General features: G+C 72.5%; 46 protein-coding genes and 1 pseudogene (1 of these 47 cut by a window edge). 25 read left to right on the top strand and 22 right to left on the bottom strand.

Features of this window, described 5'->3' with window-relative positions; translation table 11 throughout:
• Positions 1-20: 20 nt before the first annotated feature.
• On the bottom strand, positions 21-1,490 hold the full coding sequence (locus ACZ63J_RS44230; RefSeq protein ID WP_465439931.1) for a bis-aminopropyl spermidine synthase family protein: 1,470 nt from the start codon (positions 1,488-1,490) through the stop codon (positions 21-23).
• A gap of 187 nt (positions 1,491-1,677) precedes the next feature.
• On the opposite strand from ACZ63J_RS44230, the gene ACZ63J_RS44225 reads away from it, so the two are divergent.
• The 4 genes from ACZ63J_RS44225 to ACZ63J_RS44210 are packed head-to-tail and all read left to right on the top strand — an operon-like array spanning position 1,678 to position 5,016.
• Positions 1,678-2,763: an ABC transporter ATP-binding protein gene (locus ACZ63J_RS44225; protein WP_465402582.1), complete on the top strand. Its 1,086-nt coding sequence runs from the start codon at positions 1,678-1,680 to the stop codon at positions 2,761-2,763.
• Entirely contained in the window at positions 2,760-3,443 is a 684-nt protein-coding gene (locus tag ACZ63J_RS44220; RefSeq protein WP_465402584.1) for an ABC transporter permease, read from the top strand. Before ACZ63J_RS44225 ends, ACZ63J_RS44220 begins: the two co-directional genes overlap by 4 nt.
• Positions 3,440-4,132, top strand: a complete 693-nt coding sequence (locus ACZ63J_RS44215) for an ABC transporter permease (protein WP_465402586.1) — start codon at positions 3,440-3,442, stop codon at positions 4,130-4,132. Before ACZ63J_RS44220 ends, ACZ63J_RS44215 begins: the two co-directional genes overlap by 4 nt.
• Positions 4,129-5,016 (top strand): ABC transporter substrate-binding protein, encoded by an 888-nt coding sequence (locus ACZ63J_RS44210; protein WP_465402588.1) that lies wholly within the window; start codon positions 4,129-4,131, stop codon positions 5,014-5,016. Before ACZ63J_RS44215 ends, ACZ63J_RS44210 begins: the two co-directional genes overlap by 4 nt.
• Here ACZ63J_RS44210 and ACZ63J_RS44205 read toward each other — a convergent pair.
• Positions 5,013-5,531, bottom strand: a complete 519-nt coding sequence (locus ACZ63J_RS44205; protein ID WP_465402590.1) for a GNAT family N-acetyltransferase — start codon at positions 5,529-5,531, stop codon at positions 5,013-5,015. The genes ACZ63J_RS44210 and ACZ63J_RS44205 overlap by 4 nt on opposite strands.
• A gap of 111 nt (positions 5,532-5,642) precedes the next feature.
• Here ACZ63J_RS44205 and ACZ63J_RS44200 point away from each other — a divergent pair, with 111 nt between their 5' ends.
• Positions 5,643-6,320 carry a hypothetical protein gene (locus ACZ63J_RS44200; protein ID WP_465402592.1) on the top strand — a complete coding sequence of 226 codons (678 nt, stop codon included), beginning with the start codon at positions 5,643-5,645 and terminating at the stop codon, positions 6,318-6,320.
• A gap of 54 nt (positions 6,321-6,374) precedes the next feature.
• Here the strand turns inward: ACZ63J_RS44200 and ACZ63J_RS44195 are convergent, their stop codons facing one another.
• Positions 6,375-10,091 (bottom strand): multifunctional oxoglutarate decarboxylase/oxoglutarate dehydrogenase thiamine pyrophosphate-binding subunit/dihydrolipoyllysine-residue succinyltransferase subunit, encoded by a 3,717-nt coding sequence (locus ACZ63J_RS44195; protein WP_465402594.1) that lies wholly within the window; start codon positions 10,089-10,091, stop codon positions 6,375-6,377.
• A 258-nt stretch (positions 10,092-10,349) separates the two neighbouring features.
• On the opposite strand from ACZ63J_RS44195, the gene ACZ63J_RS44190 reads away from it, so the two are divergent.
• Positions 10,350-10,622 carry a hypothetical protein gene (locus ACZ63J_RS44190; protein ID WP_465402596.1) on the top strand — a complete coding sequence of 91 codons (273 nt, stop codon included), beginning with the start codon at positions 10,350-10,352 and terminating at the stop codon, positions 10,620-10,622.
• Between the two features lie 10 nt (positions 10,623-10,632).
• Here the strand turns inward: ACZ63J_RS44190 and ACZ63J_RS44185 are convergent, their stop codons facing one another.
• The 4 genes from ACZ63J_RS44185 to ACZ63J_RS44170 form a co-directional block, all read right to left on the bottom strand.
• Positions 10,633-11,136 (bottom strand): DUF4291 family protein, encoded by a 504-nt coding sequence (locus ACZ63J_RS44185; protein WP_465402598.1) that lies wholly within the window; start codon positions 11,134-11,136, stop codon positions 10,633-10,635.
• Positions 11,137-11,186: 50 nt separating this feature from the next.
• A complete protein-coding gene (locus ACZ63J_RS44180) occupies positions 11,187-14,930 on the bottom strand; it encodes an ABC transporter ATP-binding protein (protein WP_465402600.1) in 3,744 nt (1,247 codons plus the stop codon).
• Between the two features lie 96 nt (positions 14,931-15,026).
• Positions 15,027-15,914 carry an ABC transporter permease subunit gene (locus ACZ63J_RS44175; RefSeq protein ID WP_465336241.1) on the bottom strand — a complete coding sequence of 296 codons (888 nt, stop codon included), beginning with the start codon at positions 15,912-15,914 and terminating at the stop codon, positions 15,027-15,029.
• Entirely contained in the window at positions 15,914-16,972 is a 1,059-nt protein-coding gene (locus ACZ63J_RS44170) for an ABC transporter ATP-binding protein (protein WP_465402602.1), read from the bottom strand. Before ACZ63J_RS44170 ends, ACZ63J_RS44175 begins: the two co-directional genes overlap by 1 nt.
• Before the next feature lie 472 nt (positions 16,973-17,444).
• Between ACZ63J_RS44170 and ACZ63J_RS44165 the strand changes: the two genes are divergently transcribed.
• Genes ACZ63J_RS44165 through ACZ63J_RS44155 form a run of 3 tightly spaced genes read left to right on the top strand, consistent with a single transcriptional unit; the run spans position 17,445 to position 20,613 of the window.
• Positions 17,445-18,110 carry a response regulator transcription factor gene (locus ACZ63J_RS44165; RefSeq protein ID WP_465402604.1) on the top strand — a complete coding sequence of 222 codons (666 nt, stop codon included), beginning with the start codon at positions 17,445-17,447 and terminating at the stop codon, positions 18,108-18,110.
• Positions 18,103-19,455: a sensor histidine kinase gene (locus tag ACZ63J_RS44160; RefSeq protein WP_465402606.1), complete on the top strand. Its 1,353-nt coding sequence runs from the start codon at positions 18,103-18,105 to the stop codon at positions 19,453-19,455. Before ACZ63J_RS44165 ends, ACZ63J_RS44160 begins: the two co-directional genes overlap by 8 nt.
• A gap of 45 nt (positions 19,456-19,500) precedes the next feature.
• On the top strand, positions 19,501-20,613 hold the full coding sequence (locus ACZ63J_RS44155) for an acyltransferase family protein (protein ID WP_465402607.1): 1,113 nt from the start codon (positions 19,501-19,503) through the stop codon (positions 20,611-20,613).
• A gap of 1 nt (position 20,614) precedes the next feature.
• Here ACZ63J_RS44155 and ald read toward each other — a convergent pair whose 3' ends face one another.
• A complete protein-coding gene (gene ald, locus ACZ63J_RS44150) occupies positions 20,615-21,730 on the bottom strand; it encodes an alanine dehydrogenase (protein WP_465402609.1) in 1,116 nt (371 codons plus the stop codon).
• Positions 21,731-21,903: 173 nt separating this feature from the next.
• On the opposite strand from ald, the gene ACZ63J_RS44145 reads away from it, so the two are divergent.
• A complete protein-coding gene (locus ACZ63J_RS44145) occupies positions 21,904-22,842 on the top strand; it encodes a zinc-binding dehydrogenase (protein WP_465402611.1) in 939 nt (312 codons plus the stop codon).
• A gap of 1 nt (position 22,843) precedes the next feature.
• On the opposite strand, the gene ACZ63J_RS44140 is transcribed toward ACZ63J_RS44145, so the two are convergent.
• Both ACZ63J_RS44140 and ACZ63J_RS44135 read right to left on the bottom strand, forming a co-directional pair.
• The gene (locus tag ACZ63J_RS44140; RefSeq protein WP_465402613.1) at positions 22,844-23,449 is read right to left on the bottom strand and encodes a GNAT family N-acetyltransferase; all 606 of its coding nucleotides are present in this window, start codon (positions 23,447-23,449) and stop codon (positions 22,844-22,846) included.
• 36 nt (positions 23,450-23,485) lie between these two features.
• The gene (locus ACZ63J_RS44135) at positions 23,486-25,042 is read right to left on the bottom strand and encodes a PucR family transcriptional regulator (protein ID WP_465402615.1); all 1,557 of its coding nucleotides are present in this window, start codon (positions 25,040-25,042) and stop codon (positions 23,486-23,488) included.
• Positions 25,043-25,092: 50 nt separating this feature from the next.
• Between ACZ63J_RS44135 and ACZ63J_RS44130 the strand changes: the two genes are divergently transcribed.
• Positions 25,093-25,713 carry a class I SAM-dependent methyltransferase gene (locus ACZ63J_RS44130; protein ID WP_465402617.1) on the top strand — a complete coding sequence of 207 codons (621 nt, stop codon included), beginning with the start codon at positions 25,093-25,095 and terminating at the stop codon, positions 25,711-25,713.
• Here the strand turns inward: ACZ63J_RS44130 and ACZ63J_RS44125 are convergent.
• Positions 25,631-26,050 carry a VOC family protein gene (locus tag ACZ63J_RS44125; protein WP_465402619.1) on the bottom strand — a complete coding sequence of 140 codons (420 nt, stop codon included), beginning with the start codon at positions 26,048-26,050 and terminating at the stop codon, positions 25,631-25,633. The two genes, ACZ63J_RS44130 and ACZ63J_RS44125, sit on opposite strands and share 83 nt — an antisense overlap.
• Positions 26,051-26,151: 101 nt before the next feature.
• On the opposite strand from ACZ63J_RS44125, the pseudogene ACZ63J_RS44120 reads away from it, so the two are divergent.
• Positions 26,152-26,546 (top strand): annotated as a pseudogene (locus ACZ63J_RS44120) (VOC family protein).
• A 5-nt stretch (positions 26,547-26,551) separates the two neighbouring features.
• Here the strand turns inward: ACZ63J_RS44120 and rdmE are convergent.
• Positions 26,552-28,108 (bottom strand): aklavinone 12-hydroxylase RdmE, encoded by a 1,557-nt coding sequence (gene rdmE, locus ACZ63J_RS44115; RefSeq protein ID WP_465402621.1) that lies wholly within the window; start codon positions 28,106-28,108, stop codon positions 26,552-26,554.
• A gap of 150 nt (positions 28,109-28,258) precedes the next feature.
• Here rdmE and ACZ63J_RS44110 point away from each other — a divergent pair, with 150 nt between their 5' ends.
• The 3 genes from ACZ63J_RS44110 (at position 28,259) to ACZ63J_RS44100 (ending at position 31,423) form a co-directional block, all read left to right on the top strand.
• Positions 28,259-29,569: a bifunctional o-acetylhomoserine/o-acetylserine sulfhydrylase gene (locus ACZ63J_RS44110; RefSeq protein ID WP_465402623.1), complete on the top strand. Its 1,311-nt coding sequence runs from the start codon at positions 28,259-28,261 to the stop codon at positions 29,567-29,569.
• Complete coding sequence (metX, locus tag ACZ63J_RS44105) at positions 29,566-30,681, top strand: homoserine O-acetyltransferase MetX (RefSeq protein WP_465402625.1); 1,116 nt, start codon at positions 29,566-29,568, stop codon at positions 30,679-30,681. The genes ACZ63J_RS44110 and metX overlap by 4 nt, the downstream gene beginning before the upstream one ends.
• A gap of 76 nt (positions 30,682-30,757) precedes the next feature.
• Positions 30,758-31,423, top strand: coding sequence for a DUF2306 domain-containing protein (locus ACZ63J_RS44100; protein ID WP_465402626.1), 666 nt, complete (start codon positions 30,758-30,760; stop codon positions 31,421-31,423).
• Here the strand turns inward: ACZ63J_RS44100 and ACZ63J_RS44095 are convergent.
• The gene (locus tag ACZ63J_RS44095) at positions 31,351-31,569 is read right to left on the bottom strand and encodes a hypothetical protein (protein WP_465402628.1); all 219 of its coding nucleotides are present in this window, start codon (positions 31,567-31,569) and stop codon (positions 31,351-31,353) included. The two genes, ACZ63J_RS44100 and ACZ63J_RS44095, sit on opposite strands and share 73 nt — an antisense overlap.
• A 13-nt stretch (positions 31,570-31,582) precedes the next feature.
• The gene (locus ACZ63J_RS44090) at positions 31,583-32,461 is read right to left on the bottom strand and encodes an AurF N-oxygenase family protein (protein WP_465402630.1); all 879 of its coding nucleotides are present in this window, start codon (positions 32,459-32,461) and stop codon (positions 31,583-31,585) included.
• 79 nt (positions 32,462-32,540) lie between these two features.
• Here ACZ63J_RS44090 and ACZ63J_RS44085 point away from each other — a divergent pair, with 79 nt between their 5' ends.
• The gene (locus ACZ63J_RS44085; RefSeq protein WP_465312819.1) at positions 32,541-33,170 is read left to right on the top strand and encodes a TetR/AcrR family transcriptional regulator; all 630 of its coding nucleotides are present in this window, start codon (positions 32,541-32,543) and stop codon (positions 33,168-33,170) included.
• Here ACZ63J_RS44085 and ACZ63J_RS44080 read toward each other — a convergent pair.
• Both ACZ63J_RS44080 and ACZ63J_RS44075 read right to left on the bottom strand, forming a co-directional pair.
• Complete coding sequence (locus ACZ63J_RS44080; protein ID WP_364728160.1) at positions 33,167-33,664, bottom strand: hypothetical protein; 498 nt, start codon at positions 33,662-33,664, stop codon at positions 33,167-33,169. The two genes, ACZ63J_RS44085 and ACZ63J_RS44080, sit on opposite strands and share 4 nt — an antisense overlap.
• 46 nt (positions 33,665-33,710) lie before the next feature.
• Positions 33,711-34,301, bottom strand: coding sequence for an SACE_7040 family transcriptional regulator (locus ACZ63J_RS44075; protein WP_465336259.1), 591 nt, complete (start codon positions 34,299-34,301; stop codon positions 33,711-33,713).
• Between the two features lie 139 nt (positions 34,302-34,440).
• On the opposite strand from ACZ63J_RS44075, the gene ACZ63J_RS44070 reads away from it, so the two are divergent.
• Entirely contained in the window at positions 34,441-36,039 is a 1,599-nt protein-coding gene (locus tag ACZ63J_RS44070) for a hypothetical protein (protein ID WP_465402632.1), read from the top strand.
• A 172-nt stretch (positions 36,040-36,211) separates the two neighbouring features.
• Entirely contained in the window at positions 36,212-37,477 is a 1,266-nt protein-coding gene (locus ACZ63J_RS44065; protein WP_465402634.1) for a serine/threonine protein kinase, read from the top strand.
• Here the strand turns inward: ACZ63J_RS44065 and ACZ63J_RS44060 are convergent, their stop codons facing one another.
• The 6 genes from ACZ63J_RS44060 to ACZ63J_RS44035 are packed head-to-tail and all read right to left on the bottom strand — an operon-like array spanning position 37,478 to position 45,511.
• Positions 37,478-39,544 (bottom strand): transglutaminase TgpA family protein, encoded by a 2,067-nt coding sequence (locus ACZ63J_RS44060; protein WP_465402636.1) that lies wholly within the window; start codon positions 39,542-39,544, stop codon positions 37,478-37,480. It lies immediately after the preceding gene.
• Positions 39,541-40,674, bottom strand: a complete 1,134-nt coding sequence (locus ACZ63J_RS44055; RefSeq protein ID WP_465402638.1) for a DUF58 domain-containing protein — start codon at positions 40,672-40,674, stop codon at positions 39,541-39,543. Before ACZ63J_RS44055 ends, ACZ63J_RS44060 begins: the two co-directional genes overlap by 4 nt.
• Positions 40,671-41,627, bottom strand: a complete 957-nt coding sequence (locus ACZ63J_RS44050; RefSeq protein WP_465336264.1) for an AAA family ATPase — start codon at positions 41,625-41,627, stop codon at positions 40,671-40,673. The genes ACZ63J_RS44055 and ACZ63J_RS44050 overlap by 4 nt, the downstream gene beginning before the upstream one ends.
• Positions 41,624-43,504 carry a fibronectin type III domain-containing protein gene (locus ACZ63J_RS44045; RefSeq protein WP_465402640.1) on the bottom strand — a complete coding sequence of 627 codons (1,881 nt, stop codon included), beginning with the start codon at positions 43,502-43,504 and terminating at the stop codon, positions 41,624-41,626. The genes ACZ63J_RS44050 and ACZ63J_RS44045 overlap by 4 nt, the downstream gene beginning before the upstream one ends.
• 55 nt (positions 43,505-43,559) lie before the next feature.
• On the bottom strand, positions 43,560-44,813 hold the full coding sequence (locus ACZ63J_RS44040) for a sensor histidine kinase (protein WP_465402642.1): 1,254 nt from the start codon (positions 44,811-44,813) through the stop codon (positions 43,560-43,562).
• Complete coding sequence (locus tag ACZ63J_RS44035; RefSeq protein ID WP_465402644.1) at positions 44,810-45,511, bottom strand: winged helix-turn-helix domain-containing protein; 702 nt, start codon at positions 45,509-45,511, stop codon at positions 44,810-44,812. Before ACZ63J_RS44035 ends, ACZ63J_RS44040 begins: the two co-directional genes overlap by 4 nt.
• 76 nt (positions 45,512-45,587) lie before the next feature.
• Here ACZ63J_RS44035 and ACZ63J_RS44030 point away from each other — a divergent pair, with 76 nt between their 5' ends.
• From ACZ63J_RS44030 to ACZ63J_RS44000, 7 genes are all read left to right on the top strand, one after another.
• Positions 45,588-47,282 carry an AfsR/SARP family transcriptional regulator gene (locus tag ACZ63J_RS44030; RefSeq protein WP_465402646.1) on the top strand — a complete coding sequence of 565 codons (1,695 nt, stop codon included), beginning with the start codon at positions 45,588-45,590 and terminating at the stop codon, positions 47,280-47,282.
• A gap of 19 nt (positions 47,283-47,301) precedes the next feature.
• Positions 47,302-47,961: a response regulator transcription factor gene (locus tag ACZ63J_RS44025; RefSeq protein ID WP_465402648.1), complete on the top strand. Its 660-nt coding sequence runs from the start codon at positions 47,302-47,304 to the stop codon at positions 47,959-47,961.
• An 82-nt stretch (positions 47,962-48,043) separates the two neighbouring features.
• On the top strand, positions 48,044-48,835 hold the full coding sequence (locus ACZ63J_RS44020; protein WP_465402650.1) for a hypothetical protein: 792 nt from the start codon (positions 48,044-48,046) through the stop codon (positions 48,833-48,835).
• 3 nt (positions 48,836-48,838) lie between these two features.
• Entirely contained in the window at positions 48,839-49,228 is a 390-nt protein-coding gene (locus tag ACZ63J_RS44015; RefSeq protein ID WP_465402652.1) for a hypothetical protein, read from the top strand.
• Positions 49,229-49,448: 220 nt separating this feature from the next.
• Positions 49,449-50,261 carry an SGNH/GDSL hydrolase family protein gene (locus tag ACZ63J_RS44010; protein ID WP_465402653.1) on the top strand — a complete coding sequence of 271 codons (813 nt, stop codon included), beginning with the start codon at positions 49,449-49,451 and terminating at the stop codon, positions 50,259-50,261.
• A gap of 139 nt (positions 50,262-50,400) precedes the next feature.
• The gene (locus ACZ63J_RS44005; protein ID WP_465402655.1) at positions 50,401-52,014 is read left to right on the top strand and encodes a carboxyl transferase domain-containing protein; all 1,614 of its coding nucleotides are present in this window, start codon (positions 50,401-50,403) and stop codon (positions 52,012-52,014) included.
• A 2-nt stretch (positions 52,015-52,016) separates the two neighbouring features.
• Positions 52,017-53,205, top strand: partial view of an acetyl-CoA carboxylase biotin carboxylase subunit gene (locus tag ACZ63J_RS44000; RefSeq protein WP_465402657.1) — the 5' portion only. Its footprint extends 797 nt past the window's final position; the window shows 1,189 of its 1,986 coding nt (coding positions 1-1,189); its start codon is at positions 52,017-52,019; its stop codon lies beyond the right edge, outside the window.

The raw sequence follows: 53,205 nt of genomic DNA, 5'->3' as shown, positions 1-53,205 counted from the left end.
CGGGTTCCCCCGTCGCGCTATTATCGTGCTCCCGCCCTGTGCTCTTCCCCTCCCCCCCCCCCCCCCCCCCCCCCCCCCCCCCCCCCCCCCACCAGGGCGGCGAGGCGGTGGCGGGGGACGTCGACCAGGCGCAGGTCCCGCAGGTCTTCGGGGACGTCCAGGGCGACGTTCGCCAGCCGGGCGTGGGCGCGCGTGAGCACCTCGCTCTGGTGCTCCACCGCGTCCGCGACCACCACCGCGTGCCGGTTGTCCGGGGTGCTGCGCCGGTACCGCAGCGTGTACTTGCCGCGGACGAGGTCCGCGAGCGCGGTTTGGGACGCCTGGTCCGCCAGGTCCGGGTGCGCGTTCGGCAGCAGCAGCGCGAGCCTGCGGGCGTTCGTGCCCAGCAGGGTGCGCAGCAGCCACGGGCCCGGGTCCGCCGAGAGGTCCATCGCCACCGCGTCACCCTCGGGGCCGGAGATCGACCAGTCCACCGGGCGCGACTCGAACGAGAGCCCGTCCGCGGTCGCGATCTCCTTCAGCTTCTCCAGCAGCGCCGGTTTTGTGCCGGCGGCCTCGACCGACTGCGGCCCGTGCGTGTAGATCGTCTTGCCGCTGCGGACCTTCTTGGCCTTCGCCGTCGGCTGGCAGACGTACAGGTCCGCCGCGCTGCCGATCGCCTGCGCGCCGAAGTAGGAGTTGAAGCCCGGCAGGATCGCCTCGAACGTCAGCCCGAGCGTGGCCAGTGACCGCTGCACCTGCGCGCCCAGCGCCGGGTGCCGCGGGCTGTAGCCGTACGCGAACAGCAGCCGTCCCTCGCTCGGCTCCCGCAGCGCCTGCACCCCGCGCGCGGCGAACAGGCCCATGCCTTCCGGCGTGTACGGCGGATCGCTGAACACCAGGTCGAAGCCGTTCACCGCCGGCGGCAGGCCGACGCGCAGGTCGGCGTGCGCGGTCCGGATCTCGCGCTCGCCGCGGTCGTCCAGGTAGGCGAGGACCCGCTCGTCGAGGTCGACGACGGTCAGCGACGCCGCCGGGCAGACCGCCCGCACCGCCAGCGACGTCAGGTCGTGGTCACCGAGGAACAGCAGCCGCGCCGACGCGAGGTCGTAGCGCGCGTCCAGCCACAACGCGCGGCGCAGCACCGTCTCCGGCGTGGCCTGGACGTGGTCGAGCGCGGCCAGCGGCGGCGGCACCTCGGCCACCCACTCGGCGACCTTCGGCAGCAGCTCGTGCGTCGCGACGGCTTCGTCGAGCGGGTCGGCGTAACCCGGCGCGCTGTACTGCAGGTACGACGCCGCGACGCCGGGGGAGATCCGCAGCCGGTCGCCGCTGCGGTCGAGGTCGTCACCCAAAGCGGCGAGGACGTCTTCGACGCTGCGCCGGGGCGCCGTGCTCAGCCGGACCAGCTCGCCGAGGTCGTGGTCGCCCGTGCGCAGCAGGTCGATGACGCGGTGCAGCGGGCGGACGCCGACGCCGTGCTTGGCGAGGACATCGTCGAGAGCGTTCACGGACCACAACCCTAGTGAGGCTTATTCAGCCGTCGGCCGCCGCATGACTTCTGCGCCGACCAATCGTTCCGGGCGCGGGACGCGGCGACCTAACCAGAATAAACCTCAGTCACCACCTGCCGGAACAGCGTGCCAACCACCGCCGACTCGGCTACGGTCGATTGGACCTGACATGGGGAGTGGGCAAGTGACGATCGAATTCCGCGACGTGACCAAGCAGTATCCCGATGGGACGGTCGCCGTCGACAAGCTGAACCTGACGGTCGAGGACGGCACGATCACCGTGCTCGTCGGCCCGTCCGGCTGCGGCAAGACGACGTCACTGCGGATGATCAACCGGATGGTCGAGCCCACCGGCGGCCAGGTGCTGCTCGACGGCAAGGACGTCGCCGAGGGCGATCCCGCGCTGCTGCGCCGCGGCATCGGCTACGTCATCCAGCACGCCGGGCTCTTTCCACATAGGACGGTGCTGGACAACATCGCCACCGTGCCCCTGCTGTCCGGCTGGGACAAGGTGAAGGCGCGCAAGCGGGCCGCCGAACTGCTCGAGACCATCGGCCTGCCGGTCGAGCTCGGCAAGCGGTACCCGGCCCAGCTTTCGGGCGGCCAGCAGCAGCGGGTCGGCGTCGCCCGCGCGCTCGCCGCGGACTCGCCGGTGCTGCTGATGGACGAGCCGTTCTCCGCCGTCGACCCGATCGTGCGCGAGGACCTCCAGAACGAGCTGCTGCGGCTGCAGTCGCAGCTGGGCAAGACCATCGTGTTCGTCACGCACGACATCGACGAGGCCGTCCGGCTCGGCGACAAGGTCGCGGTGCTGCGCGTCGGCGGCAAGCTCGCCCAGTACGGCACCCCCGCCGACGTGCTGCGGCACCCGGTGGACGACTTCGTCGCGTCGTTCGTCGGGCGCGACCGCGGTTACCGCGGTCTGTCCTTCCTCTCCGCCGAGGGCGTCGAGGTCAAGGAGATCGAGCTGGTCGAGATCGGCGCGACGGTCCCGGCGAGCGACGGCTGGCGGCTCGGGGTCAACGCCGACAAGCAGCCCCGCGGCTGGCTGCCGCCGAACTCCACAGTGGACGGCGCACTGTCCGAAGCAGACCTCGTCGCCGGCGGTTCACTGTGGATCCACGGCACCCCGATCCGCGGCGCGCTCGACGCTGCGCTGTCGTCCCCGGCCAGCCTCGGCGTGGTCGTCGACGAAGACCACCGCGTGCTCGGCGGCGTCGTCGCCAGACAGGTCCTGGACGTGATCGAGGCGACGCCCCAGGCGTCATGAGCTTCTTCGACGAGCTCGGGCGGTACCTGGGCAGCGGCAACAACCGCGAACAGATCCTCGGTGACCTCGGTGACCACGTCTACCTCGCGCTGCTGCCGCTGGTCATCGGCATCGTACTGGCGATCGCGGCCGGCTGGCTCGGGCACCGCTGGGCGCCCGCCCGGTCGGTGCTCATGGTGCTGGCCAACCTGCTCTACACGATCCCGTCGCTCGCGCTGTTCGTCGTCATCCCCGGCCTGATCGGGTCGAAGATCCTCGACAGCGTCAACGTCGTCGTCGCGCTGACGATCTACACCACGGCGCTGCTGGTCCGCCCGGTGCTCGACGCGCTGGACGCCGTGCCGCCGCCGGTGACCGCCGCGGCGACGGCGGTCGGCTACAAGCCGGTGCGGCTCTTCTTCGCCGTCGAGCTGCCGCTGTCGGTGCCGGTGCTCGCGGCCGGCGTGCGCGTCGCGTCGGTGAGCAACATCAGCCTGGTCAGCGTCGGCGCGCTGATCGGCACCGGCGGCCTCGGGGTGCTCTTCACCGACGGCTTCCAGCGTGAGTACTTCTCGCCGATCGTCGTCGGCATCGTGCTGACGCTGGTGCTGGCCCTGGTCGTCGACCTGGTCCTGGTGGGGATCCGGAACCTGCTGACACCGTGGGAACGGGCCGGGAACGCGGGGGTGGCCGTCGCATGATCACCGATCTCTTCCACTGGTTCGGCGACCCGGCGCACTGGTCCGGCCCGGACGGCATCCCGCAGCGGCTGCTGGAGCACCTCGGGTACACGGTGCTGGCGCTCGTGATCGCGTTGGTGATCGCTGTCCCGTTAGGACTGTTCGTCGGCCACACCGGACGCGGCGGTGTCGCGCTGGTGAGCGTCGGCAACGCGATTCGCGCGCTGCCGACGCTCGGGCTCGTCACGTTCTTGTTCCTGCTCTTCACCGAAAGCGTCACCTCGACGATCATCGGGCTCGTGGTGCTGGCCGTGCCGCCGATCCTGGCCGGCACGTACGCCGGGCTGCAGGCGACCGACCACGGTGTCGTCGACGCCGCCCAGGGCATCGGGATGACCGGCTGGCAGCGGCTCTGGAAGGTCGAGGTGCCGATCTCGCTGCCGCTCGTGCTCGGCGGGATCCGCAACGCCGTGCTGCAGCTCGTGGCGACGGCCGCGGTGGCCGCGTACGTCGGACTCGGTGGCCTGGGCCGGTTCCTGCTCGACGGACTGGCCATTTTGGACTACTCCGAGGTGATCGCCGGCGCGCTGCTGACGACGTTGCTCGCGATCGTGCTCGACGTCCTGTTCGCGCTGCTGAACCGCGCGCTGGTGCCGCGTGGTGTGCGCCTCGCGGCCGCGGCGGCGACCGGCAAGAAGGTGGCGGCATGAAGCGGCTCGGTCTTGTGGTGGCCGCCCTGGTCCTGGTGGCCGGCTGTGGCAACCCGCTGGCGGGCGGCGGCGAGGGTGGGTCCAATGGGGACATCATCATCGGCGCGTCCGACGTCGGCGAAAGCCTTTTGCTGGCCCAGATCTACGCCGGCGCGCTGAAGAACGCGGGCGCGACGAACGTGACCGTGCGGCCGCCGGTCGGCAGCCGCGAGGTCGTCGTCAAGGCGCTGCAGGACAAGTCGCTGTCGGTGGTGCCGGACTACAGCGGGAACCTGTTGCGGTACTTCGACAAGAACACTTCCGCGACGACGTCCCAGGACGTCTACGCGCAGCTTCGCCAGAAGATTCCCGCGGGTTTCGAAGTCCTGGACCAGGCACCGGCCGAGGACAAGGACCTGCTGGTCGTCGGGGCACAGCTGGCTTCGTCGGGCATCAAGACGTTTTCGGACCTGGGGAAGCGCTGCGGCGAGCTGGTGTTCGGCGGGCCGGGCCAGTGGAGCAGCCGCTGGAAGGACCAGATCAAGAAGCTCTACGGCTGCGAGTTCAAGGAGATCCGCACGACGGACACCGGCGGCCCGGTCACGGTGGCGGCCCTGAAGTCGGGTGACGTCCAGGTGGCGGACCTGTTCAGCACGTCGTCGACGATCCAGGCGAACGGGTTCGTGCCGCTGGTCGACGACAAGAACATGTTCCCGGCGCAGAACATCGTGCCGCTGGTGGCCAAGGGGACGCTGTCGCCTTCCGAGACGGCCGCGTTGAACCGCGTCTCGGCGGCGCTGACGACCGATCAGCTGACGCGGCTGAACGTCGAGTTCACGGAGGAGAAGCGGAACCCCCTGGACATCGCGGAAGACTTCCTGGCACGCAACAACCTGAAGTCCTAGATCCGCGAGAACGCCGGTGCGTACTCGAACGCGCCCGACTGCGCCGGCTTGTACCCCGTCAACGCCCGCGCCTGGAAGTGCTTGCCCCAGCTCGGGTCCGGCGCGGTGATCGAGAGCGTCGACGCCGTCACGAAGCCGAAGCGCGGGTAGTAGACGTCGCTGCCGAGCAGGACCACCAGGCCGTGGCCGAGGGCGTCCGCCGCGGCGAGGACCGCGTGCATCAGGGCCGAGCCGACGCCCGTCGCCTGGTGTGCGGGCAGCACTCCGAGCGGGCCGAGCCCGACCGCCGACGTCGTGTCGTCGCCGACCCGGGCCCGGCTGCAGCACACGTGCCCGACCAGCTCGCCGCCGCGCAGCGCCACCAGGGACAGCGCGTCGACCAGGTCGCCGTCGGCGCGCAGCTCGTCCACCAGCGGCGCCTCCACCGGTGTCACGCCGGGTTCGCGCCGGAACGCCTCGCTGTGGATCGTGTGGATCGTGGCGTGGTCGGCGGGGGTTTCGCGGCGGATCAGCATGGTGGTCACCTTGCCGCGAACCGGCGAAAGAGGGAAATCGATTCCGGACCGTCCGGGTGGTTTGTCCCGAAACGCCGACCTCGACGCAGTGTTTGGCCTAATGTCCGGATCGTGCAGCAAGGACCCTATTACCCACAGTATCCCGGTTACCCGCCGCCGAAGTCCGGCGGGAAGACCGCGCTGATCGTCGTGCTGGTCGTGGCCGGCGTCCTCGTGCTGGCCGGCGTCGGTGTCGGCGCGTTCTTCCTGCTGACGCCCGGGAACGAGAAGCGGTCCCTGCCGGCGCCCACGACGTCACCCGCCGGCGAGCCGGACAAGTACACCTCGCTGCCGCGGTGCCCGGAGGTCGGCAGCCGGATGAACGGCCTGCCGCCGTTGGTGCGCGACGCCCCGCCGGAGCCCGGCAGCTCCTCGGACGACGAGCTCGAGCTGATGCAGCTGAGCTGCTCCTGGATGAAGTCCGGGTCCTCGTCCGGGCAGGTGACGATGTACCTGTCGAAGTCGGTGGAGCCCGGTTCGGGCGCGGGCACCCGGTACGCCGCGGCGGGGTACGACAACGCGGTGGAGGACGGCGGCAAGCCGATCACCGCCGGGATCGGGCGGGCGACGAAGGCCGCGGACACCGACCCGCACGGCAGCGACAGCCTGCAGTGCGGGGTGCGGTTCTACCAGGGCAACGTCGACGTGATCGTGCTCGTCCAGGCGGCCGACGAGCAGGACCGGAACGTGGACCGCTGCCGGCGCAACGCGCACAAGCTGGCGGAAGCCGCTTCGCAGTCACTCGGCTGAGAACGGCGAAGGCCCCCGCACCATCGTGCGGGGGCCTTCTCCGTGGTCAAGCGATCAGTCGAACGCCTTCGAGATCAGCGCCTTCTGCTCCACCTCGTGCACCTTCGACGAGCCGGCCGACGGCGCCGCCATCGGGCGGCGCGACACGACCTGCAGGCCCGAGAGCAGCTCCGGGAACTTCCGGGGCAGGTTCAGGCCGAAGAACGGCCACGCACCCTGGTTTTCCGGCTCCTCCTGCACCCACGCGACGTCCTTCGCGTTGGTGTAGCGCTCCAGTGCCGCCACCAGCTTCCGCTTCGGCAGCGGGTAGTACTGCTCGATCCGCACGATCGCGACGTCGTGCGCCTCGCGCTTGGTCCGCTCCGCGACCAGCTCCCAGTACAGCTTCCCGGAGGTCAGCAGCACCTTGCGGATCTTCGCCGGGTCCGGCGTCACGTCGTCGATGACCGACATGAACCGGCTCTGGCCGGTGAAGTCCTCGGTCGCAGACGTCGCGGCCTTGTTGCGCAGCATCGACTTCGGCGTGAAGACGACCAGCGGGCGCTGGATGCCGTCGAGGGCGTGGCGGCGCAGCAGGTGGAAGTAGTTCGCCGGGGTGGACGGCACCGCCACCGTCATCGAGCCCTCCGCGCACAGCGAGAGGAACCGCTCGATGCGGCCGGACGTGTGGTCCGGGCCCTGGCCCTCGTGGCCGTGCGGCAGCAGCAGCACGACGTCCGAGCGCTGGCCCCACTTGGCCTCACCCGAGGAGATGTACTCGTCGATGACGGTCTGCGCGCCGTTGACGAAGTCACCGAACTGCGCTTCCCACATGACCAGCGACTCGGGGTTGGCGACCGAGTAGCCGTACTCGAAGCCGACGGCCGCGTACTCCGACAGCGCGGAGTCGTAGATCATCACGCGGCCCTGGCCCTCGGCCAGGTTCTGCAGCGGCGAGTACTCCTGGCCCGTCTTGCGGTCGATGAACACCGAGTGCCGCTGGGTGAACGTGCCGCGCCGCGAGTCCTGCCCGGACAGCCGCACGAGGCGGTCCTCCATCGCCAGGGACCCGAACGCGAGCAGCTCGCCGAAAGCCCAGTCGATGTCGCCTTCGCGGGACATCTTGTGGCGGCGCTCCATGACCGGCTTGACGCGCGGGTGCGGGGTGAAACCCTCGGGCACGTTCACGAACGCGTCGCCGATGTGCTCCAGCGTCTCGGTGGTGATCGCCGTCGCCACCTTGGCCGGGACCTGCTGCTCCTCCTCGACCGAGGGGCTCGCCTTCGCCGGGTGCTTCTCCAGCTCCCGGACCTCGTTGAAGACGTGCTCCAGCTGGCTCGAGAAGTCGCGCAGCGCGGCTTCGGCCTCTTCGACGGAGATGTCCCCGCGGCCGATCAGCGACTCGGTGTAGGTCTTCCGCACCGAGCGCTTCGTGTCGATGATGTCGTACATCGCCGGCTGCGTCATCGAGGGGTCGTCACCCTCGTTGTGGCCGCGGCGGCGGTAGCAGATCAGGTCGATGACGACGTCCTTGTGGAACGCCTGCCGGTACTCGACGGCCAGCTTGGCCACCCAGTGCGCGGCTTCGGGGTCGTCGCCGTTCACGTGGAAGATCGGCGAGCCGATCATCTTCGCGACGTCGGTGGCGTACTGCGACGAGCGCGAGTGCTCCGGCGCGGTCGTGAAGCCGACCTGGTTGTTGACGATCACGTGCACGGTGCCGCCGGTGCGGTACCCGCGCAGCAGCGACAGGTTCAGCGTCTCGGCGACGACGCCCTGGCCCGCGAAGGCCGCGTCGCCGTGCATCAGGACCGGCAGCACGGTGTAGCCCTCGCCGCCCTTGTCCAGGAGGTCCTGCTTCGCGCGGACGATGCCCTCGAGCACCGGGTCCACGGTCTCCAGGTGCGACGGGTTCGCCGTCAGCGACACCTTCGTCTCGCCGTCGCCGAACATCCGGAAGTACTTGCCCTCGGCGCCGAGGTGGTACTTCACGTCACCGGAGCCGTGCGCCTGACCCGGGTCGAGGTTGCCCTCGAACTCCTGGAAGATCTGGCTGATCGGCTTGCCGACGATGTTGGCCAGCACGTTCAGCCGGCCGCGGTGCGGCATGCCGATGACGACCTCGTCGAGCTCGTGCTCGGCCGCCTTGTCGAGCAGCGTGTCGAGCAGCGGGATCGCCGTCTCGCCGCCTTCCAGGCTGAAGCGCTTCTGGCCGACGTACTTGGTCTGCAGGAACGTCTCGAACGCCTCGGCGGCGTTCAGCTTCGAGAGCACGTACTTCTGGACCGCGGGGTCCGGCTTCTCGTGCGGGATCTCGACGCGCTCCTGGATCCAGCGGCGCTCCTCGGGGTCGAGGATGTGCGTGTACTCGATGCCGACCGTGCGGCAGTACGAGTTGCGCAGCACGCCGAGGATGTCGCGCAGCTTCATCCGCTCCTGGCCGGCGAAGCCGCCGACCGGGAACTCGCGGTCGAGGTCCCAGAGCGTCAGGCCGTGGGACAGGACGTCCAGGTCGGCGTGGCTGCGCTGGCGGTAGTTCAGTGGGTCCGTGTCGGCCATCAGGTGACCGCGCATCCGGAACGCGTCGATCAGCTCGATCACGCGGGCGGTCTTGTCGACCGGGCCCTCGGGGATGTCGGCGACCCAGCGGATCGGCTCGTACGGCAGGCGCAGGCTGGTGAAGACGTCGTCGTAGAAGCCGTCTTCACCCAGCAGCAGCTGGTGGATGCGCTTGAGGAACTCGCCGGACTCCGCACCCTGGATGATGCGGTGGTCGTACGTCGAGGTCAGCGTCATGATCTTGCTGATGCCGAGGTCGACCAGCGTCTTCTCGCTGGTCCCCTCGAACGCCGCCGGGTACTGCATCGCGCCGACGCCGATGATCGCGCCCTGGCCGGCCTGCAGGCGCGGCACCGAGTGGTTGGTGCCGATGCCGCCCGGGTTGGTCAGCGAGATCGTGGTGCCGGCGAAGTCGTCCGCGGTGAGCTTGTTGTTGCGGGCCTTCTTGACGATGTCCTCGTAGGCCTGCCAGAACTGCAGGAAGGACATGTCTTCGCAGCCCTTGACCGAAGCCACGACGAGCGTGCGGGAGTTGTCCTTGCCCTTCATGTCGATCGCGAGCCCGAAGTTGACGTGCTCCGGCGTGATCGCGAACGGCTTCCCGTCGATCACCTGGTAGTGCCGGTTCATGTTCGGGTAGTTCTTCAGCGCTCGCACCATCGCGTAGCCGATGAGGTGCGTGAAGGAGATCTTGCCGCCGCGGGTGCGCTTGAGGTGGTTGTTGATGACGATGCGGTTGTCGGCCATCAGCTTCGCCGGGACCGCGCGCACGCTGGTCGCGGTGGGGACGCTCAGCGAGGCGTCCATGTTCTTCGCGATGGCGGCCGCGGCGCCGCGCAGCTGCTTCGACTCCGGCTCGTCCTTGGCCTGCGGCTTCGCGTCCGTCTTGGCCTCGGCCTTCGGCGCGGCCTTGGCGGCCGGCTTCGGGGCGGCCTTCGCGGGCGCCGCCTTGGCGGGCGCGGGCGGCGTCGACGTCTGCTTGGCCGCGGACTCCGCGTTCTGCACCGCCTTCGACGACGGCGCCGACGCCTGGCCGTTGGTCGCGGGCTTGGCGTCGGCCTTCTGCCGGGCGTTGTCCGCCTTGGCCTGGGCGCTCTGCGTCGGCTTGAAGTCCGCGAAGAAGTCGTGCCACGCGGCATCGACTGAGCTGGGGTCTGCGAGGAACTGGTCGTACATCTCTTCGACCAGCCACTCGTTGGGGCCGAACTGTGACGCAGGGCTGCTGCTGGACACGGCTTGGGCTCGCCTCTATCCGTCTCGATCTCGATCTTGAATCCGTTGATGCGCCTACCAGGCTAACCCCCTCGGTGACGCCGATGTGATGGAACCGGCCTGTGTGAGGCGTGGCGCACTAGGGGATCGGTCACTGACTCGATCAAGATGTGCTAAGGGAACCTTAAGCCCTGTACCCGGTACAGGGTTTCGAGGGGTTTCAGGCGGGGTTCGCGCCGTCGCCCGCGGGTGTTCACCGGCGCGGGTTCTCCTGGGTGGATGTGGCTGGTCGAATGTCCGTCGTTCTGGGACCAGGGCCTGGTCCGGCCCCTGGTCACCGAGTCCGGCACGGTCGTGCTGATGTGCGACTCGTGCGAAGCGGTCTGGCCGACGCTGGCCGACTTCGAGGAGATGGAGCACGTGTCGCCGGACGAGCCGGACTGGCTGGTCGGCGCCGGGGTGCACGTCCGGCCGGGCACGGTCCGGTGGGCCTCGCAGCCCGACGTCGAGGCGGCCGGGATGGGCTCGCTGAAGTGGCGGGCGATGCCTTAGCTGTACCGCCTCAGCCGAGCGGGTACGGCGGCTCGTGGGGGACGAGCTTGACCGCCTTGTGCAGCTGGTCGGTGGCGAGGAGCCCGGAGATGTCGCGCATCACGGCCGTGACGTCGGTGATGGCGGTGATCCACTCCCCGGAGTACTGCACGGTCGCTTCACCGGTCAAGCCGATCCGGATCGCTTCGAAGTACAGCGGCGTGTGGTCGAGGTCTCGCTCGGCGTCCCACTGGATGAGCACCGGACCCTCGTGCGAGAGGGCCCACTCGAAGCCCTCGCGGGTGATGTCGACCGCGAGGATGCGCTCGTGGCCGGGCTTGCTCCCGTTGCCGCTGTCGTAGGCCGCCCACCGGAACGACGGCGTGAGCCACGTCGTGCCGTCCAGTCCCGCGAACGTCTGCTTCTCGAGCGCGGCGTCGGCGACCGCCGGTGAGCACGCCTGGTAGACCCGGACCGTCGTCTCGGTCCGCGCTGCTCGTACCTGCCGGTCGGGAACCCGCTTCTCTTCGAACATGCCCGCCATGCTCCCAGCGCTCCGGGCACGCGGCCACGAACTTTCGGCGGTCAGCCGAGGGACCACAGGCGGGCGTAGTAGCCGTTCGCCGCCAGGAGCTCCTCGTGGGTTCCGGTCTCCACGATCCGGCCGTGGTCCAGGACCACGATGCGGTCCGCGCGGGACGCCGTCGCGAGGCGGTGGGCGACCACGAACGTCGTGCGGCGGCGGGCCAGGTGCTCCGTCGCGCGCAGGACCGCGGCCTCCGTGGACGGGTCCAGGGCCGCCGTCGCCTCGTCGAGCAGGAGGACGTCCGGGTCGACCAGCTCCGCCCGGGCCAGGGCCACCAGCTGGCGCTGCCCGGCCGACAGCGACCGCCCGCGTTCGCCCACCGGCTGCAGGAACCCGGCCGAGAGGGCGGCGACGCCGTCGAACGCGCCGACCGCCCGGACCGCCGCCTCCACCTCGGCGTCGGACGCCGACGGCCGGCCGTAGCGGACGTTGTCGGCCACCGTGCCCGAGAACAGGTGCGCCTCCTGCGGCACCACGCCCATCCGGCGCCGCAGCCCGGCCAGCTCGTACTCGCGCACGTCCGTGCCGTCGACCCGGACCTCGCCGCCGGTGGCGTCGTAGAAGCGCGCCACCAGCTTCACCGCCGTCGACTTCCCGGCGCCGGTCGCGCCGACCAGCGCGATCGTCTCGCCGGCCGCGACGTCCAGCGAGAACTCCGCCAGCGCCTTGCTCTCCGCGCCGGTGTAGGAGAACTCGACCTCCTTGAACGAAACCTCGCCGCGCAGCCGCTCCGGCACCGCCACGGCGTTGTCCGCCGCGGGCACCGACGTCGGCGTCCGCAGCAGGTCGCCGATCCGGTCGAGGCCGACGCGCGCCTGCTGGTAGCCGTCGAACACCGACGACAGCTGCTGGATCGGCGAGAAGAACTGCTGCAGGTACAGCAGGAACGCGAGCAGCACCCCGGCCGACAGCGTGCCCGCCGAGACGCGGTTCGCACCGGCCACCAGCACCGTGGTCATCGCGAGGTCGGACATCAGCGCGACCAGCGGGAAGTACGTCGCGACGTACCGCTGCGCCCGCAGCCGCGAGCGCCGGTAGTCGTCACTGCGCGAGGCGAACGCCGCCGCGGAACGGTCTTCGCGCGTGTACGCCTGCGCGACGCGCAGCCCGCTGACGTTCTCCTGCATGTCCGCGTTCACGACGCTGACCCGTTCGCGGGCCTCGTTGTACGCCTTCGACGCCGCGCGCCGGAAGATCACCGTGGCCACCGCCAGCACCGGCACCATCGCGAGCGCGAACAGCGCCAGCCCGGCGTCGGTGACCAGCAGCGCGGCCGTGATCCCGGCCAGCGTCAGCGCGCTGACCACCGCCGTGGCGAGCCCGGTCTGCAGGAACGTCGAGAGCGCGTCGACGTCCGTGGTCATCCGGGTCATGATCTTCCCGGACAGCTCCCGCTCGTAGTAGTCGAGTCCGAGCCGCTGCAGGTGCGCGTAGCTGCGCACGCGCAGCGCGTACAGCACCGTCTCGCCGACCCGCGAGGTCAGGCGCGTCTGCGCGAACACCACCAGCCAGTCGGCCGCGATCACCGCCGCGCCGATCCCGGCGGCGAGCCAGATCATCCACTCGACACCCGTCCGGACACCGTGGTCAACGCCGAACTGGTAGAGCCCCGGCAGCGCGATCGACGCCGCCGCGTCCGCCGCCACCAGCCCGATCACCAGCAGCAGGGGCCAGCGGACCGGGCGCAGCAGCCCGGCCAGCCGGAACCGCGGGTCGGGCGCGGTGACGTCCACATCGGACAGCTGCGGCTCGTCGGTGGCGGCCGGCAGCCGCCGCACGCCCTCGATCAGCTCCGGGGTCGGCGGCACGTCGAGGCCGCCGCCCCCGCCGACGAACCCGCTGCTGTTCGGGTCGCCGCTGCGCCGGCGTGCCGCCTCGGCCAGGTCCTCGACCTCGTCGCGCTCGGCCCGCGGCCACAGCGACGGCGTGATCCCGGCCGGGCCGCAGTCGAGGCCTTCGCAGCGGTGCTTCTCCTCGACGTCGTCACCCGGCCCGGCGATCAGCTCGCGGAACAGCGGGCAGCGCGCCATCAGCTCGGCCTCGGTGCCGACGTCGACGACGTGGCCCTCGTCCAGCACCGCGATCCGGTCGGCCAGCGCCAGGGTGGAACGCCGGTGCGCGATCAGCAGGGTCGTGCGGCTCGCGGTGACCGAGCGCAGGGTGTCGTGGATCGCCGCCTCGGTGACGGTGTCGATGGCCGACGTCGCGTCGTCGAGCACGAGGATCCGCGGGTCGGTGATCAGGGCCCGCGCCAGCCCCAGCCGCTGCCGCTGCCCGCCCGAGAGCGTCAGCCCGCGCTCACCGACCAGCGTCTCGTAGCCCTCCGGCAGGGCGCGGATGAACTCGTCCGCCTCGGCCGCGCGCGCCGCGGCGACGATCTCCTCGTCGCTCGCGTCCGGGCGGCCGTACGCGATGTTGTCCCGGATCGAGGAGGAGAACAGGAACGCCTCTTCGAAGACCACGCCGATGGCCTGGCGCAGCTGCCGCAGGGGAACGTCCCGGACGTCGAGGCCGCCGACCCGCACCGAGCCCGCGTGGACGTCGTAGAAGCGGGGCAGCAGCAACGAGATCGTCGACTTCCCCGACCCCGCGGTGCCGACCAGCGCGAGGGTCTCGCCGGGGTTCGCGGTGACCGAAAGCCCGTCCAGCACCGGTTCGCTGCGGGTGTATCCGAAGCGGACGCCGTCGAGCTCCACACCCAGCGGCCCCTCCGGCAGCGGGCGAGCGTCGGGAGCGTCGACGACCTCCGGCTGCGCGTCGATCAGCTCGTACACGCGCTCGGCGCCGGCGCGGGTCAGCTGGGCCTGCACGACCAGGCCGGACAGCATCCGGGCCGGGCCGATCAGGGTCGCGAGGTAGGTCGCGAAGGCGAGGAAGGTGCCGAGCGTGATAGAGCCGTTCAGCGCGAGGACGCCGCCGATGCCGAGCACGGCGACCTGGCCGGCGGCGGGCAGGGCCGCGGTGGTCGCCGTCGGGACCGCGGACAGCTTCGCCGCGCGAAGCCGCTCCCCGAACAACTTGCGCGCGGTCTTCTCGAGCCGGCTCACTTCCCGCGTCTCCTGGCCGAAGCCCTTGACGACGCGGACGCCGGTGACGGTCTCCTCGACCTGCTGCGCGACATCGGCCGCGCGTTGCTGCGCCGACCACGTCGCCGGGAAGAGGCGCTTGCGGCTGCGCGTCACGATGATGCCGACCGCGGGGGTGACGACCAGCGCGATCAGCGTCAGCACCGGCGACATCCACAGCATCGCGACGAACGACAGCAGCGCGAAGATCACCGAGCCGAACGAGAGCGGGATCTGCATCAGGATCCCGGTGACCAGCTGCAGGTCCGAAATCGCGCGCGAGACGACCTGGCCGGTGCGCAGCGCGTCCTGCTTTCCGCCGTCCAGCCGCGAAACCGCGTTGAACACGCGCTGGCGCAGGTCGTGCTGGACGTTCAGCGCGAGCTTCCCGCCGAAGTACCGGCGCAGGAACGCGGTGCCGAACGCCACCAGCTGCAAGGACACCAGGAAGGTCGCGATCCCGGGCAGGGCGCCGGTCTGCCCCGCCACCGCGTCGTCCACCGCCGCGCGCACGAGCAGCGGGCTCGCGGCCTGCACCCCGACGCTGAGCACGGCGGCGGCCAGCGACAGCACGACGATCGCGCGGTGCTCCCACGCCGCGGCGGACAGCCTGCGGACCCAGCCGACGGTCTCGGCAGGTGGGAGCTCTTGACGGGAGCGGGGCGGAGCGAGGGTCACGTTGTCACAGTAAGCGCCGGCACCGACAAAATATTTCCCCGAACGCGCGGAAGGCCACCTCGAGCAGCTCGAGGTGGCCTTCCGACGACGCCGGGACTACGTGATGTCGCGGCGCTGGTTGCCCGCCCAGCCGAGGCCGAAGAACAGCATCGTCCAAGCGAAGAAGATCAGCGCCGAAGCCCACCACGAGAGCACGCCGGGCGCGCTCGCCGTGTACTGCAGGAGCAGCTGCGCGCCGGAGTCGACGCTGGCGGGCAGGTTGAGCGAGTTGAAGCCGAACGCGTCCGCCGCGATGCCGCCGACGATCCCGTTCGCGGTGCCGTTCGGCAGGATCCCGCCCAGGATGCTGACGTCACCCCAGAGCCAGAACACGATCACCAGGACGTTCTCCACGATCAGGAACCAGATGATGAACAGCACCACCGCGAGCGGCACGTTGCGCAGCACCGCGCCGAACCCGATGCCGAACAACGTCACCAGCACCGACGCGAGGATCGTCCCGCCGAGCGCGGCCAGCCACTGGCCCGTGCTGGGCCACCGGCCCGAGTCGACCGAGGCCATCACCGCGGCCGCCGAGACGCCGAAGCTGATCAGGCCGTAGATCGCGCCCCACGCGATGTAGGTCAGCATCTTCGCGGTCAGCGCGGAGATCCGGTTCGGGGCGGTCAGGAACGTCGTGGTGATCGTCTTGCTGCGGTACTCGCCGGCCAGCGCGAAGATGCCGAAGAGGCCCGGCACGAGCTGAGCGATGTTCACGCCGTGCGCGATCGCGAGCAGGCCCACCGGCACCTTGGCGGGGTCGAGCCCGATCGTCTCGCTGACCTGGCGCGCGTCGTCCGAGCCGAGGAAGTCGGCGAAGTCGTTGGTGATCTTGCCCCAGACGAACGTCAGCCAGAACGCCACCAGCGCCAGCGGGATGATCAGCACCCACCAGGTGTTCAGCGAGAGCGTCTTGCGGAACTCCGCCTTGATCAGGTTGCCCATCACTGCTGCGGACCTCCCCAGTACTGCTGCTGCTGCTGCGGGCCCGAGGGCGGGCCCTGCTGGTACTGCTGCGGACCGGACGGCGGCCCCTGGTACCCGGGCGGCGGGCCCTGGTACTGCGGCTGCGGCGGGTACCCCGCCGGCCCGCCGGCGAACTGACCCTGCGTCAGCTGGAAGAACATCCGCTCTAGGTCGGCGTGCTCCTCCTGCATCCCGTACACGGCGATCCCGGCCTTCGCGGCCAGGTCACCGATCTGCTGGACGCTCGACCCGGCCACGGCGACCCGGCCGTCCGGCGTCGGCGACACCTGCTGGATGCCGTTCTCCTGCAACGCCTTCACCAGCGCCGCCGGGTCCGCCGGCTGCACCAGCACCCGCGACTGCTGGCCCTTGCGCAGCTGATCGAGCGAGCCGTAGTAGCGCGTGACGCCCTGGCTGATGATCACGACCTGGTCGATCAGCTGCTCGACCTCGTTGAGCAGGTGGCTCGAGACCAGGACCGTCCGCCGCTGCTCCCGCGCGTAGGACCGCAGGAAGTTGCGCAGCCACAGGATGCCTTCGGGGTCGAGGCCGTTCGTCGGCTCGTCCAGTACCAGGACCTGCGGGTCACCCAGCAACGCCGTCGCCAGCGCCAGCCGCTGCCGCATGCCGAGCGAGAAGCCGCCGGCCTTCCGGTCCGCGGCGCTGCCCAGGCCCACCAGGCCGAGCACGTCGTCCGCGCGCTGGTCCGGCACCCCGAGGGCCGCCGCGTACACCCGGAGGTGGTTGCGCGCGGTCCGGCTCGGGTGGAACCCCTCGTTCTCCAGCACCGAGCCCACGACCCGCGCCGGGTTCCCGAGCTGCGAGTGCGGGCGCCCGTTGATCGTCGCCGTCCCGGAGGTCGGCGTCACCAGCCCGAGCAGCATCCGCAACGTCGTCGTCTTGCCGGCGCCGTTCGGGCCCAGGAAGCCCGTCACCGAACCCGGTTCGACCGTGAAGCTCAGGTTCTGCACCGCGTTGACCGGGCCGAACTGCTTGCTCAGGTTCTGCACCACAATCCGGCCACTGCCGTCGTGCATACCGTCCCCTAACGTTCCCGCTGATGGGGCGTCATCCTGCCCTACCCGCGCCGCCCGCGCGCAGGGAACGCTCGAACCGGTGGAGAGCGACTTTCGTCACGTTCCGCGACCGGTCCGTGGCGGCGCCGGAAGCGGTGCCGGGGCCGTGACCTGAGGATTCAAGGACGGGTGCGGTGACCGGGGTGGACCGGGCCGGCAAAAAATTCATTCGACTTGCCGACCCGGTGGCGCAAACCCGGCCGAAGCCCTCTAAGCTAGTAACCGGCGGCCCGCTCCCAATGACCCCCAGGTTGGTTGAGCGGGTCGCCCTCGCTTTTTTCTTCGGGCTTCGCCCTCGAACCAGCTCATCCCTGTTGCCCGGGGGCCGAGCCCCCGGACCCCCACGGTGCCGTCGTCGCGGCTTCCAGCGTCTGTCTGCTCCGGGGCGTGGTAAGTACGACCTTCTGACCTGCGTGTGTGCGATCGTGGCTCGATGCGGATCTTGCTCGTCGAGGATGAGCGGCGGCTGGCCGAGGCGCTGCGGGCCGGGCTGAGCGCCGAGGGGTATGCCGTCGACGTCGCCCACAACGGGCGGGACGCCCTCTGGTACGCCGGGGAACACCCGTACTCCGCGATCATCCTCGACATCATGCTGCCGGGCCTGAACGGCTACCGCGTCTGCCGCCGGCTGCGCGACCAGGGCGACAGCACCCCCATCCTGATGCTCACCGCCAAGGACGGCGAGGACGACGAGATCGAGGCCCTCGACACCGGCGCCGACGACTTCCTCCCCAAGCCCTTTTCCTACGGCGTCCTCCTTTCCCGGCTGCGCGCGCTCATCCGCCGGGGCGGCGCCACCCGGGCGGGGGTCCTCAAACTGGGTGATCTCGAGCTCGACCAGGCCGGCCGGACCTGCAGCCGCGGCGCCGCCGACGTCACCCTCACCGGCAAGGAGTTCGCCCTCCTCGCCTACCTCATGCACCGCCCCGGCCAGGTGGTCACCAAGGCCGAGCTGCTCGACAACCTCTGGGACTTCGCCGCCTCCGCGACCGCCAACCTCGTCGAGGTCCACGTCAGCGCGCTGCGCCGGAAGCTCGGGAGCGAGACGATCCGGACCGTCCGCGGCGCGGGGTACCTCGTGGTGGCTTCCGGTGCGTAGGTTCTTCCGCTCGACCCGCTTCCGGGTGGCGTTGACGGCGTTCGCCGCCTCCGCCGTCGCGCTCGGTGCGGTGTCCGTGTGGTTCGTGCTCCAGGCGGAGGGCCGCCTCCGCAACGCCGCCACGCAGCTGGCCGACGCCCACGCCGACGCGGTCGTCCAGCTCCTGAACACCGGCGCCCGGCCCGCCGACCTGCCGCTGCTCGTCCGCGACTCGATCTACGAGGTCACCGACCGCACGGGCAAGCGCGTCGCGGCCTGCCCGGCTCTGCTCGACGCGACATTGGCCGCCTACGACGCCGACGTCACGCTCCCGCCGTCTGGGTTCGACCGCGCCGGCCGGGACTCCGTCCCGTGCGCTCCCGAGCTGGCCGACCTCGACGAGGACCTCGTCCTGCACGTCGTCCACGCCGACAGCGGCGACAGCGCGTACGACGTCTACGCCGGCGTCGCGATCGATCCCGAGGGCCAGGCCGCCGTCGACTCCGTCCGGACCGTTTTGACGGCCGGCGTTCCCGCGGTCGCGCTGCTGATCGGCGTGATCGCGTGGCTCGCCGTCCGCCGGTCGCTGCGCCCGGTCGAGGCGATCCGCGGCGAGGTCGCCGAGATCGGCGCGCACGACCTGAGCCGCCGGGTGCCAGCCCCGCGCAGCGGCGACGAGATCGCGCGCCTCGCCGGGACGATGAACACCATGCTCGCGCGGCTCGACGAGGCCGTGACGCGTCAGAGCCGGTTCACCTCCGACGCGTCGCACGAGCTGCGCACCCCGCTCGCGTCGCTGCGGACGCAGCTCGAGGTCCTGCTGGCCCACCCCGACCGGCTCGACTGGCGGAAGTCCTGCGAGAACGCGCTGCTCGACGTCACGCGGCTGCAGGACCTCGTCGCCGACCTGGTGCTGCTCGGGAAGCTGGACCATGCGGGCCCGGACCGGCTCGAGCCGGTGGCACTGTCCGAAGTGGTCGAAGCGGCGGCTGCCGGCCGGGCGGAGATCGAGGTCGCCGGGACGCCGGTGGTGCACGGTCACCGCTCGCGCCTGGAGCGGCTCGTCCGCAACCTCGTCGACAACGCCGAACGGCACGCCGTCTCCCGGGTGGCCGTCACGGTGTCCACTGTGGACGGCCAAGCCGTGCTGACGGTCACCGACGACGGACCCGGCATCCCGGCCGAAGACCGCGAGCGCGTCTTCGACCGCTTCGTCCGTCTCGACGACGCGCGCGCCCGCGACGAGGGCGGTTCGGGCCTCGGCCTCGCGATCGTCGCGGACATCGCCCGCGCGCACGGCGGCACGGCGTCGGTCGAAGAGGGCAGCCGGTTCGTCGTCCGGCTCCCGGAGCTGAAGACGTCTTAAGCTCGCTTCAGGTCCGGTTCAGCGTCCGCGGCCGACGCTGCGGTCATGATCAATCGTCCCTGGTGGCGGCCGCTCGGCCACGCCGAGTACCTGGCGTCGTCGTGGTTCCCCGGCCTCACCGGCCTGCGCGCGCTCGCCGCGCTGGCCGTCGTCTTCTTCCATTACGGCGGCCCGGTCGTCGACCGGCTGCAGGGGTGGATCGCCGTGCAGCTGTTCTTCGTGCTGTCCGGTTTCCTCATCACCACGCTGGCGCTGCGCGAAGAAGACCGCACGGGCGGAATCTCCCTGCGCGACTTCTACGTCCGCCGCGTCTTCCGGATCATGCCGGTGTACTTCCTGCTGCTCGGCCTGACGGCGCTGGCGGTGACGTTAACCGGCGTTTACCAGAGCAGCCGGCTCGTCGACGCGATGCCGTTCTACCTGACCTTCCTCAACGAGGTCGTCGACTTCAACACGCCGTACCCGACGTCGTGGTCGCTCGGGGTGGAGGAGAAGTTCTACCTCGTCTGGCCCGCTCTGCTCGTGCTGACGGCGCGCACCGGCAAGACCGCGCTGCGCCTGCTGATCGGCGCCGGCGCGCTGGGCGTCGTGCTCGGGGTGCTGCCGCTCGCTCCCGCGCACCAGTGGGCGAGCCTCTCGGTGCACTACGGCTCGCTGGTGGTCGGCTGCCTGCTCGCGCTGGCGCTGCACCACCCGCGCGGGTTCGCGGTGCTGCGGCCGCTGACCAGCCCGGCCGCGGCGGTCGGCGTGGCGCTCGGCTTCTGCGTGCTGCAGCTCTCGGTCAAGCCGCTCGGACAGTCCTTCGGCGGCCACTGGCAGTTCGTCGTCCCGGTGTACGCCGGGGGATCGGCGTTGCTGCTCGTGGCGGCGATCTCGCAGGGCCCGGTCCGGCGGTTGCTCGCGAGCCGTCCGCTGAAGTTCGTCGGCGACCGGTCCTACGCGCTCTACCTCGCGCAAACGGGCGCCGCGGGCGTGACCGGGCTCCTGCTGCCGACGGGGCTCGGCAAGGCCGTCGCGACTTCCGCCGTCGCGCTGCTCTTCGCGTGCGGTCTGCGGAGGTGGGTCGAGCTGCCCGCCATCGCGTACGGACGCCGGCTGCTGCGGAAAGGGGAGCGGGCCCCTGCCGGAGAACGACAGGGGCCCGCTCGGGTGAGGTAGGTCAGGCGAGGACGGTGTCCAGCGGCGTGTGCGGCAGGTCGTGCGCGACCGCGACCGGGCCGTTGGTCAGGGCGCCGGCGTGGGTGTTGAGGCCCTTGGCCAGCGCGGCGTCGGCCTGCAGCGCGGCCTTCCAGCCGTGCTCGGCCAGCTGCACCGCGTAGGGCAGCGTGACGTTCGTGAGGCCGTAGGTCGACGTCCGGGGCACCGCGCCCGGCATGTTCGCGACGCAGTAGAAGACCGACTCGTGCACGGTGTAGGTCGGGTCGTCGTGCGTGGTCGGGCGCGAGTCGGCGAAGCAGCCGCCCTGGTCGATCGCGATGTCGACGAGCACGCTGCCGGACTTCATGCGGGCGACGAGCTCGTTCGAGACCAGCTTCGGCGCCTTCGCGCCCGGCACCAGCACCGCGCCGACGACCATGTCGGCCTGCAGCACGGACTCCTCGACCGACAGCCGGTTCGACGTCACCGTGCGGATGCGGCCGCCGAAGTCGTTGTCGATCTGGCGGAGGCGGTCGACGTTCGTGTCGAGGATCTCGACGTCCGAGCCGAGGCCCAGCGCGACGCGGGCGGCGTTCAGGCCGGCGACCCCGCCGCCGATGACGACGACGCGCGCCGGGTGCACGCCGGGGATGCCGCCGGGCAGGACACCGCGCCCGCCGCTCGGCTTCATCAGCGAGAACGCGCCGACCTGCGGGGCCAGCCGGCCCGCGACCTCGGACATCGGGGCGAGCAGCGGCAGCGCGCCACTGGCGGTCTGGACCGTCTCGTAGGCGATCGCGGTGGTGCCCGCGGCCAGCAGCGCGTCGGTCAGCGGCCGGTCGGCGGCGATGTGCAGGTAGGTGAAGAGGACCTGGTCGGCGCGCAGCCGGGGGTACTCCTCGGCGATCGGCTCCTTGACCTTGAGCACCAGCTCGCCCTCGGCCCAGGTCTCGTCGGCGGTGGCGAGGATCTTCGCGCCGGCGGCGACGTACTCCTCGTCGGTGATGGACGAGCCCACCCCGGCGCCGGTCTCGACGAAGACGTCGTGCCCGCGGCCGACCAGCTCGTGCACCCCGGCCGGGGTCAGCGCGACCCGGTACTCGTGCTTCTTGATTTCACGGGGAACGGCGATACGCACGGTCGGCCTCCTGGGTCGGTCTGCGTCCGGATTTCGGTGCGGTGGTGCCACTCACGGTGAACCACCCGGACGGCGGTGTCATCGTGCTGGGCGAACATTTCTTTGCCGCATTCATGGTTCTGTGCGGACAAGGCCGTTGACTTCGACCGCGCTGGAGGTTGCAGCGTGCAGGCATGAGAGCTGTGTGGTTGCGGGAGTTCGGCGGGCCGGAAGCGCTGGAGCCGGGGGATGCGCCGGACCCCGTCCCCGGGCCCGGCCAGGTGCTGGTGGAGGTGACGTTCGCGAACATCACGTTCGTCGAGACCCAGACGCGCGCCGGGACGGGACCGTTCCGTCCGGTGCTGCCGGTCGTCCCCGGCAACGGCGTCGGCGGCGTGATCAGCTCCGTCGGCCTGGGGGCGGATCCGGAGCTGGCGGGGCAGCGAGTGGTCACCTCGACCGGCGGTTCCGGCGGGTACGCGCAGCGCGTCGCGGTGGACGCGGCGGCGGTCTTCCCGGTGCCCGACGCGCTCGCGCTCGACGTGGCGGTGGCGGTGCTCGCGGACGGCCGCACCGCGACTGGACTGGTGCACACGACCAGGGTGCGCCCCGGCGATCGTGTCCTGGTCGAAGCGGCGGCGGGCGGGGTCGGCAGCCTGCTGGTGCAGCTCGCGAAGGCAGCAGGCGCCGAGGTGGTCGGCGCCGCGGGGGGTCCGGCGAAGCTGGCGCAGGTGCGCGAGCTCGGCGCGGACGTCGCCGTCGACTACCGCAGCCCGGACTGGACGGCGGGCATCGGCGAGCTCGACGTCGTCTTCGACGGCGTGGGCGGCACGATCGGCACGGCTGCGTTCGGCCTGCTGCGCCGCGGCGGCCGGATGGCGATGTACGGCCTCGCGGGCGGCGCGTGGGCCGAAGTGCCCGAAGAGGAAGCCGCGGCCCGCGGGGTTTCCCTGGTCCGCTCGCTCGGCGGGCCGGCGGAGATGCGCGCGTTCACGGAGTCGGCGCTGGCGGAGGCCGCGGCAAGCCGGCTGGCGCCGGTGATCGGCCAGCGCTTCCCGCTCGAAAAGGCGGCTGACGCCCACGCGGCCATCGAATCCCGCACCACGCTGGGGAAAACGCTGCTGGTCGTGTGAGCTAGCCGGTCGGGCGGGTCAGGTAGACGCGGTCCGCGGCGGCGGTCTCGACCGGCTGCCAGCCAAGCTTCTCGTAGAAGCGCAGGGCACCGGCGTTCTCGGGATTGACGGCGAGGTGGCACGACTTCGCCCCGGCCGCCGCGACCGAGGCGAGGAACGTGTCGATCAGCGCCCGCCCGTGGCCCGCGCCGCGCTGCCCGGCGAGCAGGTTGACGTGCAGGTGCGCCGGGTGCGCCGCCAGTTCGGGCCGGAGCTGCCGCTCCGGGTGGAACATCGTGTCGAGCCGCCGCTCCTCTTCGGTGCGCGGCGGCCCCGGCGGCGGCTGGTAGCGCTCGCGGAGTTTCGGCAGCCACTGCTCCTGGTAAGCGGCGACTAACTTCGCCGTATCGGCCGTGCCGATCACGTACCCGGCCACGCGCCCGCCGTCGTCGAGCACGTAGGCGTGTTCCGGTTCGAGGAAGAGGTACGGCCCGGCGGCGGTGTCGGGCACGAGGTCGTCGGTGCGGTACCGCCCTCGCACCCCCGCGCCGGCGGCCGCGGTGTCGACGCAGATGGCGTAGACGGCGGCCCGGTCGCGGTCGCGGTAGGGCCGGATCTCAGTGGTCAACGCGAGGCCTCCAGGGTCTTGATCACCACTGTGCCGTCAGCTCCAGCGCAGCGCCACCAGCTGCGTGAGCAGCGCCAGTCGGACGTCGGGGTCGTCGAGGTCCAGCGGCACCAGCTCGAGCAGCTTCCGCATCCGGTAGCGCAGGGTGTTGGGGTGGATCCGCAGCTCCCGCGCCGCCGCGCGCGGGTCGCCGGGGTGCCGCAGCCACTCGTACAGCGTCTCGACGTAACCGGCCTTCGCCGCTTCGTCGTGCGCGCGCAGCATGCCCAGCGGGCCGAGCTCCGCGACCTTCGCCGCGGCGGCCGCCGTTGCGCCGCGGTGGAGCGTCAACGCCGTCCAGGCTTCGTCGAAGGTGATGACGCGCTCGTCCAGGATCTCCGCGCGCAGCAGGCCGAGAGCTTCGTCGGCCTGCACACGCGACGCCGAAAGGTCGCCGATCTCGCCGGGCGCGCCTGCCGCGGCGCGCGGAGCTCCGCTACGACGAGACGGTCCCGTCGCGACGAGAGCGTCGCGCAGCTCCGCCCAGCCGCCGGGGCCGGACCGGTCCGGGACCACGGCGTAGAGCAGCCCGCCGAGCTCGGTCGCCACCGGGCGGCGGCCGATGCCCTGGGAGATCCGTTCGAGCAGCGCGAGCCGCAGACCTTCCGCGTCGCGCCCGTCGCCGCCGGTGACCTCGATGACGACCACGCGGTGCGGCTCGTCGGACAGGTCCAGCTCGGCCATCGCTTTGCGCGGGTTCGCGCGGCCCTCGAGCACTCCGCGCAGCAGCTCTGCGGACGCGCGGCGCTGTGCGTCGGTGTGCGCGCGCCGGCGCAGCAGGTGCAGCGCGACGACGGGGGCGGCGTCGGCGAAGGCGGCAGCGCGCTCGTCGGACACCGGGCCGGCGACCACCGCCCACATCGAGCCGAGCAGCTCGCCGCCCATCCGGATCGGGACGATCAGCCGCGGCAGCGTGCCGTCGCGCTGGGCGGGCACGAAGATCGTCTGCCGGCCGCGCGACAGCTCCCGGAACACCCCGCGCGAGCGGAACCGCGCGAGCACGTCGTCGGGGATGCGGCGGCCCATGATCGTGGCGACGCGCGCCGGGTCGGTGAGGTCCTGGCGCGCGGAGTAGGCGAGCACGCGCGAGTTGGTGTCCTCGATGGTCACCGGCGCGTCGACGACGCTCGCGACCGCGTCGGCCAGCCGGAACAGGTCACCCGAGCCGGGATCGAGGTCTTCGGACTCGTCGGCGAGCGCGTCGAGGACGGTCCGCAGCAGCCATACGAGCTGCGCCCAGGACGTCGCCGCGTGCACCTGGATCAGCGCGATCCCGCTGGCCTTCGCGGCCCGCTTCACAGCCGGCTTCCCGGCGACGGGCGGCTTCAGCAGCACGGCGGCGGCACCCTGTCCGGCGCTCTGCTTCACCAGCTCGGCGGCGTCCTCGGATCCGGTCGTGGCGACGCCGAGCACGAGGTCCCCGGCGGCCAGGGTGACGGCCCCGCCGGGCTCGGCGATGACCACGTCGGCGACCGCGGGCGAGTCGTCCGGCACCTGGAGCGCGTGGAGCAGCGTCGGCCCCACCCGGTCGACGACACTGCGTACCGACACCACGGCGTCATTCTCGCCGAGAAACCCCTGGACGGCTCGGTAGGGTCGAGCGCGTGACCGATGCGCGGGGGATCGTCGAATCCGGCTACGACAGCTCCGCGGAGCGCTACCTCGAGTGGAGCGCGCGGATCCCGGACGACGCACGGCTGCGGCTCCTCGGCGAACTGACCGACCGGCTCGCGGACGGCGCTGCCGTGCTCGACCTCGGCTGCGGAGCCGGTGTCCCGTGCACCGCACTGCTCGCCGAGCGGCACGACGTCGTCGGTGTCGACTTGTCGGCGACGCAGCTCGCGCTCGCGCGGCGGAACGTCCCCGGCGCGCGGTTCGAGAAGGGCGACATGACCGGGGTGACCTTCCCGGACGCGAGCTTCGACGCCGTCACGGCGTTCTACTCGGTGCTGCACGTCCCGCGCGACGAGCAGGGCGCCTTGTTCACGCGCATCTCCCGCTGGCTCCGGCCGGGCGGCTGGTTCCTCGCCGCGCTGGGCTGCAGCGAAAGCGACGGCGTCGAGGCCGACTGGCTCGGCACACCGATGTTCTTCAGCAGTCACGCGCCGGAGGTTAACCGTCGTTTACTCGCCGAAGCGGGCTTCACGCTGGTCGTCGACGAAGTCGTGACGATGCACGAGCCGGAGGGTGAAGCCACCTTCCACTGGGTGCTCGGCCGCAGCTAGACCTCGTGCGGTTTGCGCGCGTCGATGTCCTCCGGGGTGTACTGCTCGCGCCGGAGAAGACCGCCCGGCGGACGAGGTCGTCCGGGTCCGCGGTCTCCAGCGTCAGCAGCAGCGGAGTGCCGCCGATCGTCGACGGCGCCAGCGCGTCCAGGGCGGCGATCTCCTGGCTCACCAGCAGCCGCGCGTCGCCGACGGCCAGTTCCACGAACAGCACGGTGCCGTCCGGCAGCACCGTGCGGAACAGCTCCACCGCGCCGAACGCTTTGGTGTAGAAGGAAAGCGCCGCGTCGACGTCGCACACGAACAGGTGCGGCACCAGGCCGAGCGGTCGGCTCACGCCGACTCTCGCAGATTCGCGTCGTCGGCCGCGGCCACCAGGCGACGCAGGAGCGATGCCTCACGCGACGCGGCTTCGCGGCCGGCCGGGGTTAACCGGTAATAACGTCATCGGGAGTCCTCGCCCGGGAGCTCCTCGGCCAGGCCGTCGGCGTCGAAGACCAGGCGCGCGCCAAGGCGTTCTGGTCCGAGACGGTCGGCTTCGCGATCACGACCGACGTGCCTCACGACGACCAGGGCCGGCGCTGGGTCGAGGTCACCGCCCCAACGGGACGATCCTCGTGCTCAGCGAGAGCCCCGAGGATCGTCGCCGGAGTGACGGCGAGCAGCTGTCGACGTCGAACTTCTTCTACGCTGACGACGTCGAGAAGACCTACGAAGAGCTGTCGGCGAAAGGTGTGGAATTCCCCGCGAAGCCGGAGAAGCAGCCCTGGGGCTGGTGGTCGATGTTCACCGACTCCGAGGGGAACCGCTCCGCGCTGCAGCAGCGCGACTGACGCGGCTAGCGCGACAAGACGGCGTTCAGGACCCGCCACAGCTCACCCGCGGGGTCCTCGACGGCCTCCCGGGCCCGCCAGGCCACGATGCCGTCCGGGCGCACGAGGGACGCGCCCCCGGCGGACAGCCCGTATCGCGCGGCGAAGACATCGTCGTCGACGACGTGGCAGTCGAGGCGGACGCCGGTCTCGGCCGCGATGTCGGCCGCGGCCCGCTCCCAGCCGCCGTCGGCGCAGAGCAGCACCCACGAGTGCCCGAGCAGGTCCACAGTGGACGCCAGGCCGGGCGCGCGGAAGCCGGGACGGCCGGTCGGCGCGAGGACGTCCTCGACGCGCGCGCCGTCGTCCGGCTCCTCCGAGAGCACCGCCGTCGAGCGGTAGCGGAACGCGAGGATGGCCGCCAGGGCGTCCACCGGCTCGGTCAGCCCGGAGACGTCCAGGTCGGGGTGCATCCGCTGCTTCATGTTGTGCAGCGAGGTGTCGATGATCATCCGGGCGATCGGCTTCCGCTCGGCCTCATAGGTGTCGAGCAGCGCCGGACCCGCGTCGCCGCGCAGCACCGCCGCGAGCTTCCACGCGATGTCCGCGCCGTCGCCGACGGCCGTGTTGCCGCCCTGCCCGCCGGTCGGCGGGGTCACCTTCGCCGCGTCGCCGGCGAGGAAGACCCGGCCGGACCGGAAGCGGTCGGCCAGCCGCGCGGCGATCTCCCAGGAGCCGACCCAGACGATCTCCGGCTCGAGCTCCGGCAGGTCGGTCGCCGCGCGGATCATCGAGACCAGCCGGTCGTGGCCGAAGTCCGCCGGGCTTTCGCCCTTTTCGGGGAAGTAGTCCGGCGCGAAGACGTACCGGTTCGGGACGTCGGTGTTGACCAGCCCGGCGGTGAAGTCGCCGTGCTGCAGGTAGAAGAGGTCGGTCACGCCGGCCTGGACGCGGTCGCCGAGGTCGGCGTCGAACACGACGCCGAGGCAGTGGCTCAGCGCGTCCATCCCGGTGGTCCCGATGCCGAGCCGGGCCCGGATGCCGCTGCGGCCGCCGTCGGCCGCGACGACGTAGTCGGCGCGCACCACCGTCTCCTCGCCGGAGTCGCGGTGCCGCAGGGTCGCGGTCACGCCGTCGTCGTCCTGGGCCAGGTCGGTGAGCTCGGTGCGGAACCGCACGCGCGCGCCGGCCTTCTCGGCGTGCGCCAGCAGGATCGGCTCGACGACGTCCTGCCCGGCCATCCCGGCGGGCATCGTCGTGGCGGCCGAGACGTCGAACTCGCTGCCGTCTTCCATCAGCTGGTGCAGGACGCGCCCGGCGAGGCTCGTCGCGACCGTGATCCGCAGCCCCTGTGACGCTCTCGGGCTCGCCGCCAGCACGTCGCGGTCGATTCCTGCCCAGTGGAACAGCTCCATCGTGCGCCAGTTCTGCCCGGCGGCCCGCGAATGGACCGACGTTCCGGCGTGCCGTTCGACGGTCAGCACGTCCACTCCCTCTTGCGCCAGGAATAACGACGCCGACAGCCCGCCCAGCCCGGCCCCCACGACCAGGACCTGCACCCGCTCCACCATGACTACCTCCATGCCTGTGAATCTCCCTTGCTAAATATCTTAGACAGAGAGAGATCTCGGAAGCAAGGGGCTAGGCTCTCAGGACGTGGGAACGGTTGGGTACTCCGTTCGGCGCAAGTAGCTTCGAGCCGAACGAACCCCTTGAGCCGCAAGGAGAAACCGATGAGCGCGGACGACACCTCGGCGTGGTCCTTCGAGACCAGGCAGATCCACGCGGGCGCCGCGCCGGATCCCACCACCGGCGCGCGGGCCACGCCGATCTACCAGACGACGTCGTACGTCTTCCGCGACACCCAGCACGGCGCCGACCTGTTCAGCCTCGCCGAGCCGGGCAACATCTACACGCGGATCATGAACCCGACCCAGGACGTGCTGGAGCAGCGCGTCGCGGCGCTCGAAGGGGGTGTCGCGGCCCTGGCGTTCGCCTCCGGCTCCGCCGCGACCACGGCGGCGATCCTGAACCTCGCGGGCGCGGGTGACCACTTCGTGTCCAGCCAGTCGCTCTACGGCGGCACCTACAACCTCTTCCACTACACGCTGCCGAAGCTCGGCGTCGAGGTCACGTTCATCGACGACCAGGACGACCTCGAGCAGTGGCGCGCCGCCGTCCGGCCGAACACGAAGCTGTTCTTCGCCGAGACGCTGGCGAACCCGGGCAGCAACGTCCTCGACATCCGCGCCGTCGCCGACGCCGCGCACGAGGCCGGTGTCCCGCTGGTCGTCGACAACACCGTGCCGACGCCGTACCTGGTGCGCCCGATCGAGCACGGCGCCGACGTCGTCGTCCATTCGGCGACGAAGTACCTCGGCGGCCACGGCACCACGGTGGCCGGCGTGCTGGTCGACGGCGGCACGTTCGACTTCGGCAAGGACCCGGCGAAGTTCCCGGGCTTCAACGAGCCGGACCCGAGTTACCACGGCCTGAAGTACTGGGAGGCGCTCGGCCCGGGCGCGTACGCCGCGAAGGCGCGTGTGCAGATCCTGCGCGACACCGGCGCGGCGATCGCGCCGCTCAACAGCTTCCTGATCCTGCAGGGCATCGAGACGCTGTCGCTGCGCGTCGAGCGGCACGTGCAGAACGCGCAGGCGCTGGCCGAGTGGCTGGAGCAGCGTGACGAGGTCGAGAAGGTGTACTACGCCGGCCTGCCGTCCAGCCCGTTCTACTCCGCGGCGCAGAAGTACCTGCCGCGCGGCGCGGGCGCGGTCCTGTCGTTTGACTTGCGCGGCGGGGTCGAGGCGGGCCGAAAGTTCGTCGACGGCACCGAGCTGCACAGCCAGCTGGTGAACCTCGGCGACGTCCGCAGCCTGATCGTGCACCCGGCGTCGACCACCCACAGCCAGCTTTCGGCTGAGGAGCAGCTCGCCAGCGGCGTGACGCCCGGCCTGGTCCGGATCGCCGTCGGGCTCGAAGGCATCGAGGACCTCAAGGCCGACCTGGAGGCCGGATTCCGGGCGGCCAAGGCGGAACTGTGACGGGTGAGCCCGTCACCGGCGCCTGGCGGATCGGGGATCCGCCGGGCCGCCGGAAGTTCGTCACCGGCCCCGGCGCGCTCGCGCTGGAGGCCGGTGGCGTGCTGCCCGGCTTCACCCTCGCGTACGAAACCTGGGGAACGCTGAACTCCGACGCGTCCAACGCGGTCCTCGTCGAGCACGCCCTGACCGGCGACAGCCACGCGGCCGGGCCGGTCGAGCCGGGCCACCCCAGCGCGGGCTGGTGGGACGGGCTGATCGGGCCCGGGAAGGCGCTGGACACCAGCGAGCTGTTCGTAGTGGTGCCGAACGTGCTCGGCGGGTGCCAGGGGTCGACCGGCCCCTCGTCGGAGCTGGACGGCGAGCCGTGGGGGAGCCGGTTCCCGGTGGTGACCGTGCGGGACCAGGTGGCTTCGGAGGCCGTGCTGGCGGACGCGCTCGGCATCGAGCGCTGGGCGGCCGTCGTCGGTGGGTCGATGGGCGGCATGCGCGCGCTGGAGTGGGCGGTGACGCTGCCCGCGCGGGTGGCGTCGGTGCTGGTCCTGGCTTCGACGGCCCGGGCGTCGGCCGAGCAGATCGCGTGGGCGGCGCCGCAGCTGCACGCGATCCGCGGCGACCGGGACTTCCACGGCGGTGACTACTATTCGGCGGCTTCGGGGCCGGTCCGGGGGCTCGGGGTCGCCCGGCGGATCGCGCACGTCACCTACCGCAGCGAGCCGGAGCTGACCCAGCGCTTCGGCCGGTCGTACCAGGGCGAGGAAGACCCGTTGCGGGGCGGGCGGTTCGCCGTCGAGTCCTATTTGGACCATCACGCCGAGAAGCTGGCGGGCCGCTTCGACGCGAACAGCTACCTGGTGCTGACGGAGTCGATGAACACCCACGACGTCGGCCGCGACCGCGGCGGCGTGGCGGCCGCGCTGAGCCGCGTGACGGCCCGCGCGGTGATCGGCGGGGTGGACAGCGACCGGCTGTACCCGCTGTACCAGTCCGCGGAGATCGCGGCCGGGATCCCGGGAACGGCCGAGCCGTCGGTGGTTTCCTCGCCGTACGGCCACGACTCGTTCCTCATCGAGACGGCGCAGATCGCGGCGCTGGTGAAGACGCTCCTGAGCTAGTACGTCGGCGTGCGTACGGGCACGCGCCGCTCCCGGGCGGATGCCCGCGCGGGTCCCGCCGCGGGATCGTGGCGGCATGCGGAAAGCCTGGCTGATGTTCGCCGTCGCGATCGGGTTCGGCGCGGTGCTCACCTACCCGTACCTGGGCCTCGACGTCGAGGACAGCCGTCTCGCCGTGCGCGACGGCCTGCAGTACGCGGTCCTGGTGGCGCACATCTTCACGGCCGCGGTGGCGCTCGTGCTCGGCCCGCTGCAGTTCGTGCCGAAGGTGCGGGCTCGCCGGCGCGTCCACCGGACCATCGGCCGGGTCTACCTCTTCGCCGGGGTGCTGCCGTCGGCGCTGGCGACGATCCCGGTCGCGCTCTGGTCGGGCCGGCTCGTCACGCAGCTCGGCCTGACCACCGCGGGGGTGCTGTGGCTGGTCACCGGCGGCCTCGCGTACCGGGCGGCGCGCCGGCGTGACTTCGCCGCGCACCGGGCGTGGATGATGCGCAACTACGCGCTGACGTTCCTCGCCGTCACCTCACGCGTCCTCGTGCCGGTGCTCCTGCTGGCGCAGATCCCGTTCGGCGGCGTCGGCCCGGCGAGCGCGGCCACGCTGATCCCGATCGGCCAGACGCTCGGCTGGGTCGTCAACCTGGCCGTCGTCGAGGTCCTGCTCCGGCGGCGTCAGCGGCCGGTGACCCGTTCTCCCCAGCGCACCAAGCCGTTCGCGACCCGGCGCGACGCGTCGGCGGCGTAGTCGCCGAGCCGCTCGGCGGCCTTGTCGGACAGCTTCGCGACCCGCCAGGCGACGTCGTCCGCCCGCTCTCCCGCTTCGTCGCCCGCCGTCGTGATGCGGTCCGCGAGGCGGCCGGTTCCCGCGGCGAGCAGATCCTTGAGCGCCATGACTTCCCCTCCGCTAGAGCATTCCGGCGCGGCGCCACAGCACCGCGCTCGGGCCGCCGATCAGGTTGTTCTCCCGCAGGAAGCGCACGAGCTTCCGCGCGCCGAAGGCCAGCGTCTCCCGCCGGTGCGCGCTGCCCCGCGCGGCCGCGACCGCCGCGCCCGGGTCGATGCCGGCCCGCAGGTACTGCCGCGGCCGCGACAGCAGCCGGGACATCAGCAGCGCGCCGACGGCGACCACGATCCGCGCGAACTCCTTGCGCCACCACGGCGCGTCGGCCAGTTCGCGGACCAGGTCGTCCCGCGCGTACCGGACGTGCCGCGCCTCTTCGGTGACGTGGATCCGCATCACCGCGCGCACCACCGGCTGTACCGACTCGTCGTCGAGGTGCTCGCGCTGCAGCGCGTCGAAGATCTCCTCGCCGATCAGCGTCGCGACCCACATCGCCGGCCCGTGCAGGATCACCGGGAGCGCCTGCGCGGAGAGCTGCAGCCACCGGTTGTTGCGGTACGGCCGGCCGCCGACGCGCTCGATCAGCGTCGCGAACATCGTGGAGTGCCGGCATTCGTCGGCGATCTCGGTGAGCGCGTAGTGCACGTGCCGGGTGGTCGGGTCCTGGTGGTAGGACGCGCGCAGCAGCATCTGCATCAGGATGATCTCGAACCAGATCCCGACGCTGACGGTGTTCACCAGCTCCTGGCGCGACAGCTCGATCCGCTGCTCCCGCGTCAGCGTGTCCCACAAGGGCGTGCCGTACAGCGAAACCAGCCGCTCGGGGATGAAGAACTGGTCCTCGTTGAGCGGCGCGGCCCAGTGGACATCGACGTCCGGGTCGTACGAGAGCCGCGCGCTCGACTTGAGCAGCCTCTCGGCCGTCGCTTCGCGATCACCCATCCGTGCCTCCCTGTGTCCTGAAACACTAGAACGTATGAAACAAGTTCCGTCAAGTTGTAAAGTCGCCTAGGGTTGGGTCATGCGCGACCTCCTGAAACACGCGCTCGAAGCCGAGCTGCCCGGCGACGAGACCGCGGAACGGATCATGGGCGCGGCGCTCACCCAGGCCGAGGACTTCGGGCTGCGCCGGTTCACCGTCGACGACGTCGCGCGCCGCGTCGGCCTTTCGCGGGTGACGATCTACCGCTACTTCCCCAAGAAGGACCAGCTGCTCAGCGCGTTGGTCCTGCGGGAGATGAAGCGGTTCCTGACGAAGGTCGACGCCGTGCTGGAGGCGCAGGCGACACCGGAGGAGAAGCTCATCGAGGGGTTGAGCTTCTCCCTGGTGTACCTGCGCGGCCACCGGCTGCTGAACCGGTTGCTGCGCACCGAGCCGGAGCTGATCCTGCCGCACCTGACCGTCCAGGCCGGCGGCCTGTTCGCGGCCGCGCGCGAGCGCATCGCGGCGCACTTCCACGCGGAGATCGCGGCCGGGCGGCTCAGCCTGCCCGCCGAGGACATCGACGGGATGGCGGAGCTGCTGATCCGGGTCGTGGTGTCGCTGGTCCTGACACCGGACACGGTGCTCCCGGTGGACGACGACGCCGGCCGCCGCCGGCTCGCCGAGCTCTACCTGGCGCCGATCGTGCGGTCCCTGCGTCCGGCCTAGTCCGAGACGGCTTCCGAGATCCAGGGGGCCACCGGCAGGTCGCGGTCCAGGCACTCCACCGACAGCCGGATCGTCCAGCGCAACGCCTGCAGCACGAGGCTGTCCACCTCGTCGGGCGCGGCGTTGGCGAGGGCGATCTCGACCTGCTCCTGCGCCGCCTCGGTGTTGCCGTGGACCTCCGCGAGCAGTGTCCGCACCGCGGTCCGCACCGGCGGGTCGGCCTGGTCGATCGAGACCTCCTCGCCGTCTTCGTCGAAGACCTGGACCTTGACCGGCGCGCTGCCGCCGTCGCCGAGGGTGGACACCATGGCGCTGCACTCGCCGAACAGCAGCAGCATCAGCGCCTTGGTCTCGTCCGCGCGGGCCTGCGGTTCGACGGCCGTCGGGGCGACCTCGACGAGGGCTTCGGCGTCGTCACCGACGCTCAGCGCGGTCAACGCGCGCTGGGCCTTCTCGACGAGCCGCTCGTTCCAGTCCGGGTCCACGTGCCCCATCAAACACCAGCGACGCCACTCGTGGGGATACCTTGATCCGGGTCGGTCATCCGGCCGCGCGGAGGGCACCCAGCGCGAGCCGGGAGAGCAGTTCCGCGAGTTCTGCGTCACCGAGATGGCGGTTGTACGGTGTCGAGTTGATCAACCCGAACACGGCGTGTGCCGCCGACCGCGCCTGCCGTTCTCCCAGTTCCGGCATGGCTTCGCGAATCGCGCGGACCCACACCTCGACGTACTGGCGCTGCAGCGCGCGCACCTGCTTGCGGTCGGCGTCGGTGAGGTTCGCGAGGTTGCGCTCCTGGACGGTGATCAGCGCCGGGTGCGCGAGCGCGAAGCCGACGTGGAACGCCACGAGTCCGGTCAGCGTGTCGTCCCGCGAGCCGGGCCGGTTCGCCCACGCCGTGCCGCCGTCGAGCAGGTAGCGGCTGATCGAGTTCAGCATCTCGCCGAGGATCGCGTCCTTGCTCCGGAAGTGCCGGTAGAGCGCCGGTCCGGAGATGCCGACCGCGGCGCCGATGTCGTCGATGCCGACACCGTGGAAGCCGTGGTGGGCGAACAGCTCGGCGGCCGCGGCCAGGATCTGTTCACGTCTGCTCGCCTTCTCGCCGTTCACGAGTGGCGTGGGGTTGGCCGGCATCTGGCCATATTAAGGCCGGAAGTTAGCGATCGCTAACTTCTTGCAGGTTGTGACGCTGGTCACGACCCGGTGTACCCGGAGTGGATCGCCGGTGGACCTCCCGGAGCGAAGCTGCGGGCCGGCACATCGGGAGGCGGTTGTGGAGAACGGTGACGGGGTCCGGCGCGCGGTGCTGTACACGCTGTCCGGCGGGTTCGTGTCGGTGGCGTTCGCCCTGCTGGGGGCAGCGGCGGCGGAGGCCAAGACGATCCCGGACGGGGCATCCGGCGCCCCGGCGCCCAAGGACACCGCGCTGAAGGTGGCGAGCGCGGTCCCGGGCATGGGGGTCCTGAAGGCGGCGGACACGGCGCGGAAGGTGACGGAGTCCGCGGCGAAGACGCCGGCTCCGCCCAAGAAGAGCACCCCGGTGAGGGACGCCGCTGCCAAGGCGGGCTCGTCGTCGAAGAAGGATGAGGCGAAGAGGGATGCGGCGGTGCGGGTGGCGAGTGCGGTGCCGGGGATGGGCGCGTTGAAGGCGGTGGATGCGGCGCGGAAGGTGTCGTCGTCGTCGGCGAGGGAGGAGCGGTCGGGTTCGTCGAAGTCGTCGTCGAAGAAGGATGAGGCGAAGAGGGACGCCGCGGTTCGGGTGGCGAGTTCGGTGCCGGGGATGGGTGCGTTGAAGGCGGTGGATGCGGCGCGGAAGGTGTCGTCGTCGGCGAAGGACGGGCAGTCGGGTTCGTCGAAGTCGCGCTCGAAGAAGGACGGGGCGAAGAGGGACGCCGCGGTTCGGGTGGCGAGCGCGGTGCCCGGAATGGGCGCGCTGAAAGCCGTCGACGCCGCGCGGAAAGTCGCGGACTCGGGTGGCGGCAAGTCGCCGGTGAGGAGTGCGCGTTCCGGCGATCTGACAGAGAAGGACGTACGTTCGGCCTTGGCCGCCGCCGGGGCGGTGCCGGGGATGCGTTCGCTCAACGCCGTGCAGGCCGCGCGGAAGGTGGCGGAGAAGCCGGCGCAACGGGACCGGACCGCGTTGGCGGCCGCGAGTGCTGTTCCCGGGCTCGGTGTGCTCAAGGTCGCCGGTGAGGCGGCCGCGCACGTGAAGAGCCGGCGGACCGTCGTGCCCGCCCAGCACCGTGTTCCCGGCACCGTCGCCGCCTTCAAGGCCGATGACGGGTTGCCCCTGCCGCCGCCGTCACCGATTCCGTTCACCCCCTTCTGTCAGGGGCAGGAAGGCTGTGAGCGCGGGCAGACCTGGTTCGCCCAGCGGGTCCTGGAGCTCGCCGCGGCCGCGGACAAGTACGGCGTGCACGTCAAGTCGGAGGGGTCCGACGTCGACGGCGAAGTGACGCCGCCCGACCTGCCCAAGGGCAAGCTCCTCGGCGCCGAAGGGCACGCGGACTACGACCACGGGACCTGGTCCGCCGGCAACGGGGCCGTCGGCGGTGAATACCACGTCGGGCTGAAGGGGGAAGGAACGCTCAGCGTGGGCAAGGACCGGATCGGCGCTGATGCCGAGGTCAAGGCCGGCGTCACCGCCAGCCTCCCGGAATACACCCTGCCGCTCGGGCCGATCACGTTCAAAGCGTCGCCCGAAGCCTGGCTCGGGTTCGGTGCCAAGGCCGGCGCCGGCATCGAGGTCACCGACGACCGGAAGGTCCGGTTCAAGACCAAGCAAGGGGTGTCGCCGGGCATCGGCGGCTCGCTCGGCCTGGAGGTCGAGGTCGACCAGCAGGCGCTCGAGGACGAGCTTTTCGGCCACTGAACGAGAGGTGGGCCGAAGGTGGAGGACTGCGCCGGGCGAGCCGCGATCGGGACGGCGAAGGCCGCCGTCGGCGTGAGGGTGACGGCCGTGCTCGCGCGCTCGGGTCCGGACCCCGGGACCGGGTGCGAAACTGGGACCCCGAGGACCCGCCACCGGACAGGACCACGCCGCGATGACGATCGACCACCCGCTCGACGATCTTGTCCCCGTCGGGGACGGGCCCGTGGCCACCGTGCTTGCCGGGGTCGCCGAAGACGGGCAGAGCGCCTTTGCGCTCAAGGTCTTCCCGGGGCCGCTGCCGCGGCGGGTGCGCGCCGGGCTCGAGCGGGAGCTGGCCCGGCTGCGCCCGCTGGCGGCCGGGGCGCCGCTTCTGGTGCCCGATGCCGTCGACGCGCTGCCCGACGGGCGGGTGGCGCTGCGGATGGCCCTCTGCACGCAGTCGCTGACCGAGCTCGTCGGCAGCGCCGGGCCGCTGGACGGCGAGGACGTGCTCGCCCTCGGCGAGGCCGTCGCCGTCGCGCTGGTGGCCTTGCACGGCGCCGGGATCGCGCACGGCGGGGTGTCCCCGGACAACGTCCTCTTCGGGCCGGAGGGCGAACCGCTGCTCGCCGACGCCGGCACGGTGCTGCGCGACGCGTTCGCCGCCGACACCGCCGCGCCGGGGTACCGCGCGCCGGAGACCCTTCGCGCGGCGGTGACCGACGAGCGGACCGACCTCTACGGTCTCGGCGCGGTGCTCCACTTCGCCCTGACCGGGTACCCGCCGCACGGACGGCCACCGTCCGGCGACCCCGCCGCGCACGTGCTGCGGATCCTCAACGAACCGGTCCCGCCGCCCGACCGGCCTGATGTCCCGCCTGAGCTGCTCGGCCTGGTGGGGGCGCTGTTGTCGGCCGAGCCGGCGGACCGGCCGATCGACGCCTCCTACGTCGCGGAGCGCCTGGCCGCCGCCGCGGCAGCGCCCGTTCCGACGGCCCCGCCGCCCGAGCGTGCGCTCGTCGCGGTCGCCGGGCCGCCGTCCCCGCCGAAGTCCTCCGGACGGCTGGGGGTGCTCATCGCCGTGCCGGTGATGGTCGCCGTCGTCGTGGCGGTCGCGGTGGTGCTCCTGCGTGAGGAGCCGGCGCCGCTCGTGCCGCCGCCCGCTCCCGCCTCGGTCCCCGCGGCGCCGCCGCCCGCCACGCTTGTCCTCGACGCGCCGGTGGACCAGGGGACCGCCGTCGAGCTGACCTGGCACGCCGACGGCGCGCAGCTCCGGTTCGCCGTGGTCGTCGCGGCCGAGGGCGCCGCGGCGACGACCCGCTTCACCGGCCAGGACCGCACGCTGCGGGAGCCGGTGACCCCGGGGCTCAAGTACTGCTTCCTCGTCCAGGCCACCGACGGCGTCCGCACGTTCCAGAGCGCGTCCCGCCCGATCCGCGGCGCGACCTGCAACCGCTGATCAGCCCCGGCTGAACAGGGTGCGGGGATCCAGCGCCGCCCGGAACCGCGAGCCCAGGCTCCCGCCCAGACCGGCGCGGACGTCGGCGACCGCGCGCCACGCCGCCGCGGGCTCCTCGCCGGCCGGCCGGCCGGTCCACAGTGCACTGTCCACAAGTGACGCCAGCGTGCGGAGCGGGGCCGGGTCCGGGACGAGCCCGGCGTAGTCCCGCACGGTCATTCCGTCGGTCACCGGGAACCGGTGGTCGCGCAGCCGGTCGCGGACCTCTTCGTACGCGCCGAGCACGCTCCCGGCGCCGGGCCGTCGCCGTCGTCGATGAGCCCGTGCGGCCTTCGCGCCGGGCACCCCCGCGAGCACGAGCACGACCAGCGCCCCCAGCACGGTCAAGATCGTCCCGAGCGGGAACCGGACCCGCGACGAGCCGTCCGCGGCCGGCGCGGACCCGCCCGGGGCGGGAGGAGCGACCGGCGGGTCCCGCAGCTGTGCGGACGGCGCGAGGGACGCCCGGGCCTTCGCGGCGAGAGCGGACGCACCCGACGGCGCGCCGCTGCCGGCCGCACTGCCGCCGGGGTCCAGCGGCACCCAGCCGACGCCGGCCACCGCGACCTCGGGCCAGGCGAGGACGTCGCCGTTGCGGACGGTGTACCCGCTGCCGGCGTCGCGGCCCGGCGGCGGCCGGTAGCCGACGACCACGCGGGACGGGATGCCGACGCTGCGCGCGAGGACGACGTAGGCCGTGGCGAACTGTTCGCTCGTGCCGCGCTTGGTGTCGAGCAGGAACTCGCGCAGCTGGGGCCAGCCGTGGCCGGTCGGCAGCTCCGGGCCGGTCGCGCGGCGGTAGTTCTCGCGGAAGAACCGCTCGAGGACGAGTGCGCTCTCCAGTGTCGGGCGCAGTCCCCGCACCGCGGTGGTGGCGAGCTCGGTGACGCCGGGCGGGATCGTGCCCAGGCTGCCGAGGCCGCCGGGCGCGGCCGGGTCCACCCGGGAGCCGGTCGCGGCGTCCGGGGCCCACCAGCTCAGCGTGTAGTCCACGGCCTGGCCGGGTGCCTCGGCGAGGAGCGAGCCCTGGTGCTCTTCGACGCGCGGCGCGGTCCCGACCACGGCGGCCGGCGCTGCCTGGCTGGGCAGCCACGGGCCCTGGCCGGCACGTACGGAGAGCGTGGCGGTCTCGCGGTGCACCGGGACGGTGAGCGAACCGGGCGGCGCCAGCTCCCGTCCGAGGCTGCGGTAGTCGTCGCCGGAGTGCCACTCGACGCCGTCGAAGTCGTCGAGGACGGCGACCGGCCACCGGTCGGTGTTCGCCGGGCCCTTCACGTCGAAGACCGGCTCCGCGGGCCGGGCCAGCCGCGCGGGGATCTCGTCGAGCGGGCTCGCGGTCCGGACGGCGACCGCGGCCGGGCGCCGGTCCTGCAGCGACGGCGCCGGCTGCGACGGCAGGAGCGCGGCGAGCGCCGCGGCCACCAGCGCCGTGGCGCCGAGCGGGACCGCGGCGGCGAGCGTCCGGCCGGAAAGCCGGCCGCCTCCGGCGGGCAGCAGCGCGGCCGCCACGCAGGCGCCGTAGGCGAGCGCCGCGAGCAGCGCCGTCCAGCCGGCGGCCGCGGAGAACAGCTGGCTGAGCACCACGACCACGGCGCTCGGCGCCAGGGCCACGAGCGGCCGGCGCAGCCGGGTCAGCAGCTCCACCCCGGCCGTCCCGGCGAGCACGACGAGCAGCGGCACGAACAGCAGCAGTCCCGGCTCGGCCCGGGCCGGCCAGGTCGAGCTCAGCGTCTCCCGCCACGACCCGGTCGCGCCCGCGAGGAGCGCGCGCAGAGTGTCCACAGTGGGCAGTCCGGCGAGCGTGGTCCGGAAGAGCACGGTCTCGATGACGGCCAGCAGGCCCGCGACGGCGAGCAGCACCGCTTGCCAGGTGCGCAGCTCCGGGCGCCGGTGACACACTTCGGCCACCAGCGCCAGCACGGCGACCGGCGCCAGTACCGCGAGCAGCAGCTCCGGCAGCCCGAACACGGGCTGGAACAGCAGGCCCGCGACGGCGGTGGCGGCGAGCACGGCCAGGCGCGGGATCACGCGACCTCGTTCCACCGCGCGACCGCCTCGGCCGCGGTGCCGGCGCGCAGCACGAGCAACCCGGGGGCCGAACGCGCGTTGCCGCCGGCCACGCCGAGCTCGAGCACGAACATCGCGGCGAACGCCGGTCGTAGCGCGGCCAGCGCGCCGGGGTCCGCGGCCGCGGTGACGACGGCGAGGCAGCCGCCCCGGGAAGCGCCCCGCAGCAGCGAAACCGGCACCGGGCCCGCGTCCGGCGCGGTCGGCCCGAGCTCGCTCAGCTCGTCCAGCAGGACCCGCAGGGCTTCACCGCCACCGGCGAAGGTCCGGTCCACGCCGCCGGTGGTGACAAGCCGGTTGTGCCGCCCCGCCTGCCCGGCCGCGACCAGCAGCGACGCCGTGAGGTCGACGGCTTCCTCGAACGCGGCGGGCGGGAACACCCCGCGCCGCGTGTCGAGCAGCAGCGTGAACCGGGGCTGCTCGGGGTCGGCGTAGTCGCGCACCATCAGCTGCCCGGTCCGCGCCGAGGCCTTCCAGTGGAGGTGCCGGACCTCGTCCCCGGGCTGGTAGGGGCGCACTTCGAGCAGGTCGGTCGAGCCGCGCAGCGCCTGGTCGGTGACGACGCCTTCGTGGTGGTGGCGCGGGTACCCGGCGGCGGGCGCCTTGGCCGGGTACCGGCGCGGGTGCACCCACAGCGTCGCGGTGTCCCCGGCGGGCAGCTCGTTGACGGCCAGTCCCAGCGGGTCGGCGCGGTGCAGCCGCAGCGGGCCGACCTCCTGCCGGCCGCGGACCGACGTCGGCAGCTCGTACTGCAGGGTCCGCGTCACTCCGGGCAGCGACGGCGGCACCCGGACCGTGCGGGTGAAGCGGCCCGCGCGGTCGGTGGCGAAGAAGCCGGGTTGCCGCCCGCGGGACGTCGCGACCAGCCGCGCGAGCGCCGGTTCGCCGCGCGTGACCCTGTCGGGGTGGACAGACCGTGTCACCTCGACCCGCACGCGCCGGAAGGTGAAGAGCGCGGCGGCCGCCAGGGTGCCCAGGCCCGCCGCGCCGAGCCCGCGCAGCAGGTCGAAGCCGAACCATTCCCCGGCCGAGAAGGCGAGGACGGACAGGAGCAGGACGGTCCAGCCGCGCACGGTCGGTCGCGCGTTCACCGCGTGGTGGTCAGCGGTCCGGGCGCCGGGACCGAGTCCAGCACTTCGCGGACGACGTCGGTGCCGGCCCGGCCGCCGAGCTCGGCCTCGGCCGTGAGGACCAGGCGATGGGCGAGCACCGGCACGGCGACGTCCTTGATGTCGTCGGGGGTCACGTACGCGCGGTCGCCGGTGGCGGCGAACCCCTGCGCGGCCCGCACGAGCGCGATACTGCCGCGCGGGCTGGCCCCGAACCGGACGGCCGGGTGCTCCCGCGTCGCCGCGGCCAGGCGGGCGGCGTATTCGCAGACGCCCCGGTCGACGTGCACCGCGCGGACCTCCGCGATCGCCGCGGCGACGGTGGCCACGTCCACGACGGCCGGCAGGTCGGCCGGGCTCACCCCGGCGGTGCTGCTCATGATCACGAGGACCTCGGTGGCGAGGTCCGGGTAGCCGACGGTCAGCCGCATCAGGAACCGGTCGAGCTGCGCCTCGGGCAGCCGGTAGGTGCCCGCCATCTCGATCGGGTTCTGCGTGGCCACGACCAGGAACGGCCGGGGCACCTCGTGGCTCACCGCGTCGACGGTGACGCGCTGTTCGGCCATCACCTCGAGCAGGGCCGACTGCGTCTTCGGCGTGCCGCGGTTGATCTCGTCGGCGACGACGATGTTCGCGAACACCCCGCCCGGGTGGAAGACGAAGTCCTCGTCCCGCTGCCGGTACACGGTCACCCCGGTGATGTCGCCGGGGAGCAGGTCCGGCGTGAACTGGATGCGGTGCCACGAACCGCCGATGCTCCGGGCGAGGCAGTGCGCGAGCGTTGTCTTGCCGACGCCGGGGACGTCCTCGAGGAGGAGGTGGCCTTCGGCGAAGAGGGCGGCGACGGTGAGGCGCACGATTTCGGTCTTCCCGCGCACGACCCGGCCGATGTTCTCGGCGAGCGCGCGGTAGACCTCGGCTGCGGAGGTGCTCACGAGACTGCTTTCCAGGTGATCGTGGGGGACTTGACGTCGCCGGCGGTGACCCACACGCGGTTGCCGACGCCGTAGTAGAAGAAGTTGTTCGTGGTGAGCGCGCCGGTGGCGTCGGTGCGCACGTCGGCGCCGTCGTTCGAGTAGCCGGAGTCGCTGGAGTGCGGCATCAGGTGATAGGTCGTGTTGGGCGCGAAGCCGGTCATCCTGATGTGCATCCACCCGCACGACGGCGTGTCGTCCGGCTGTTCGCAGTCGTGGTACTCGCCGGTCGGGCGGGCGCCCTGCGACAGCGCGATCGCCGGCTTCGGCGCCGCACGGGTGACCGTGGTCGACGCCGCCGCGCCACGGCCCGCGCTGTTTTCCGCCACCACTCGCACGGTGTAGCTCGCGCCGGCGGAAAGCGTGGGGATCGTGGCCGTGCGCGCGGTTCCGGCGGTGTCGAGCGCGCCCGCGCCCGAGCCGTCCGCGAGGGACCACGACACGCGATACGCGGTCACCGCGGCGCCGTTGGCCGCGGCGGCCGACCACTGGACCCGCGCGCCGGAGCCGGAGACCGTCGCGCGGAGGCCGGGTGGCACCCCCGGCGGGGTGGCCGGCTGGGCGGTGACCGGGGGCGGCGCCGCGCGCCGGGTGGTGCTCGACGGCGGGACCACCGTCTTCGGGGGTTTGGCCGGATCGGGCCGGCCCACCGGTGGTTTCGGCTCCTGCGGCGGTGACGGCGGTGTGTCGGCGGGCGGCGGCGCGACCGGCTGGTCCGCGGCCCGGTCTTCGCCGACCGCGACGTCCCCGACCGAGCCGTCGGGATCGACCACGACGACGTGCTTCCCGCTGTCGCCGTCGACGTACAGCCGGTCGTCCTGGCCGCGGCTGATGCGCGTGTCACCCGGCTCGGGCGGGATCGCTCGCACGCTGCGGCCGCCGCCGTCCGGGCCGTAGGTGCGCAGGGTGTGGCTGTGCCGGTCGAGCAGCGCGACGGCGTCGCCGGTGGTGGCCGGTGTCGCGTAGTCGCCCGGCGGGACGGCGATCGTGACCGGCGGCGCGGCCGGGCGGTCGCGGGTCAGGCCCGCGGTGTCGACGAGGTGCAGGCGGCTGCCCACCGGGTCGAAGAGCGCGATGCGGCCCGCGGTGTCCGCACCGGCCACCCGGGCCGACGGCGAAACGTCGACGCCCAGGCCGACCGCGGGCTCGAGGCCGCCGGCGCCGACCAGGCTGAAGGTGCGCGCGGTGGTGTCGACGTAGATCGCTTTTTCCCCCAGCAGGGTGAGCCCACCGGAGTGACCGGCCGGCGCGGCCGCCGGGCAGGCGAGCCGGTCGGCCCCCTTGTCCAGGTCGCAGATCGCGCCGTCGGCGGGCCGGTTCACCCATACCCGGCCGCCGCGCGCGGCGACCGGCTCACCGAGCGGACCGCCGGCCGGGACGACCGTCATCGCCGGGCCGAGCCGGACGACGGTGCCCGCGTCCCGGTAGACGAGGTAGGGCCCACCGTCCACTTCGAACACGACGGGACGTTCACCGGTGACCGGCGCCGGGACCCCGCCGGTCACCGCGAGATCGGACTTGCCGAACTCCGTGATCCGCGACGGCCCGACGACGTAGGCGCTGGAATCCCCTTGGGCCACCGGAGAACCCGGCGCCAGGTCCGGCACGGCGGCGTTCGCGTCGACCGTCCGGCCCGCGCCGTTGACGTGCGCGACCAGCCCCGAGGCCGCGTTCACGACCCAGTGCCCCGCCGGGGTGAAGGACAGCCCGGCACCCGGGCTGCCGGCTCCGGTCAGCGCGAGCGTGACGGCCACGGCGCCGCCGGCCGCGACGAGCGCGACGGGCAGCCGCGACCGCAGCCGTCGTCCGGCGACCCGCCCCCTGGCTCCCTCACCCACCCGGGCAGATTAGTCGATCGCGGTACTCCGGTGGTCCATCCGGAGTACATCGGGCTCAGGCTTCCGGCGCCCCGATCGGCAGCACCAGCTCGAAGATCGCGCCGCCTTCCCGGGCGTTGTAGACGCGCAGCTCGCCGCCGTGGGCCTGGGCGACCCAGCGGACGATCGACAGGCCCAGCCCGCTCGAGGAGCCTTCGCCGGAGAACTGGTCGAACGCGGCCTGCGCGCGTCCGGCGTCGACCCCGGGACCGTGGTCGGCCACCGTGACGCGGCCGCCGGCGACCGTGATGTGCACGATCGCGAGCGTGCCGGGTTCGTGGCCGTAGCGCAGGGCGTTGTCGAGCAGGTTCGCCACCGCCCGCTGCACGAGGACCGGGTCGGCCTCGACCTCGGTGGGCGCGGCCGTGAGCGTGACCTGGGCGTCGCCGGCCGGGGTTTCGCGGACGACGGCCGCGACGAGTTCGTCGAGCCGGACCCGCCGCAGGTCGAACTGGTCCGCGCCCGCCGACAGCCGCGCGCGGACGAGGAGCCCGTCGATGATCGCGCCCATCCGCCCGGCCAGCCGCACGGTGCGGGGCAGCAGATCCGTGCTGCGGGCGGGGTTGCGCAGTGCGGTCTCGGCCAGCGCCCGCAGCGCGGCGACCGGCGTGCGCAGGTCGTGCGCGGTCTCGGCGATGAGGATCTCCTGCTGGCGCAGGGCGTTCCCGGCCGGCCGCAGGGCCCGCCCGGCCGCGAAGTACCCGGCCGCGCCGGCGACCCCGACGAGGACGGCGCAGGCGCCGGCGAGCAGCAGCGCGCGCTGGTCGTGGGCGGCGTCCGACGGGCCGGCGTCGACGGCGGCGACCACCGCGCCGGTGAAGCGGCCGCCGGGCTCGCGGAACGGCTCCGCGTGGACGCGGACCGGCCCGTCGCCGCCGTCGATCGTGGTGGTGAGCTGGGTGCCGGCCGCGGCGGCCTGCCTGGCCAGCTCGGTTAACGCCGGTTCACCGACGGCCACGCAGGTCCGCGCCGACCGGAACGGCGCGAAGCCGCCGTCCGCGGCGGGCAGCACGGCGAACTGCGGGCATTCACCGGTCAGCGGGTCGCGCGCCGCGTCGACGGTCACCGCCGCGTTGTCGTAGTGGACCAGCCGGGTCACGGTCGAGGTGACGCGCTGCAGCTGCGCGTCGAGTGTGAGGTCCCGCTGCCGCCCGTCGTCGCGGACCAGGAGCCAGCAGAAGAGGATCAGGCCGACCGCGTTGAACCCGGCGAACACCCAGACCAGCAGCCACCGGACGCGGCCGAGCCGGCTCGCCGAGGAGGCGCTCATCCGGGCAGCCCGAAGCGGTAGCCGCGACCGCGGACGGCGTGGACCAGCTCGGGCGGGCCGAGCTTCCGCCGGATCCGGCGCACGACGACGTCGACGACGTTGGACATCGGGTCGGTGCTGCCGTCCCAGCAGTGCTCGATCAGGTCCGAGCGGCTGACGGCGGCGCCGGGGTGCGCCATCAGGAACTCCAGGACCGAGAACTCGCGGGCGCCCAGCGCCAGCGGGGTCCCACCGCGGACGGCCTCGTGGCGGACGGTGTCGAGCGTGAGGTCACCGACGCGCAGCACACCGGGGCGCGGGGCCGGCCGCCGGCACAGCACCGAGACGCGCGCGCACAGCTCGGCCACGGAGAACGGCTTGCCGAGGTAGTCGTCGGCGCCGTGTTCGAATCCCGCGACGCGGTCGGCGACGTCGGCGCGGCCGGTCAGGAAGACCACCGGGACGGTCCAGCCGGCCTCGCGGCGCTGCCGCACGTACCCGATCGAGTCGCCGTCCGGCAGCACGCGGTCGAACACGACGCACGCGTGCGGGCGCGCGGCGAGGGCGGCGTCCGCGGTCGTGATGTCGCCGGCTTCCCCGACGTCGAAACCGGCGGCGCGCAGGTCGGTCACGACGGCCGCGCGCAGGTCGTCGTCGTCCTCCACCACGAGCACCCGGGTCATCGGGTCCCCCACCCCCTCCTCGTTCCGGCCGATCATGTCATCGAAACGTCATGGAGGGCGGAGCAAGGTGGTTGCCGGAGGCCGCGAGGGGCGGCCGGGGGCAGGAGGAACGGTGCTCTTCCAGGTGCTGGGGCCGGTGGCGGCCCGCGACGCGGACGGCCGGGCGATCGAGCTCGGCCCGGGCAAGCCCGAGCTCGTGCTGGCGAGCCTGCTGCTGCGCGCGGGCGACTGGGTGTCGGTGGACGAGCTCGTCGACACGACCTGGGCCGGGCGCCGCCCGCCGCCATCCGCCGAAGCCAACCTGAAGACCTACATCTGGCGCCTGCGGCGGGTGCTCCCGGCGCCGGACGGCGGCAGCCGCATCGAGCACCGGCCGGGCGCCTACCGGATCCGCGTCGCGGAGTGCGAGCTGGACGCGCGGCTCGCCGCGGACCTGGCCATCCGCGCGGGGGACGGGCTCGCCGCCGGCGACCATGCGAGTGCCGCCGCGCTGGCCACCGAGGGGCTCGCGCTGTGGCGCGGGCGGCCGTTCGAGGGGGTGACCGGGCGAGCGACGGCCGTGGCGGCGGCGCGGCTGGCCGAGCTCGGCTGGTCGCTGCGGGAGACGCGGGCCCGGGCCTGGCTGGCCGCCGGCCGGCACGGTGACGCGGTCGCGGCCCTGCGCGCGCTGACGGCGGAAGACCCGCTGCGCGAGGGAACCTGGGCGCTGCTGGTGGAAGCGCTCGCGTCGGCGGGACGGCGCGGGGAGGCGCTGGCGGCCTACAGCGACGCCCGCCGGGCCCTCGTCGCGGAGCTCGGTGTCGACCCGGGCCCGATGCTGCTGGCGGCGCACGAGCGCGCGCTGGCCGGCCCGTCGCCGGTCCCGTTCGGCCCCCGCCGCGAGCTGCCCCGGGACGTGCCCGGGTTCACCGGACGCGAGGCGGAGCTGCGGGACGCGAGCGAGGTGCTGGCCGCGCCGGTGCGCGTCGCCCTGGTCGAAGGCATGCCGCGGGTCGGGAAGTCCGCGTTCGTCGTGGCTTTGGCCCACCGGCTGGCCGGGCAGTTCCCGGACGGCCAGTTCCACGTCGACCTGCGTCACGGCGCCGCGACCCCGGCCGAGGTGCTGGACCGGCTGCTGCGCGCGACCGGCGTCGGCGCCGTGCCCACCGACCTCGGGGAGAGCGCGGCGCTCTGGCGGTCCCGGATCGCCGGGCGGCGGATCCTGCTCGTGCTGGACGACGCGGCGGGCGAGGCGCAGGTCGCGCCGCTGCTGCCCGCCGGGTCCACCGCGCTGACCCTGATCACGACGCGGACCGGGGACTGGCACGTCCCCGGCGCGCGCCGGCTGCGGCTGGCGCCCCTGCCGGACTCGGCCGCCGAGGACCTGCTGCGCGCCGGCGCCGGCGACGACCGGCTCGATGCCGACCCCGCGACGCTGCGCGCGTTGCTCGACCTGTGCGGCGGCCTGCCCGGGCTGGTGCGGGCCGCCGCCGACCGGCTCGCCGCGCGCCCCCATTGGCGGCCCTCGGACGTCCTCGCCTGGCTCGACGGCGAAATCGGGCAGGGCAGCGGGTGCGCGGCCGCGCTCGCCTCCAGCGTCCGGCGGCTGCCGGTCGCCGAACGGAAGGTGTTCGCGCTCTGCTCGAAGGGGCAGGTCGACCCGCTGCGCGTGTCGCGGCGGCTCCGGATCGGCGCGCCCGAGGCACGGCGGCTGCTGGAACGGCTCGTCGACTGCAACCTGGTCACCGCACGCGTCGCCGGCCGGTACACCGTCCACCCGGTACTGCGCCGGCTGGCGGCCGGGCCACCGGGCGCCCATGTCGCGTGACCGCGTTATCGTTCCCTTTGTGCGAGTGCTGGTGGTCGAGGACGACGAGGACATCCGCGCCGCCGTCGAGTTCACCTTGCGCGACGCGGGTTTCGCGGTCGACGCGGCGGCCGATCTCGCGTCGGCCGACGAGCTGCTCTTCGTCAACTCCCACGACTGCGCGGTGTTCGACCGGATGCTCCCGGACGGCGACTCGCTGCCGTTCGTGCGCGAGCGCCGGGCCGGCGGCTGGACGGTGCCCGTGCTGTTCCTCACCGGGCACGACAGCGTCGCCGACCGCGTCGCGGGGCTGACCGAAGGCGACGACTACCTCGGAAAGCCGTTCGCCGTCGCGGAACTGGTCGCGCGGGTGCGGAACCTTTGCCGCCGGACCGGCGCGGAGACCGCGCTCCCGCTGCGCCACGGCGACCTCGAGCTCGACCCCGGCCGCCACGAAGTGCGCCGCGGTGGCCGCCTGGTTTCCTTGACGGCCAAGGAGTTCGCCGTCCTGCACCGGTTGCTGGCGGCCGGGGGCGCGGTGGTGTCCCGGGAGGAGCTCGTCGCGGTCGCGTGGGACGAGCTGGTCGCGCCGTCCTCCAACGTGGTCGACGCGGTGATCGTCCGGCTGCGCCGGAAACTGGGGCCGCCCCCGGTGGTGCACGCCCGCCGCGGAGCCGGGTTCCTGCTCGCCGAAGCCTGATGTACTTGCGCTGTACCGGTGTTGGACGTGCCCGGGCGACGATCTCCCGTGGAAGCAACGGCTCGATTTCCGGGAGCAGACGATGAGCAAAGCGAACAGGGTGGGCCGGGCCGCGGTGTACGGGATCGCCGGGCTGGCCACCGCGGCGCTCGGGGCGACGGCGGCCAACGCGTTCGTCACCGACAGCGGTCCGGCGCCCGCACCGGTCGCGCAGCCCGGCACCCCACCGGCGGTCAAGACGGCTCCGGCGCCGGCGGTGAAGCCGTCGACCGGGAAGACCGCGACGACGCCGAAGACCGCGACAGCGCCGAAGACCGCGACAGCGCCTAAGGCGGCGACGGTGCCTAAGGCCGTCAGCCCGGCGAAGAAGGTGACGCCGGCGAAGAAGATCCGCGTGGCAACCCCCGCGGGACACCGGCCGACGGCCGCGCCGCACCGGGTGGTCAAGGCCGCCACGACCCAGGCGAAGCCCGAGCGCAAGCGGTTCGTGGTCCAGGCGGCGGCCAAGCCGGTTGTCCCGGCCGCCGTGGCCGGTCCGGCGGAGAGGGTCCTGGCGCACGCCGAGCAGCACGTCACGGCGGCCGAGCAGGAGCTCTCGAAGATCAAGGACGATCTGGCGCAGCTGCGGAAGACGCTGCGACCGGACACCCACCACAAGCACGACGCGTCGCACGAACAGGCTGGACGCAAGAAAGCTGCGAAGCACGAGAAGGCCACTCCCGCGCGGACGGTGCGCAAGCAGGTCGTCCCGCCGCAGCGGCCGGTGCGGGACATCGGCCCGTGCAAGACGGTCCGGACGTCTTCTCAGGGCGTGGGCGCGTCCAGCGCTTCGTCGGCCGTCGTGTGCGGCAACGGCACGGTCCGGGTGGGCTGACACGTGGGCGTCAGCATCGCCGAGCGGCCGAGGTTGTCGCTCCGCGCCGCCCGGGCGCGAGCCGGCCTGTACCGGTCGCCGCGGCTGCCGCGGTACATCGTCGTGCCGGAGTCCGTCTGGCTCGGGCAGCGGGCGGTCCCGGAGGCCGACGACGAGCGCGCCGAGACCGCGCCGGTGGAGGAGTACTACTACCGGCACCCCGAGCGCCCGCCGATGAGCCTGGGTGCGGTGAGCACGTTCGGCGGGGTCGTCGGGGCGGTCTTGGCCGGGCTGGCCCCGGGGGTGCTGATCGCCGGGCCGGCCGGCCTGGTCGCGGGGGTCGCGGCCGGCCTGTTCGGCGGCCTGATGGGCCGCGAGCTGGCAGGCGAGCTGTACGAGCGTCGCGCCGGTTGAGGGGGGCCCGGATGCCGCCCGGACCGGCAACGGTTCCGGCGGCATCTTCCGGCGGTTCCGTTGCCGGTCCCGGCCCCCGAGTTGCCGGTCGCCGCGCTCGAGTTGCTGGTCACCGCACTTAAGTCGTGAGCCAAGAGAGTTACTTACAGGTAATCGTCCTTCCTCGTGGGAGCTGCACCTGCTGTGCTATTTCAGTCGGCTCTGTCACAGAGGAGTGACCATGGCTGTTCGCACCCGTAAGTTCCTGCGTCCACTACTGCGGTTGAGCACGGCCCTGGGGGCCGTCGTCCTGTCCACCCTCGGCGTCACGGGCCTCGCCCAGGCCGCCGGGACCGTCTACGCCGCGCTCGGCGACTCCTATTCCTCCGGGACCGGAGCCGGGAGCTACGGCAGCTCCGGGAGCTGCTACCGCAGCTCCAACGCGTATGGGCAGCTCTGGGCCAACGCCCACAGCGGCACGTCGTTCGCCTTCCTCGCCTGCTCGGGAGCGAAGACCGGCGACGTGATCAACCAGGCCAACTCGATTCCCGCGGGGGCGACGCTGGTCACCGTCACCGTCGGGGGCAACGACGCCGGGTTCACCGACGTCATCACCACCTGCACGCTGGGCAGCGACTCGGACTGCGTCAACCGGGTCAACACGGCGAAGACCTACATCAACAACACCCTGCCGGGGCTGCTCACCAACACCTACAACGCGATCAAGGCGAAGGCGCCGGGGGCGCGTCTCGTCGTCCTGTCCTACCCGCGCTTCTACACCGTGCCCGGCTCCTGCTGGGTCGGGCTCAGCGACACCAAGCGCTCGGCGATCAACTCCGGCGCGGACACCCTGGCGTCGGTGCTCCAGCAGCGCGCTTCGGCGGCCGGGGCGACGTTCGTCGACGTCCGGCCGTCCTTCGTCGGCCACAACATCTGCTCGTCGGCGGACGACTACCTGCACAGCCTCACCTGGCCGGTGGTCGAGTCCTACCACCCGACGCCGGCCGGGCAGTCGGGCGGCTACTACGCCCCGCTGCGCGCGGCGATCGGCTGAACCTCACGTCCTGAAGGGCCTCCTCGCGGCCGGCATGTCCGCGAGGGGGCCCTTTGCCGCAATCCGGCGACTGGACACCCACGTTAGCGGTCGCTAACATCGGACCGGAGGTTAACGACCGCTAACTTCGAGGGAGCCCATGGACACGCCGGCACTGGGGACGTCTGCAGCCCCGGACAGCGAGGCTTACGCCCGCAATGCGACATCGCACGCGGAGCTGGTCGAGGACCTCCGCAAACGTTTGGCAGCCACCCGCCTGGGCGGCCCCGAGAAGTCGCGCACCCGGCACGTCGAGCGCGGCAAGCTGCTCCCGCGCGACCGCGTCGACACACTGCTGGACCCGGGTTCGCCGTTCCTCGAGCTCTCGCCGCTGGCAGCAAACGGACTGTATGACGACGAAGCGCCGTCCGCGGGCATCATCACCGGGGTCGGGCGCGTCTCCGGCCGGGAGTGCGTGGTCGTCGCGAACGACGCCACCGTCAAGGGCGGCACGTACTACCCGATGACGGTGAAGAAGCACCTGCGCGCCCAGGAGGTCGCGCTGCACAACAACCTGCCGTGCGTCTACCTGGTGGACTCCGGCGGCGCGTTCCTGCCCAGGCAGGACGAGGTCTTCCCGGATCGTGAACACTTCGGCCGGATCTTCTACAACCAGGCGACGATGTCCGCACGCGGCATCCCGCAGATTGCTGCAGTGCTGGGCTCCTGCACCGCGGGCGGCGCGTACGTCCCGGCGATGAGCGACGAGGCCGTGATCGTCCGGAACCAGGGCACGATCTTCCTCGGCGGCCCGCCGCTGGTGAAGGCCGCGACCGGCGAGGTCGTCACGGCGGAAGAGCTCGGCGGCGGCGACGTCCACTCGCGCCAGTCCGGCGTCACCGACCACCTGGCCGACGACGACGCGCACGCGCTGCGGATCGTCCGCTCGATCGTCTCGACGCTCGGGCCGCGCACGCCGCGCCCGTGGGACGTTCTGCCGACCGAAGCGCCGGCCGTCGACCCCGCGGAGCTGTACGGCGTCGTCCCGACCGACCCGCGCACGCCGTACGACGTGCGCGAGGTGATCGCGCGGATCGTCGACGGCAGCCGCTTCGGGGAGTTCAAGAAGGAGTACGGCTCGACGCTGGTCACCGGCTTCGCGCGGATCCACGGCCACCCGGTCGGCATCGTCGCGAACAACGGCGTCCTGTTCGCCGAGTCCGCGATGAAGGGCGCGCACTTCATCGAGCTCTGCGACAAGCGCTCGATCCCGCTGCTGTTCCTGCAGAACATCACCGGCTTCATGGTCGGCAAGGCGTACGAGGCGGGTGGCATCGCGAAGCACGGCGCGAAGATGGTCACCGCCGTCGCGTGCGCGCGGGTGCCGAAGTTAACGGTCGTTATCGGCGGCTCGTTCGGCGCCGGCAACTACTCGATGTGCGGCCGGGCGTACTCGCCGCGGTTCCTCTGGATGTGGCCGAACGCGCGGATCTCGGTGATGGGCGGCGAGCAGGCGGCGTCGGTGCTCTCGACGGTCCGTCGCGACTCGATCGAGGCGCGCGGCGGCGAGTGGTCCACCGAGGACGAAGAGGCCTTCAAGGACCCGATCCGCGAGCAGTACGAGGCCCAGGGGAGCCCGTACTACTCCACCGCGCGGCTGTGGGACGACGGCGTGATCGACCCGGCGGACACCCGCACGGTGCTCGGTCTCGCGCTCTCCACCGCGGCCAACGCGCCGCTGTCCGATGTCAACTACGGCGTCTTCCGGATGTGAGCATGTTCGACTCAGTGTTGGTCGCCAACCGCGGCGAGATCGCGGTCCGGGTCATCCGCACGCTGCGGGCCCTCGGCATCCGCGCGGTCGCCGTCTACAGCGACGCGGACGCCGACGCCCGGCACGTCCGCGAGGCGGACACGGCGCTGCGCATCGGGCCCGCGGAGGCCGCCCGCAGCTACCTTTCGATCCCGGCCATCGTGGCCGCCGCGGTGTCTTCCGGCGCGCAGGCCGTGCACCCGGGATACGGCTTCCTGGCGGAGAACGCCGAGTTCGCGCGGGCCTGCGAAGCCGCCGGGCTCGTGTTCATCGGGCCGCCGGTCGGCGCGATCGACGCCATGGGCGACAAGATCCGCGCCAAGGCGACGGTGTCGAAGGCCGGGGTCCCGGTCGTGCCCGGCGCGTCCGATGTGGACATCCCGGCCGGCGGGTTCGCCGAGGCCGCCGCCGGCGTCGGGTACCCGTTGCTGCTCAAGCCGTCCGCCGGTGGTGGCGGTAAGGGCATGCGGCTGGTCCACGGTCCGGACGAGCTGGACGCGGCCATCGAGTCCGCCCGGCGCGAGGCCAAGGGCTCGTTCGGCGACGACACGCTGCTGATGGAGCGGTTCGTCACGACGCCGCGGCACATCGAGATCCAGGTGCTCGCCGACACGCACGGGAACGTCATCCACCTCGGCGAGCGTGAGTGCAGCCTGCAGCGGCGGCACCAGAAGATCATCGAGGAAGCGCCGTCGGTGCTGCTCGACGAGGCCACGCGCGCCAAGATGGGCTCGGCCGCGGTCGAGGCCGCGCGCTCGGTCGGGTACGTCGGCGCGGGCACCGTCGAGTTCATCCTCTCGGCGCACGACCCGGACGAGTTCTTCTTCATGGAGATGAACACCCGGCTGCAGGTCGAGCACCCGGTGACCGAGCTGGTCACCGGCCTCGACCTCGTCGAGTGGCAGGTCCGGGTGGCGGCGGGCGAACACCTGTCCGTGGCGCAGGACGACGTCGTCCTGAACGGGCACGCCGTCGAAGCCCGGGTGTACGCCGAGGACCCGGCGCGCGGGTTCATCCCGACCGGCGGCACCGTGTTGGCGGTGCACGAGCCGTCCGGCGACGGCGTCCGCGTCGACTCGTGGATGACGCGCGGCGCGGTGATCGGCTCGAACTACGACCCGATGCTGGCCAAGGTCATCGCGTGGGGCCCGG

The organism is Amycolatopsis sp. NPDC104863 (assembly GCF_055582965.1).
This window is presented reverse-complemented; position numbering and strand designations above follow the sequence as displayed.

Excerpts from the sequence above, each read along its gene's own strand:
- ACZ63J_RS44100 (WP_465402626.1), top strand. The coding sequence starts at position 30,758 with ATGCGGAAAGCCTGGCTGATGTTCGCCGTCGCGATCGGGTTCGGCGCG.
- ACZ63J_RS44185 (WP_465402598.1), bottom strand. The coding sequence starts at position 11,136 with ATGTTCGAAGAGAAGCGGGTTCCCGACCGGCAGGTACGAGCAGCGCGG.
- ACZ63J_RS44080 (WP_364728160.1), bottom strand. The coding sequence starts at position 33,664 with ATGGGGCACGTGGACCCGGACTGGAACGAGCGGCTCGTCGAGAAGGCC.
- ACZ63J_RS44020 (WP_465402650.1), top strand. The coding sequence starts at position 48,044 with ATGAGCAAAGCGAACAGGGTGGGCCGGGCCGCGGTGTACGGGATCGCC.
- ACZ63J_RS44085 (WP_465312819.1), top strand. The coding sequence starts at position 32,541 with ATGCGCGACCTCCTGAAACACGCGCTCGAAGCCGAGCTGCCCGGCGAC.
- ACZ63J_RS44190 (WP_465402596.1), top strand. The coding sequence starts at position 10,350 with ATGTGGCTGGTCGAATGTCCGTCGTTCTGGGACCAGGGCCTGGTCCGG.
- ACZ63J_RS44010 (WP_465402653.1), top strand. The coding sequence starts at position 49,449 with ATGGCTGTTCGCACCCGTAAGTTCCTGCGTCCACTACTGCGGTTGAGC.
- ACZ63J_RS44215 (WP_465402586.1), top strand. The coding sequence starts at position 3,440 with ATGATCACCGATCTCTTCCACTGGTTCGGCGACCCGGCGCACTGGTCC.
- ACZ63J_RS44065 (WP_465402634.1), top strand. The coding sequence starts at position 36,212 with ATGACGATCGACCACCCGCTCGACGATCTTGTCCCCGTCGGGGACGGG.
- ACZ63J_RS44205 (WP_465402590.1), bottom strand. The coding sequence starts at position 5,531 with ATGCTGATCCGCCGCGAAACCCCCGCCGACCACGCCACGATCCACACG.
- ACZ63J_RS44175 (WP_465336241.1), bottom strand. The coding sequence starts at position 15,914 with ATGGGCAACCTGATCAAGGCGGAGTTCCGCAAGACGCTCTCGCTGAAC.
- ACZ63J_RS44155 (WP_465402607.1), top strand. The coding sequence starts at position 19,501 with ATGATCAATCGTCCCTGGTGGCGGCCGCTCGGCCACGCCGAGTACCTG.
- ACZ63J_RS44005 (WP_465402655.1), top strand. The coding sequence starts at position 50,401 with ATGGACACGCCGGCACTGGGGACGTCTGCAGCCCCGGACAGCGAGGCT.
- ACZ63J_RS44170 (WP_465402602.1), bottom strand. The coding sequence starts at position 16,972 with ATGCACGACGGCAGTGGCCGGATTGTGGTGCAGAACCTGAGCAAGCAG.
- ACZ63J_RS44145 (WP_465402611.1), top strand. The coding sequence starts at position 21,904 with ATGAGAGCTGTGTGGTTGCGGGAGTTCGGCGGGCCGGAAGCGCTGGAG.
- ACZ63J_RS44040 (WP_465402642.1), bottom strand. The coding sequence starts at position 44,813 with ATGAGCGCCTCCTCGGCGAGCCGGCTCGGCCGCGTCCGGTGGCTGCTG.
- ACZ63J_RS44095 (WP_465402628.1), bottom strand. The coding sequence starts at position 31,569 with ATGGCGCTCAAGGATCTGCTCGCCGCGGGAACCGGCCGCCTCGCGGAC.
- ACZ63J_RS44075 (WP_465336259.1), bottom strand. The coding sequence starts at position 34,301 with ATGCCGGCCAACCCCACGCCACTCGTGAACGGCGAGAAGGCGAGCAGA.
- ACZ63J_RS44035 (WP_465402644.1), bottom strand. The coding sequence starts at position 45,511 with ATGATCGGCCGGAACGAGGAGGGGGTGGGGGACCCGATGACCCGGGTG.
- ACZ63J_RS44090 (WP_465402630.1), bottom strand. The coding sequence starts at position 32,461 with ATGGGTGATCGCGAAGCGACGGCCGAGAGGCTGCTCAAGTCGAGCGCG.
- ACZ63J_RS44210 (WP_465402588.1), top strand. The coding sequence starts at position 4,129 with ATGAAGCGGCTCGGTCTTGTGGTGGCCGCCCTGGTCCTGGTGGCCGGC.
- ACZ63J_RS44165 (WP_465402604.1), top strand. The coding sequence starts at position 17,445 with ATGCGGATCTTGCTCGTCGAGGATGAGCGGCGGCTGGCCGAGGCGCTG.
- ACZ63J_RS44110 (WP_465402623.1), top strand. The coding sequence starts at position 28,259 with ATGAGCGCGGACGACACCTCGGCGTGGTCCTTCGAGACCAGGCAGATC.
- rdmE (WP_465402621.1), bottom strand. The coding sequence starts at position 28,108 with ATGGAGGTAGTCATGGTGGAGCGGGTGCAGGTCCTGGTCGTGGGGGCC.
- ACZ63J_RS44220 (WP_465402584.1), top strand. The coding sequence starts at position 2,760 with ATGAGCTTCTTCGACGAGCTCGGGCGGTACCTGGGCAGCGGCAACAAC.